Below are 57671 nucleotides of genomic sequence, written 5' to 3' on the forward strand. Positions count from 1 at the left end.
AGGCGCCCCACCAGCAGCCCGAAAACCCCGCCCAACCACCGGCAGACTCCCGACCTCAGGCGCCCCACCCACACACCCGATACCCGCCCAACGCCCTGAAACCAAAGGCTTCAGATCCGCTCCATACCCCGGACGCGCCAGGGAGTGGCCAGGGCCGATATCGCGGTGGCCGTGACCGCCCGACCCGGTCCGCGTTGTGCGCCCATGGTCTCCTCCTCCGATTCGCCAGACTCGTGCACGAGTCTGGCGAAGGTGGGACCTCGACACCTCCCTCCGGTGAGGAATCCACCGACCCGGGAAAGGGAGATCAAAGCACGCTCGGGCAGGTGGTGTCCTCACCAGGGAGCCCACCGCCGAGCAGGTAGGTCTCCACCGCGTTGTCCACGCAGGCGCGGCCGGCCCCGTAGGCGGTGTGGCCGCCGCCCTCGTAGGTGAGTAGGCGAGCGGAGCCGAGCTGCTCGGTCAGCTCCCGCGCCCACGTGTAGGGGGTGGCCGGGTCGCCCAGGGTGCCTACGACCAGGATCGGCGGGGCCATCGGGGCGCTGATCCCGGTAGGCGTCGCCTCGGTGTCGGGCCAGGTGGCGCAGGGCAGCATCCGCCACACCTCGGTTCCCCCGAAGAGCGGTGAGGCGGCCTCGGCCTCACGAGCGCCTTGGAGATAGTCGTCGATGTCGGTGGGTCGGGGGTGGTCGGCGCAGCGCACGGCGATGTGCGCGGCCTCGTCCGCGCCGGGTGGCGTGTCGGCGTCGTCGCCGCGCAGGCTCGACAGGTAGTCGGTGACGAACCCGTCGCGTTCGTCGCCGGCCAGGCCGGCGAGCAACAGGGCGGTGCCCGGCCACAGCTGTTCGGTGTGCAGCGAGCCGCGCAGCAGGTCCAGCAGGGCGTACCGGTCCAGGTCACGGCCATCCACGCGCAACGGTTCGGTGTCGAGGCCGTCCAGGAGGGTCGCCAGCTCCTCGGACGCGGTCTCCATGCCGGCGAACGGACATTCCGGGGCACTGTCCAAGCAGTAGGCCATGAACGCCTCCCAGGAGGTCTGAAGCCCTGCGGTCTGTTCGACGGTGCCGGTGATCAGGTCGTCGTCGATCGCAACCGCCCCGTCCAGGACCAGCGCGCCGGAGCGTTCGGGATACATCTCGGCGTACAGGGCACCGATGGAGGTGCCGTAGGAGTAGCCGACGTAGTCCAGCCGTTCCTCGCCCAGAGCGTCACGCATCAGGTCGAGGTCGCGGACGACGTTCACGGTGCCCATGTTGAAGAGGAAGTCCTCACCCACCGCGTCGACGCAACCGGTGGTGAAGGCGTGCGCGACCCTCTGCAACTTCTCCAGGGCTCGGTCGGGCAGGTCGTCGGGGTCCATGCCACGGATCCGGGCCAGGAGACCGTCCAGGTCGGCGTGGCCTCGGCAGGTGAATCCGCCACTGTCGCCCACCCCTCGGGGGTCGAAGGAGACCAGGTCGAAGTTCTCCCGCACACCGCGACCCAGGGGCAGGGCGCCGGCGAGGAAGGTGTCGATCCCGGAGACACCCGGACCGCCGAAGTCGAATACGAGCGAACCCCGGCTCACGCCTTGGGCGGGTTGGCGGATCAGCGCCAGTTCGAGGAGTTCGCCCTCGGGGTCACCGTGGTCGACGGGGACGGTGACGCTGCCGCACTCCAGGCGGGCGCGCCAGTCCGGGTCGCCCTCGGTCGGTCCGGCCTCGGCGAGTTCGTCCTGTTCGAGGCAGGGTTCCCATTCGATGTGCTGTCCGTGGAAGGGGTGGGGGCCGTCCTTGACGTCGGCGAAGACCACTCCGGGGACGAGGACCAGGGCCGTCACCAGGGCCCCCAGCCCTCGTCCTATTCCACGCACACGCACGCCCGACCTCACTCCTCGTAGTGGAACCACTGGGTTCCCATACTCTGAGTGATCGAGGTCGGGCGTGCGGTGAACATGCCGATCAACCGGTCAACAGTGGCTTTACCCGGCTATTCCGGAAGGCAGGAGTGGTCGCTTTCCGGGACCACGCCCTCCAGGAGATAGGTGTCGATCACCTCGTCCACGCACTCGTTGGCGTCGAATCCGTACACTCCGTGTCCGGCGCCCTCGTAGGTGACCAGCGTGGCGCTGTCCAGCTGGTCGGCCAGGCGCCGCGACCACTCGTAGGGGGTGGCGGGATCCCCTTCCGTGCCGACCACCACGATCGGCGGGGCGTCGGAGGCGGAGAACCCGGAGAGGCGTTCGACGGGCTCGACCCAGTGCGAGCACATCATCCACGGCCACACCATGGTGGAGCCGAACAGCGGCGAGGCCTCGTAGGCGGCCTCGGACGCCTCCCGGTAGGTGTCGAGGTCGGTGCCCGCCTCGGAGTCGGCGCATTCCACGGCGAGCTGGGCGGCGCTCTGGTTCTCCTCGGCTTCCTCCTCGACCATGAACAGGAAGAACATCCAGTACAGGCCGCTCAGCTGGTAGACGGCCTCGGAGAGGTCACCCTGGTTCAGTGCGACCAGCGACGCCTCCAGGTCGGGCCACACCCACTCCTGGTACATGGATTGCATGACGATTCCGATCAGGGCGTCACCATCGATGACGACCTCCTCGTCGTGCCACTCCGGGTCGTCGATGACGATCGGGTCATCGTCCAGGCCTCGAGCCAGGGCGGTCATCGTCTCGGTGGAGCCCTCCGGGTCGTCGAAGGGACAGTCCGAGCACTGTTCGACGAACCTCTCCCAGGTCTCCTGGAAGCCCTCGGTCTGCTCGACGGCCATCCGCAGCAGGTCGATCTCCCCGTCCACCGCACCGTCCAGGACCATACCGCCGACGTTGTCGGGGTACAGCTCGGCGTACAGGGCGCCCAGGTGGGTGCCGTAGGAGTAGCCCACGTAGTGGAGTTCGTCCTCGTCCAGGTTCTCCCGGATCAGGTCCATGTCACGGGCGACGTTGACGGTGCCCATGTTCGCGAGGAAGTCCGCAGCGATCTCATCGACGCATTCTTCGGCGACCTCCTGTGCGATCTCGTCCATCTCGACGAGGTCGTCCTCGGCGATGTCGGCCGGGTCGGTGTCCCAGCTCAAGTACTCCTCCCAAGGGCCTTCCTCGTCCGAGTGGTCCTCCCCACAGGAGATCGGGGTGCTGTCCCCGATTCCGCGCGGGTCGAAGGAGACCAGGTCGAAGGAGTCCCTGATGTCGGAGGTGAACAACTCACCGGTGAGCATCTCCAGGCCGCTGCCCCCGGGACCGCCCGGGTTGATCACCAGGGAGCCTTGGCGGTCCTCGGCCCCTCCCTCGGCAGGCCGGCGCACCAGAGCCAGCCGGACGTCCTCACCGTCGGGGTCGGTGTAGTCGAGGGGGACGTTCATGAGGGTGCATTCCAGGCTCTCCAGCCACTTCTCCTCGGCACCCCATTCGAGAAGCTCCTCGACCTCGTTCGCGTCGTGGCAGTCCTTCCAGGACAACTGCTGGTTGTCGAATCGTTCCAGGCTCGGGTCCGTGTCCTCGATCGAGGCATCGGCCTGTAGGGGTTCCTCCTCGGAGGTGCATCCGACCACCAGTAGCAGGGACAGCGCTACGGAGGTGGAGGTCGGAGCGGGTACGTACCGCACGTGGCGGCTCCGTTCTAGCAAGGGGATGGGGGATGGGGGTGGGGTCGAAACCAACCGTTGGGACGGACGGGCCGCCTCAGAGGTTGCCTACTCATAGGTAACAAATACGACAAACCACTCAACCGGCCGGGCTCACAGCAGACCGACGTCGGTCTCCAACAACGCCGGCGGCACCGAAGGGTCGACCTCCACCACCAGCGGTCGAGTGGGGTCGCCGAACCGGATCCCCTGGTCCCCGACACCTTCGGAGGTACTCTCGGCGATCCAGTCCACCAGCTCACCGGCCCGGGTCACGTCGCGGCCGGGGCGGGTCAGCGCCAGCAGGGTCCCGGCCACGTCGCAGCGCACGCTCAGGTGCGTGGTCGCGGCGAACACGCTCTGCGCCCATCCGCCGGGGCTCACCTCACGACGCGGACCGTCAGGGGTTCTGCGCCGGCGCCAGGCGGGGGCGGCCAGACCCACCGCCCGATCATCGAAGGCCAACACCAGGGAGGGCCGCTCTCGCGCGGTGAGGAAGGCCGATCCGTCGGCCAGGGAGGGATCCCACCAGACCCGGCAGGGACCCGAGGCGGCCTTGGAGAGTCCGCGCGCGACCAGGTCCAGCAGTTCCACCTCGACCTCGTCGAGCGCAGGCCCCTCGACCACCTCGGTCAGGTCCGACGCAAGGGGTTCGTAACCGCTGAGCACCAACGACCAGTCCGGTCCGGCACGTCCGCACAGTCGGTGCCGGCCATGGCGCAGGCACACCACGGACCGGTCGCGGGCCAGCTGGTAGGTGGCGCAGGCCCCGCCGTTGAGGGCGGCCTTGGTCAGTCCCAGGCTCATCGCCTTGGTCCCGGTGGTGAAGTCCACGACCACGGAACGCTCCCCGTCGCGTTCACGGACGATCCACTCCCCCACCGTCGCCGCGACCGCGTCGGGGTCGAAGCCGTTCACCGGGTCGGCGGCCAGACGCACCCGGTCGCGGTACCCCTCGGCGCGCAGGGTGTCGGCGTCGGCGGTGGGCAGACCGGGGTTCTCGACCGCGTACAGGGTGCGGGCGGCGGCCTCGCGCACGTTGGCGCGCAGGCTCTGTTTGGAGGGCAGTACCAGTGCGCGGGAGGGCCGGTGGGCGTGCAGCGCGGTCAACGCGCCCAGGCGGCTGCCGCCCAGCGGGGTGACCAGGAGCGGGCCCTGTTCCGGGCCCGGGTGGTCGGATGGTCCCGGGGCCGGGTCCAGGGGTACGGGTGTGGCCGGCACCGTTCCGCGTCCGCTGTCCAGGGCCGGCAGGAAGGCCCCGCACAGGGCGTCGAAGGAGGTCACCCGCTCCAGGAAGGCGTCTGCGTGCCACACGTGCACGTTGCGGGCGGACAGGGCCGGGTTGTAGGCGGTGATGCGTTCGCGCAGGTCGTCCACGACCGGCCCGGTGTAGACGAACAGGACCTGGGTCGCCCCACCGAAAACCCGACGCGACTTGGCGATCGTCCACCCGGCCCGGGCGATCACGTCCTCGGCGCGGCTCTTGACCTCCACGCACAGGACCCGGTGGCGGTGGCGCAGCAGCGCGTCGAAATCGGCGATGGAACCACCGGACCGGTAGGGGTCGGCCACCCGGCGCGCGCCCAGCACCTCGGTGTCGGGTCTGCCACCGGTGAGTCGGCGCAGGTGGGCCAGGACGCGTCCCTCCGCTATGACGCCGTTGAGTTCGCCGTCGGGCAGCCGTGGATAGGTCTCGCGTAGCGCTACCTCTCCGCCGGCGAGGTAGCGGCGCACCGGCGCGGGGTCGCGGCGTTGCTCCCAATGGGCTCCGTGGATCGCGGCCAGGGTCGCCAGGTCCACCCCGAGTCGTCCGGGCGGGTCGCTGTGGGGATCGAGGTAGTGGCGTAGCCGGTGCGCCCGGGAGGAGAGGGAGCGTTCGTGGTGCAGGGCCGCCACCACGCTCATGACCTTGGTTCCACCGGTGTAGTCCAGGTGCCAGGGGCGTCCGGCGAGCGCCTCGCGAACCCGGTCCAGGAGCGTGGTGACCGCTTCGGGATCATGCGGGTCCGGGCCGACGCTGAGGACGCGTACGAGGCGCTTCTCGCGCAGTCGCTCCACCGCCTCGGCGACCCGTCGCGCCACGGGCACCGTGCCATCGCTACAGACCAGGAACAGGTGGTCGACGGGGAGGGTCAGCGAGGCCAACAGGGCGGGAGTGGGGTTCTGCCCCACGAGGACGACGGCTGCGCGGGGTTCGTCCACGTTGTCCTCTCTCATTCTCAGGCGACCGTTTCCACCACTTCCCCATTCCTCGCGGATTCGGACATGATGACGAAAGAACGGCAGGCGGTCACCACCCCCTTGCTGTCCCGCACCAGGTCGGAGGGGACCAGGAGGTCGCAGCGCTCGGGGTGCGCGGAGCCGACCACGGAAGAGACGATGTACCAGACACCTTCCTCGGGGTCGGGAAGGTTTGCGGCACGGGTGCGTTCCTCGGACAGGAGGGGGATCCCGTCGATCTCCCGTAGTGGTACCCGGTCGGTCTCGACCCTAGCGGGGCGTGGCGCGCTCTTCCAGGTGCGGATCACCCGCGCCTGCGCATCGATCACTCTTACCTCATGCGGCGTCAGGTTGACCACCCTCATACGTCGGACCTCCCGTTTCCTCTCGCCGACGTGCCTGTTCCAAGGTCTTCACCGCAGTCTCTCGGACACATGCGGCCGGGTGCTCCGCCACTCCTCCTGGGTTTTTTGAGACGGGTGTTTTCTCCTGACCGATTTCATAACAAGAATATGATTCGTCTCTTCAGGGGGCGATCGTCGTCAATTGACTTTCCTCACGTAGAAGCCCTATTTTGTTGTACGACCTCCCGTTGACGCAGGAGTGTCATCAGCTCGCTCTCGACTCACACGCGTTTCCCCGGAAGGGCTGGGGAAGCGTCCCGGCCCCGGACGATCCGGGGAGAAGAGTTCGTGAGCAAGCACCACTGCTCCGCCTGGGAGTTGTACGGGTCGACCACCTTCCTTCGCGTGTTCACCCGCGCGCTGGGGTGTGGCCCCTGCTCCACAGACGGAACCGCTCAGGGCTGCGCCGGCCACACCGAGCAGTTCTGGGACTACATCGACCTGTGCGTCGAGCACTGCCCGTGCCCCGAGCACGGCGGCGACCCGCACGGGGTGGTCGCCATGCGCATGACCCGTGCCCTGCCCACGCCCACCGGGGTGGACCGCATCGCCGCGCACCGGTTGCGCGACGCCTTGGACGACGTACGCCGCGACCGCTCCTACAAGAACCTGCGCCGGGTGTACCCGAGCCCCGCACCCAACGGCAGGGACCGCAGCGCCTTCTCCGAACGCCCCCGCCGGTGGGCCCAGCGCCGCGACGTGTCCCGGGTCGCCACCGACGTGGTCGAGCAGGAGGCCCTGGCCATGCTGGTACTCACCGCAGGTCGGGGCAACCCGGCCGCCGACCTGCCCGAGGACATCTCCCCCGGCGAATCCGTCTCCTTCACCGAGGACGGCAGCGCCGTGCCCGTGGCCGACCTGTACGGGCGCCGGCTGGGCACCGCGTGCGAACCACCCATGGTCTCCACCGCCACCGGCGACTACCTGCTGCGCAAGATGACCGAGCTCGCCTCTGGCAGGGACGCCGACCCCGCGCGCACCCCCGACCAGCGCCGCCGTCTCCTGCTGCGCGGGCTCCTGCCCGAGATCACCGGCGAGGACCTGGCCCGCCGGCTCACCGACGTCCTGTCCCGGATGGCCGCGCTCATGCCCACCCACTTCACCCTGGTTCAGCAGGCCCGAGGACGCGCGCGCAGCGCCCCCTACAACCCGGTCCCGGAACCGGCACCGGACGACGAGGAGGTACCGAGACGGGAGGTCCTGGCCGATCACGAACGCCGCTGGCTGCTCTGGTTGGGTCGGGAACTGGCCGCCGAGGCCCACGGCCATCGGACGGCCTTCGGGGCCGACCCGCAGGGCACACTCGAAGCCCTGCTCGGCCGACTGTTGAGGACCGGGCCCGCGGTCCCCGAACGCTGGAGCGAGGCCCAGGACGACCCCGACCTGCGAGCCGACCTGTTGGACGCCCTGACCGAGGCGATCGTCTTCGGTGACCGATCCCGCTGAGCGAAGCGGTCAGGTCCCCCGCAATCGGAACCGGTCCACCAGTGGCGGCAGGACCGGGTACTCCGCGAAGTGGCGCAACGACATGACCGCGGTCTCCTCCGGGGGCAGCCGATGTCGCCAGCGGGTGGCCAGACACACGTCGACGGCCTGGTCCACCTCGCGCCAGCGCTCGGCCCGGGCGGGCCCGGGAAGCCGGTGGCCGACCAGGGCGACGGAGAAGGCGTCCAAGAACGACCGGACCCGCTCGTGGTCGGCGCGCGCCACACCGGCTTCGGGACGCAGGGACAGGTCGGCGGCGCGGGCTCCCCGATCCACCAGGTACAGCTCGGGGCGCAGGTGGACGCTGCCCATCCCCAGCGACTTGCCCATCCCGACCTTGTGCGCGTGTTCGGGGTCGGTCGGGTCACCGCCGTCCACCGGGTTGTCCAGCAGCAGCGCCCGCATCAGCGCGCCGAGTTCGGCGTCGGTGAGGTTGGTGAAGGTGACCCGAGAGCGCAACACCAGTCCTTCGCGCAGCGGCACGATGTCGCGTTGGGTATCGCGCGGTGGCGGAGCGGACCCGTCGATGGGCACCACCTCCACGTCGAGTTCCTCCTGGGCGCGTTCATCGTAGGGGTGCGGACCAGCGGTGGGCCGGTGTCGGTGCAGGTAGACCTTATAGCCACCCAGTCGCACGTCCCCCTCGTGCGACCAGGTGACGACGTCGGGCCGGTCCCCCGAGGCGGCGTCGGGACCCTGCACCAGGTAGTTGGCGAAACAGCCGCGTTGGGGGGACAACAGCCGCACCCGAAGCGCGGCCAGGGCGACGTCCGCGTCGGTGTCGTTGTCCTCGGCGACGGCGTTGCCGAACTCGATCCGACCCTTGAGCGCCCCGGCCTCCCCCGCGAACACGTCGGTGTCACCGAACATCGCGCGACACACGTCCACGGTGCGCCCGGCCCGGTCCGAACGACGGGGCTCACCGTGTTGGGGGCCCAGCACGTCCGCCGGGACGGCCCGACGGACGGGGTCCTCGTCGCCCACGGCGACGCGGTAGCCGCCCGAACGCCCGAAGGAGACCACCCGACCGGACGCGTCCACGTCGAACCACACCGGTTCCAGGCTCTGCCGGGGCAATCCACCGCCCGGGGTCCCCGCCACCGGGGGCCGGCCCGGATCTCCACCGCTCGCGGAGAGGGTGTCGGGGAAGGCGGCCCGTTGGTAGCCGGTGATCTGCTCGGCCGACTCGAACAGGTCCACCAGGGATTCCGGGACGGGGTGGCGGCCCCCGCGCAGGTCCGGTGGACGGGGGAAGAGGTAGGCGTTGCGTCGCTCTCCCGCCGCCGCGCCGGTCAGCACCAGCAGCGCCCGGATCACGCCGCCCCCGGACGCGTCCGCCGCCGGGTGGGCGCGGGCGTCCTTCTCGGTGGGGGCCACTGCGACCACGCCCCGCCCATGGTGGACCGCGTACACCCAGCGATGCTGCAACCGACCGTGCTGTTCGTGGGCGGTGGGCACGTAGCCCGCGCCACGTGGCGGATCGGGGAACTTCTCCACCCCGAAGTCCCAGGTGGCCACGCTCTCGCGCAGCACGTCGAAGGAAACCTTGAGCGCCCGCCCGCCCGAGGGCTCCGGCGCGGTCGCCGGAAGCTCCACGACGTACCAGAGTTCGTCCTCCGGCGACCGGTACATGAACCCCTGGGCGGTGCGCAGTCCGGTACGACGTTCGCGGTAGTGGGCGTGTTGGCGGGCCATCACATGACGGGCCCGGGTGGACAGCGAACTGTCGGTGTTGTCGGGATCGATGCGCACCGGGGCTCGGAAGAACAGCATGGGGGTGTTGACCGGCCCGGTCTCGCCGCCGGTGAGCATGCGTACGGTGTTGCGGACCAGGCCGCGCAGGGACGTGCCGGGCACGGTCGGCAGCGCCCGCTCACCACAGGGGAGCCGGAGGGAGCGGGCCACCCCGCCGCCGCGCCGGGTCTGCCCGACGAACGTGGGGGTCAGCGTGGTCAGCGTCAGGTCGATCCAGCCGGTGTGCGTGCCGGGGACGGTGCGGTCGTGCGATCGCAGGAGCGCGTCGGTGTCGAGACCGGCGTGCAGGGTCGTGGCGGGCACCGGTTCGTCGGCCAGACGGACCAGCCCGTAGGGCGCCGTGGCCCGGTGCCGGGGCTCCGGCCCTACCTTGGCCATCCGGGACGCCAGGTCTCGGGGATCCGCCATCAGCGTTCCTCGACCAGGTCCCCGGTGCCCACCTCGAACTCCGGACCGGTGGGTTTGGTCCCGGCGCACATTCCGGTGAGCCGGTGGAAGGCCACTCCCACCGCTCCGGTGGCGGGGTCGGCGGCCCAGTACTCTCGTACGGTCAGCCAGGTCCCGGTGCTCTCCAGGGCGCTGCGGCCCGGCGCCGACAAAGGGCGCGGTCGGCCGGAGAAGTCGGTCCAGGGCACGGGCAGGACCGCTTCGGTGCCCGAGGGTTCTCGGGTGACCGTCATCGGCACCTCCCCACCCAGGACGCTCCGGTGTTCGGTGCCGACCCAGCCCTGGAGCAGGAAGGAACGATCGCGGGGGCGCAGCCAATCGGGGAGGTCCCCGACCGCGTCCCTGGCGATCCATCCGGACCCGGCGCCCTCACCCAGGCGGATCTGGGCGTGCGCGGCGAAGACCAGGACCTCCAGGATCCGCCATCGGTCGGCGGCGTCACCGTCGGAGCGTCGCCAACGTTCTCGGGGACAGGCACCGGTGACCCGCCCGTCACCGAACTCGGCCAGGAGCCACTGGGGCCCCGGTGGGGAACCGTCCAGGGTCCGATCCAGCTCGCGACAGCGCACACCGTGGTCGAACACGTCGGACAGGACGGCGTCGATCCGTTCGGGGGTGAGTCGTTCGACGTCGACCCCGACCGGGTCGGGTGGTTCGTGGGCGTGGACGTTCACGGGGTCCCCTCCTCGCTGAGTCGGGTGTGCAGGGCGCGCAGCCGGCCGCGGACGATCTCGCCCTCGGGGCCTTCGGGTTCGTCGAGCGCCGCCATCAGGTCCACGCTGTCCGGCCCGCCCCTCGACCGACCATGGGTGATCAGGTGGGCGCGGGTGACGGTGAGCCGGCCGTTGCCTCCGCCCGCTCCCGCGCCCAGGGTGTCGAGGGGAACGGTGGACAGTTCCCGGACCACCAGGGCGAGCAGTCCGAGCACGGAATCGTCGGGTTCGGGTACGTCCAGGACGACCTCGGCTCCGCCACCGCAGTGCACGTCGCTGGTGAACAGACGGCCGTCCACGGCGTCGCCGAACAGCGAGTCCACGGTCATGCGCGTGGTGGTCAGCGGCGCCCCACCGGCGAGGGTGGGAGTGGCGCGCAGACGGATCCGGGAGGGCCGGGGCGTACCCTGTTCGGCGGGGTCGGCACCCCACCAGTGACCGTGCCATTGTCGCCACCGGCCCGCCGGCGCGCCCAGGTGTTCGGCGGCGTCCCGGGCCAGGCGACCGCCGATCCGTTTGAACAGGGCGAACAAGGCCGTGTCGCCGAGCACCGGCTGTCGGCGCACCTTCCCCTCGTCGGTGACCGTGGGCCGCCACCGGTGGGCGCGGTCGGTCTCGGCGAGCCGATCGGCTTCGGGCACGTCACCGATCATGAGCAGCCCCGGGCGCAACGGTCCGGGCACGAGGGGGTCGGTGCGTTCGGCCACGCGCAGTTCCAGGCGCAATTCGGCCCGATGCCGCGGGTCGGGTCGGGCCGATCGGGCTCCCACGTACGCCGCGGCCGCCTCCCGGCCGTTCTCGCGCAGCCGGGTGTCGAGGAGTTCGGGCAGATCGCGCGGGGGGCCGGTGAGGGCCTCAACGCCCTGGCCCGCCCGTTCTTCCCACGTGCGCGCGTGGAAGTCGAACCACCCGCCCGGGTCGGTGAGGTCGTGCCTGCGTGCGGCCCAGTGGGTGGCGCGGACCGCGCCGTAACCGCGCCCGGTGCGACCACCGATCCGGATACCGGGCCCCTCCCCTGTCAGACCCCGGGTGGCCAGGACCAACAGGGTGAGCAGACGCGCCTCGACGGCGGGATCGGGAACCCATAGACGCAGGTGGCAGGTGAACTCGGTGCCCGCGGGCAGGACCTCCCACTGCCACATGCGCCCCGGGTGCACGGTCCCGGTGGTCGGGTCGACACGGGTGCCCACCCGCACTGTCACGGAGGTGTCGTCGGGCAGGACGGCGTGGGCGTCGTCGAGGTCCAAGGCGCTGGGTATCGGGGCCGCCTCCCCCGCCCCGAAGCCCGAGCTGCCGTCATCGATGCCGAACAGCGAGGTCACGGCCGTCCGATCGGTGCGGGCCAGCAGCTCGTGACGGAGCAGCCCGGCCAGGGTGGTGGCGCGCAGACGCGGCAGGCCGCTGTGCGGGTCACGGTCCAAGGCCAGGTCCACGTCGCTCTCGGCGGCGTGTCGAGGGGTGGCCCGGGCCGCGCCCACATGAGCGTCACCGAGAAGGAGCAGACGGGTGGTGAACTCCCACACCAGACGGTTCACCATGTCCCACCTCCGTCGGAGGTCGTGCTCAGGACCCGGGCTGCCTCCGCCATCCAGGAGGAGACCAACAGCAGGCACAGCCGCGGCGCGGCCTGGCGTTCCCAGGCTTCGGCCCGGGGTGAGAGCCCACTGTCCCGCGCCAGGTCGGGCAGGCCGTCGGGGCGGGCCAGGTCCACGGCGGCCAGCGCGCGGGGGTAGGCCGAGTCCGGCGCGTCGCCGGGGCGGTGGGACCGCCACCACGACACGGCTCTCTCACCTGCGGTCAGATCGCTCAGCCAACGGTGGACGGTGATCCGTCCACTCCGGCCCGAGCGCCTCAGACGGGCCCTTTCCAGGGCGCGCACCGCACGTTCGCGCAGTACCTTGTGCGCCCCCTGCCCTGGGTCCCCGGTCAGGGTGGTGTGCAGGACGGCCAGCGCCTCGTCGGGAGTGCGGTGCGGGTGGGCGACCACTTCGCGCAGCCGACCCAGCAGGCTGGGGGTGAGCGGGGCGAGGGTGGCCGCGGAGGCGCGGGCCAGATCGCGGGCGTGATCACGGACCGGCTGCACGGCGGCGTTCCACAGCAACGCGTCGTACAGGACGGCCAGGTGCGGGTCGGCCGCCGGATCCGGGACGCCGGGTTCGGGCAGGGCCCTGCCGTCGGTCAGGGTCACGGTCCCCGCTCGGCGGGCGGGTATCGGTGTCGAGGGCGGCGCGAACGGTTCGAGGCCGCCCGGCGGGTCCAGGAGAACGAACTGGCCGTACCCGTCCACCGCCCGTTCGCCCAGCGGGTACGCCTCCAGGTCGCGGACCTGGGCGGTGCTCAGTTCCGTGATCGGTCGCAGTCGCACCACCGAACCCGCGGCGGCCGCCCTGCGCTCGGTCATCGGTCCCCGGTAACCGCGGTGGTAGGCGCCCACGAGCACGGACTCGACGTGCGCGGCCACCACCTCGGGTCGAAGACCCGGCAGACGTCGCTCCCAGAGTTCGCGCACCGCGGGTACCAATGCGTGCGGGCGGTGCTGCCCCTGGGCGCCCACCACCATCGCGGGCGAGAGCAACAGCAGGTCGACCTCCTGCCCGGTGTCTCGGGAGCGATCCGCCCGGGGCCAGGCCACCCGATCCGGGGACAAGGGACGGCCGGGGTCCACCGGCCCCACCTCCACCCCGCCATGCGCGCGGGTGCCCCCCGCTCCCAGGGTGAGCGTTCCGCGAGCCGACTCCAGTACCCAAAGGATCCGTTCGGCCAGCGCGCGTAGGAACGCGTGGTCGGGCCCGCTCAGCCGCCATCTGGCCTCGAAGACCTGGCCGGGGTCCAGACTCGTGGTGAAGAACGGCCGTCCCGGTCCGGTCTCCGTGGTCCGCGGTCGACCCAGGTAGCGCTCGGCGGTGGTGCGTACGGTCGCGCGCAGCGACCGGTCCGGGGTGAGGGGGTCGCGCACGGTCTTGTAGGGCAGGCTCGGGTCGTCGGTGCCTCCGGCGAAGGAGTCCACCAGGGCGTCGCCGTCCTTGCCCGGGGTGTACAAGTACGCGGGCGGCGGGTGGGCGACCACCTGTACCCCGGGACGCGCGTGCTGTTCGAGCCGCGGGTGTGCGGGCGAGAAGTGCACGTGTTCGCCACGCGCCACCCACGCGGTGAGTTCCTCGTGCAGACCGGCGCGTGCCAGCGCGGCGGCGAGCATGCCCCGTTGGGCCCGCCCGCTCAGCACCGGGTCGGTGCTGAGCGGGTCGAAGGAGGTGCGGACGGTGACCGAATCGGTGAGGACGTACCGCAAAGGCAGGTAGGCCACGACCGGGTGGCTCATGGTCGGGACCCCCCTCCACGGTCCGGTGCCCCGGCCATCCGCAGGGTGGTGGCGTGCGGGTCGATGTCGCCCGGCGTGGACAGTCGCACGTCGACCCGGCCGCGTCCCCGGGTGGCCTTGAGCCCGATCTGGTCGGTGGCCAGGCACGCCATGGCCAAGCAGCGCCACTCGTCCGTTCCCGCAGGCATGGACCAGGTCAGGGCGGAGACCAGGGTCAGTCCCGGGAGCAGGACCCGGTTGGTGCGCAACCGCCCCGTCTCGGGGGCGCCGTCGGGGCCGACCTCCACCCCCGACTCCAGAGTGGTGTAGGCACTGGTGACGGCGCGCCGCAGGGTGGAACGCAGGGGTCGGGCGCGGCCCGCCAAGGCGTGGGCGACCGCGGCGCGCACGGGGTCGCCGGTGACCGCGTGGCCCACTCTCAGGATCCGATCCGGGCCGTGCGAGCGCCCCTTGCCGAAGACCCGGTCCACCACCTCGCCCAGTTCGGGGGCGACGGTGAGCGCGTCCAGCGCCCCGGCCCGAAGCCGTGCCGCCAACCGGTGTCGGGGCAGGTGCGGCAGGCCGTGCCCGTCGGTGACCACGTCGGTGTCGGCGCCCGTGCCGTCGGCGCTGGCACCGACGAAAAGGGCCGGGGAGACCAGGCGCACCACGATACGATCCGGTGTGCTCACGAGCGCCCGCCCTCCGGCTCCAGGTACAGGTCCATCACGTCGACGGCGTCCAACAGCTCACCGGTGGTCCACCCCTGGGGCAGGGCGACGGGGCCTCCGGTCACTCGGGCACGGCGGGCCAGTTCGGGGGCGGGGTCGACACCGGACTCCAACAGGGGGACCAGGGAGGAGACCAGCCAGCCACGCCTGCGGCTGTCACCGTCCGCCGGCGGGCCGCCGACACCGTCGCCACCGCCGAGATAACGGTCGAGGAAGCGGGTGAAGCCGGCGCCGCTCATCGGCCGCGCGGTGCGCGGCGGGGTGGCCTCCTGGGCGGCCTCCATCCGGCGCAGGACCCGTTCGACCCCGTCGAATCGGGTCGTCCAGGCCACCGTGTGGTCCTCCGCGGCCTTGGGATCGTGTTCGGCGCGGGCCAGCCGATGCGCCTTGGCGACCCGGCACATCGCCTCGCACAGGTCATACCCCAAGGACAGGGGCGCGCCCACCGGCTGCATCGCGACTCCGACACCGACCGTGGGCACGAAGGTGGTGTGCCCTCCGCCCGGCACCCGACGGCCACCGGTGCCGTAGGCTGCGGCCAGGTCCCGGTGCAGGGCCACCCTCGGGTCGTCGACGTCCTCGATCGGTTCGGGGTCGGTGTCCAACCAGTCCAGGGCGTAGCGCACCAGGGCCAGGGCCAAACGGGCGTCGCACAAGACCGTGAGGTCGTCGCCGGCGACCACGATCGGCCGTACCGGCAACCGCACCGGGCCCCCGGGTTCGTGGTCCAGGGCGATGGGACCGCCCGTTCCCTTCCCCGGAACGTGCGGTGCCTCCCCCGGGGCGGCGTGGACCATGGCGGCCACCGCCCGTACCATCGCTCGGGCCAACCCCCTGGTCAGCCCCGCGATGCGGGTGGACAATCCCCTCTGGGCGAGGGCACCGGATCCGGGCCGGTCGGGGTCGCCCACCAGCTCCCGGTACTCGCCCAGGATCGCTCCCAACCCGTTGACGTCGAGGTGCATCACGGCGACCCGGCTCACTCCCCCGTGGTCGCGGCCGAGCCGGTCCACCTCCATCGGCAACGCCAACTCCGGGGATCCGGTGGCGGTGACCGCGTCCGCCAGCCAGGCGTCGCCGTGCGCCCGGTGCCAACGGCGACCGATGCCACGGGCCCCGGCCACGTCGGCGGACACCCGTTCGTGCACCCGGGTGTGGTCCGAACGACTACTGTCCACCGACTCCGCCGGGGCCCCGCTCACCGAGCACACCGCGGTGATCCCGTATCCGTGCGCGGGGGCGTGCAGCGCGGACATGTGGCGGCGGGCCAGGCGTAGGCGCACCGGCAGCACGGCCAGAGCGGAGTCCAGGTCGGGTTCGGGCTCCCCCTGCCCGTAGGGAACGAACGCCACGACCGGGGTGAGCTCTCCGGCGCGGTCTCGAAGCCTTCTCGTGTAGCGGGAGGTGAAGGTACGCGCGGTCTTCGCGTCCGGCAGCACCACGGTGAGGGCGCCTCCGGCGTCACGCAGGGTCAGACAGTCCTCGGGTACCAGGTCGGCCACCCCGTGACGGGCGTCGGAGGTGTCGGTGAGTTCGGCGACCAGCGCGGCCCGTCCGACCGCGTCCAGGATCCGGCGCCCGCTGTAGACGTAGGCCTGAATGCCCCGCAGGTCCACACCGACCAGGACTCCGTGGGCGGGGGGATCGGCCGGTGGCTCGCGGTGGGCGGGGGCAGGGGGCACCGTGGCGGACTCCTTGTACGTGGATGTCACGACGTCGACGCGTCCTTCGGAGATTCCTCTCGGACGGCGACGCCGACCTCACCACGGATACCAGGAGTCACACCACGGCGTCACCCCGCCGGCCCCATCCGGTCACCGGTGATCGACGCACTGTCCGAGAGACGTCTGGGAGGACGCGTCGATGCCCCACCGTCTCCGCCCGGCGCACGTGCACCTCCCCATCTTCGAGAAAGGCCGCCGATGCCGAGCCCGCACCCACACGAACCACTCGGACTTTCCGAACGGGAACGTCCCTCCGCGACCAAGCTCTCCGGTCCCCTCCTGGCTCCGCGGGATCTGGTTCCGCACTTGCGCGATCTGGCCCGCGTCCTGCGAGAACAAGGGGACGAGCACGCTCCGGCCCCTCACACACGGCGGGCTTGAAGGGTGCGAAAGGGTCGGCTCCCACCCCGTCCACCGGGTGGGAACCGACCACTGGGCACCGGCCCCCGCCCTCGGGCGGGAACCGGCGGTTCGGGGGTCAATCGAACAGGGCGCCGCCGAACTCCTCGGCTTCGGCCACAGCGTGGGCTCGGGTACCGCCCACGCGACGCGGCCGGGCACGACGGATCGGGTGCTCGCCGTGACCGTCCCGAGGGGCCGGAACCGCCACGGCGGGGCGGCCACCGGTGACACTATCGACCCGGATGGCACCGAACCCCTGAGCGGTGTACTTACCGATCCCGGTGAGTTCGAGCAGCTCCAACAGGGTGGCGAAGGTATCGACGGAACGACGCGCGCCGACCGCCGGGCCCAGGCGCAGTCCGCCCAGCCAACCCAGCACGTTGCGCTTCTCGGCGTGGTGGTGCTCGGTCAGGCGCACTTCTTCCCCGGCCAGCGGGGAGCGGCGCAGTTGTGACAGGTCGAGCAGGGCGCGTTCCAGCCAGGGGGTGGCCAGGGAGGGTGGGGCGAAGCGGGCCACCGCGCCCACCGCGCCGCTACCGCCGACGATCCCACCGCCGGAACGGTGGACCGCGCCGAAGAGCCGTCGGGGGTTGGGCCAGATGTGGGGGACGCGTTCACCGGTGGTGTCGCGGGTGGTGGTCACCACGGGGGTCATGGCGCGGATCTCGGCCGCACGGGCCGGGAAGCGACCGTACCCCTCGGTGAGCATCTCGGCGTAGGTGAGATCGAAGGTGCGGGTGACCGACAGTGGCTCCAGCAGGTGGTCGCCGATGCGTTGGGGGACGCCGACCAGTTCGGCCGGGTCCAGGGGCGCGGGACGCTCGTCGTCCAACCAGGTGAGGGTCCAGTGGTGCAGACGGTTCCCCAAGGGCAGGGGCCAACCGTTCATCGCCCAACGTTTGGCCGCGATGTGTTCACGGTCGGACTGGGGCCACCAGTGGTTGAGCAACCCGTGACAGTCCTCCGGACGGATCGGACGCGCCGTATCGGCTCGATCCTTGAGGATCACGGTCCACCGTCTGGGCACCGCCCCCACCCCTTTCCTCATGCGCTCGGTTCACCGGGAACTCCTCTCGGACAGTGCCCGGACTCACTTGTCGACCATCACCTCGGCAGACCACAATGAGCGGGCCCGTACCGATCCACCAGCCGAAGCGGAGGGGACATGCCCCGCCTGAGCCACACCCTGGACCTGGACGCGTTGAAGCGCGAGGACATCGCCGGCTCGATCGACGGCGTGCATCGGGTGTTGCGCGAAGCCCGGTTCGACTCCGAGGGACACCTGTTGGTCCCCGACGAGGCCGAACGGGAGCGGCTGGAGCGGCGCGCCGAGGAACTCGGGGTGCTCCACAGGGGCGAGAGTGCCGAGGCCGGACCGCAGGACATGGAGCACTCGCTACGGCTGCTCTCCGGCGAACACCTGGCCCCCGGTGCCCACTACCTGTTCAGCGTCCTGGACGAGAAGGGCGAGCCGGACTTCTCCGAGGAGGTCGAGGGGTGGATGGGCACCGACCTGACCATCACCTCCTGGGATCCGGAGGGCCGGTGCGCGGTCGACTTCGCCATGCGCGAGGACCCCGCGGTCACCGGTTTCGAGGACTCGGTGACGAGCGGCACCGTGGTGCACGACCGGGCCGCCCAAGCCCTGTCCATCCACGCCCGGATGAGGTTCCCCGCACCGATGAGCATGGTCGGTGAGAACTCCTCCCTGCTCCGGGTGGAAGTGGACGTCCACGTCGACCTGGCCGGCTGGTACGCGGCGCTTTCGGGCGTGGAGGGGGCGGCCCCCGTACGGTTCGAGGTCGGGCATCCGTTCGTGCGCGCCGTCGGTGAGGCGCTGCCCTCGCCCGAACCGGGCGGGCGATGGTCGGTGACCGGTTCCCTACAGGTGCGCGGCCGCGGCCCGGCCCGACCGCTGGTGGCGGTCGCGGCCTGGGCGATGCTGCGGTCGATGCGCCGCTCCGAGGAGATGTCGGTGGAGCGGTGGGTGACCGAGGTGGAACGGTCCTGGACGGACACGGCCCGGGGTCTGCCCGCCCTACCGGAACTGTTGGGCGAGGTCGCCGAGGCGATGTCCTTGGCCGTCAGTCGCGTTCGGCGCCCCATCCGGTGAGGGAGCGCACCCGTAGTTCGGTGAAGCGGGCGCTGTTGCGTTCGCAGGAGAGCAGGCTGCCGATGACGGCGCAGGCGAACCCGATGGGAACGGCGACCAGGGCCGGATTCTCCAGGGGGAAGTACTGGATGTCGATCCGGGTCGGCAGCATCGACAGGTTCTCCCCGGTGACCGGATCGGTCTTGCCCGACATCACCGGGGAGAACAGCATCAGCAGCAGGGTGGCCGACAGCCCTCCGTAGACGCCCCACTCCACGCCGTTGGTGTTGAAGCGGCGCCAGAACATGGTGAGGACGATGACGGGCAGGTTGGCCGCGGCGGCGATCGCGAAGGCCAACCCCACGAGGAACGCCACGTTCTGTTCCTGGGCCTGGACGGCCAGGACTATGGACACCCCACCGATCAGGCAGGCGGAGAAGCGGGCCACGCTCACCTCCTGGGACTCGCGCGGTCGTCCCCACATGAGGATGTGACCGAACAGGTCGTGCGCGATGGAGGACGAGGAGGCCAGCGTGAGGCTGGCGATGACCGCGAGGATGGTGGCCAGGGCGACCGCGGAGATGAGCGCGAGCAACACGGCGGCGCCCACCGGACCGGCGGTGAGCCGGCCCAGTTCCTCGGCCAGCATCGGCACCGCGGAGTTGCCCGAGGGGTCCAGGGCCATGATGCGTTCCGAACCCACCAGGGCGGCGGCGCCGAACCCCAAGGCCAGGGTCATCAGGTAGAACACGCCGACCATCACGATGGTGCGGTTGACCGAGGCACGCGCCGAGCGACCATCGGGCACCGTGTAGAAGCGGATGAGGATGTGCGGCAGCGCGACGGTGCCCAGGACCAGGGCCAACCCCAGGCTGATCAGGTCGATCTTGTTGAAGAAGGTCTGCGCGGACTCACCGGGCACCTCCACCCCGAAGCCGAGTCCGGGTTCGAGGAAGGCCTGCCCGTGACCGCTCGCGTCGGCCGCGCCGGAGAGCAGGGCGCGCGGGTCGAAGGAGAACACGGCCAGCACCATGACGGTGAGCAGTCCGGTGGCCGTCAGCAGCACGACCGCCTTGATGATCTGCAACCAGGTGGCGGCCTTCATCCCGCCGTACATGACGTAGACGATCATCAGCACGCCCACCAGGACGATCGCGCCGGTGCGGGCCTGGCCGGCGCTCATCCCGAGGAAGGTTCCGCCGCCGTGCAGACCGAGCAGGACCGAGACCAGGGCTCCGGCCCCGACCATCTGGGCCACCAGGTAGAAAACGCACACCGTGACGGTGGAGATCGTACAGGCCAGGCGAACGCGCATCCTGCGCATACGGAAGGCGGGCAGGTCGGCCATGGTGAAGCGGCCGGTGTTGCGCATCAACTGGGCCATGGGCAGGACCAGCAGCCAGGCGACCAGGAAGCCGATGGAGTACAGGAAGCCGTCGTACCCCTGCAACGAGATCATCCCGGCGATGCCCAGGAAGGACGCCGCCGACAGGTAGTCCCCGGTGAGGGCGAGTCCGTTCTGTGTACTGGAGAAACCGCGGCCGCCGGCGTAGAAGTCGACGGCGCCCTTGGTGGTGCTGCGGGCCCGAATGGTGATGGCCAGGGTGGTGAGGACGAACACGGCGCACAGGCCGATGGTCCAGGCGTGGGCGACGCCGAACTCTCCGCCGAGGACGCTGCCCAGGTCGTTGGTGTGGTCGAGCGGGCTCATCAGTCCATCACCCGTCCGTCGATCCGGCCCTCGTCCCGTGCGTGGTCGCGGATCTCCTCGGCCAGCGGATCGATGGCGTGGGCGGAGTTTCGGCTGAACGCCCAGGCCAGAACGAAGGTGAGCAGGAACTGTCCGATTCCCAGGACCAGGGCGACGTTGATCGAATCGAAGATCTGCACACGCATGAAATCGCGCGCGTAGGCCGAAAGGAACAGATAGGCCATGTAACCACCGAGGAAGGTGGTCACCAGGAGTGCGAATTGCAGGGCGAATCGTCGCCGCAGTTTCACGAAACGCGGATCGGCGGAGACGCGTTCACAAGTGTGCGCCACGTCGGCCTCGGCGCGGGCGCGGGCCCTCGCGGACCTGCCTCCGGGCCGGTCACCCCCGCCCTCGGACTCCGTACGCCTTCTGGACGTGCCTTCCATGTACTCGACCACGACTCGTCCCCCAACGATATCTGCGCGGTTTTCCGGGCGCCGTTCCCCCACGACGTGTCCCCTTCTGGAACGTTTCGGCCATCGTCGCGTGGATCCACACGATTCGCCGTACACCGTTCCGATCGGGCATCACCCTAACGATCAGTGGACCGCCGTGTTCCCCAAATACACAAATCGGTTGACACGAATAGCGCGAGACGGATCACGGCCCGGAGGGCGGCACGGGGAGAAGCAGGTCACACGGGACGCACGGACCTCCACGCGGCGCGGAGACCCCTCCGTCTTCGCTAGGCTTCGGGGCGACCCCGAACCCATGACGGCGAACCGGATCAATCCCGGTCTCGTCGTTCGTACATGTGTATGATCGAGGGGTCCACACTGTTCATGCGAAACCGAAGGGAAATCCCCGCCGTGGTCACCGAGGTCTTCACGCGCAAGTACTGCGATCCCCACGCCGTTCGCGAGGAGAAGGTCGAGGCGACTGAGGTCATCCAGTTCGCCTGGGAAGGCGCCGTCCGCGAGGTCGACGCCTGCGAGGAGTGCTTCAAGGAGCACGAGACCCGCTTCGAACCACTGGTCGACTACTCCCGTCCGGTGAAGAAGCGTCGCGCCGCCAAGAAGGCCGCCCCCGCTTCGGACGACAAGCGCGAGACCGAGGGCGTCGACACCGACGCCGAGTAGCACGCCACACCCCGCAGCGTAACGGGGGCCGGTGGGCGCCTAAGCGGTGCGCACCGGCCCCCGGCCGCGTTCAGGGACGTCCCGCGATGAGCGCGCCGTCCTTCCACACCGCCGCCACCTGGGGCACCCCGGGACGGTAGGCCAGGTACAGGTGGTTGGGCGCCTCCAACAGGGTGAGGTCGGCGCGAGCTCCGGGGGCCAGGTGCCCGACGTCCGTGCGGCGCAGGGCCATCGCCCCGCCCATGGTCGCCGCCCACACCGCCTCGTCCGGAGTCATCCCCATGTCCCGGACCGCCACCGCGACGCAGAACGCCAGACTCGACGTGAAGCACGAACCCGGGTTGCAGTCGCTGGCCAGCGCCACCAGGGCTCCGGCGTCGATCAGCGCGCGAGCGTTGGGATAGGGCTGACGGGTGGAGAAGTCCACGCCGGGCAGCAGGGTCGCCACGGTGGCTTCGGGGCGGCGGGCGGCCTGGGCCAGCGCATCCACGTCCTCGGCGCTCAGATAGGTGCAGTGGTCGACCGACGCGGCACCCAGTTCCACGGCCAGGCGCACCCCCGGCCCCTCCCCCAGCTGGTTGCCGTGCACCCGGGGCAGCAACCCCCGTTCCATCCCGGCGGTGAGCACTCGGCGGGAGGCCGCCTCGTCGAAGGCCCCACGTTCACAGAACACGTCCACCCAACGGGCGTACGGGGCACAGGCGTCCAGCATGGGGCCGGTGACCAGGTCGACGTAGCCCTCCGGGTCGTCGGCGTACTCGGGGGCGACCACATGCGCACCCAGGAAGGTGACCTCGTCGGTGACGCGAGCGGCCACCTCCAGGCAGCGACGTTCGTCCTCGACGGTCAGCCCGTACCCGGACTTGACCTCCAGGGTGGTGGTGCCCTGGGCAGCGGCCTCACGCACCAGACGACGAGCGCCGGCCAGGAGTTCGGTATCGGATGCGGCACGGGTGGCGGCGACCGTGGTGCGAATGCCGCCCGCCGAGTACGGGGTGCCGCTCATCCGGGCGGCGAACTCACGACTGCGGTCCCCGGCGAAGACGACGTGGGAGTGGCTGTCCACGAACCCGGGGACGACACAGCGACCGTCGGCGTCGATTCGCACGTCGGCGGCCGGGGCCGAGGCGCTCGGACCGGCCCAGACGACTCGTTCGCCCTCGATGACCAGGGCGGCGTCGCAGACCTCGCCGAGCCGGCCCCTGCCCAGGGCGGGATCGTTGGTGACCAGGGTGGCGATGCCGTCGACCAGGACGGTGCCGGGGACGTCGATGCTCACAAAAGCTCCTTGATCGCGGAGTCGAGTTCGCGGGCGGTGTCGGGCAGTCGGGCATGGACGCCGTCGCGGACGGTCCAGGTGCCGTCCACCATCACGTGGCGCACGTCGGCGGCGGTGGCCGCGAAGACCACGGCGTCGGCGGCCCTGGCCGGGTCGGTCCCGGCCAGGCGTACACCGTCCAGGGCGACGTTGACCAGGTCGGCCCGGGCCCCTGGGATCAGCGTGCCCGCGTCGTCCCAGCCCAGACCGGTATGCCCGTCGACGGTGGTGGCGCGCAGCAACGCCCCGGCGTCCAGGGTTCCGCGCCGGTGGGTACGCAGGCGTTCGTGCAGCTCCACGGACCGCGCCTCCTCGAACAGGTCCGTTCGGGCGTGCTGGTCGCTACCCAGACTCAGCGGGACCGGTTCCGGCCCGGCGACGAGGTCGCCGGTGCGCGGCAACCCGTCGGCGAGGTCGCGTTCGGTGGTGGGACACAGGCACACCGCCGAACCGTGCGCCCTGACGGTGGCGACGTCCTCGTCCGTCAGGTGGGTGGCGTGCACCAGGGTCGTGCGCCCGGTGAGCGCACCGGCCTCCGCCAGCAGCCGGGTGGGGGTGAGCCCGTACGCGGCCAGGCACGCGGTGTTCTCGGCGGGCTGTTCGGAGACATGGACGTGCAGGGGCAGTTCCCCACCGGTGGCGAAGCGCGCCACCTCGGGCAGGTCCGACGATGCGAGGGCCCGCACCGAATGGGCGGCCACCCCCACTCGCGCGTGCTCCCCTTCGGGGGCGAAATCGGCCACGCGTTCGCCCCAGGCCTGGACGGTGCCGTCGCCGAAGCGCAGTTGGGGGCCGAAGAGCGATAGGTGCCGACCGTCGTCCCCCAACCCCCCGGCCAGGTAGCACACGTCGAGCAGGGTGATCCGCACCCCGGCCTCGGCGGCGGCCGCGACCAGGGCGTGCCCCATGGCGTTGGGATCGGCGTAACGACGGCCTCCGGGCCCGTGGTGCAGGTAGTGGAACTCGCCCACGCACACCACCCCGGCCAGGGCCATCTCGGCGAAGGCCGCCCGGGCCAGTCGGTGGTAGGAATCGGGGTCCAGACGTTCGGCGGCCCGGTACATCACCTCGCGCCAGGTCCAGAAGGAGCCGCCGCCGGAGTGGGTACGTCCGCGCAGCGCCCGGTGGAAGGCGTGCGAATGGGCGTTGGCCAGGCCCGGCAGGGTGAGCCCGCTCAGGTGTTCGGCGCCGACGGGACGTTCGACACCGGAGGTCACCGAGGTCAACCGACCGGCATCGACCGTCAGGAGCACCCCGGGCTCGGGGTCACGGCCGCCGAGCCACGCCCACTCGCACCACAGTCGTCGCGGGCTCACACGGACCTCACCGGTTCGGTGAGCAGGTCGGCGAGGACGTCGGCCAAGGCCGTGACCCCGGCGTGGCAGTCCTTCGGGTCGGCCCACTCCATGGGCGAGTGGGACACCCCGGTGGGGTTGCGCACGTACATCATGGCGGTCGGCACGTGCGCGGACAGCACACCGGCGTCGTGCCCGGCACCGGTGGGCAGGAGCGGCACCGGACCCGCCGACTCGGGGACCCGGTCGGCCACCGTGGCGGCCAGGCGATCGCGCAGGGCGTGGGAGAACTCCACCAGGGGCGTGGTGGACTCCACCGCCACGGCCAGGGCGACCCCGTGGTCGTGGGCCGCCCTCCGCGCGGCCTCACGCACCTCCTCCACCACCACGGACAGGGTGGCCTGGTCGGCCGCCCGCGCGTCCAACCAGGCGCTGACCAACGAAGGGATGGCATTGGTGCCGTTGGGGTTGACGTGGGTCTTGGCGACGGTGGCGCGCGCGTCATGGCTCCGGGCCGATGCCCGCGCGGCCAGGATCGTGTGGGCCAGCGGCAACATGGGATCGGACCGGTCGACCAGGCGGGTGGTGCCCGCGTGGTCGGCGCGACCGGTGAAGTCCAGGCGCCACCGCCCATGCGGCCAGATCGAACCGGCCACCCCCACGGGATGGGCGGTGTCGGCCAGGGCCCGGCCCTGTTCCACGTGGAGTTCGACGAAGACGTCGAACCCGCCGATGAGGTCGGGGTCGGGCCCCATCCCGTCCGGGTCCAGCCCGGCGGCGGCCATGGCGTCGGCCCAGGTGATGCCGGAGGCGTCGGTCAGGGCACGGGCCCGGCCCGGGTCGATCTCCCCGGTGGCCAGGCGACTGCCCAGACAGGGCACCCCGAACCGGCCACCCTCCTCCTCCACGAACACACCGATCGCCAGCGGACGGCTCGGTGTGAAACCACGTGAACGCAACTCGTCGACGGCGGCCAGGGCGGTGACCACCCCGAGCGGACCGTCGAAGGCCCCGCCGTCGGGAACCGAGTCCAGGTGGGAACCGGTGGCCACGGCGCCCGGGCCGGGCGCTCCCCACCAGGCCCACAGGTTGCCGTTGCGATCGGTGCGCACGTCCAGACCGCGTGCGACGGCCGACTCGGTGAACCACGCGCGGGCGTCGCCGTCGGCACCCGCCCAGGTGTACCGGTGGTAACCGCCACCGTCATCGGAACGTCCGATGGGGGCCGACTCGGCCCAGAGCCGATCGAAGCTCACTCGCCCTCCTTCATCGGCACGCGGATGCCGTGGGTCCGGGCGACCCGCTCGGCCTCCTCATAACCGGCGTCGACATGGCGGACCACTCCCATGGCGGGATCGTTGGTGAGCACTCGCTGGAGCTTGGCCGCGGCCGAATCGGTGCCGTCGGCGACACTGACCTGCCCGGCGTGGATGGAGCGGCCCATGCCCACGCCCCCACCGTGGTGGATGGACACCCAGGAGGCACCGGAGGCGGTGTTGACCATGGCGTTGAGCAGCGGCCAGTCGGCGATGGCGTCCGAACCGTCCTTCATGCCCTCTGTCTCCCGGTAGGGCGAGGCCACCGAACCGGTGTCCAAGTGGTCGCGGCCGATGGCCAACGGCGCGGAGATCTCACCGGAGGCGACGAGTTCGTTGAAGCGCCGACCGGCGGCGGCCCGCTCACCCTGACCCAACCAGCAGATACGCGCGGGCAGCCCCTGGAAGGCGACCCTCTCCCCGGCCATCCGGATCCATCGGGCCAGGTGCTCGTTTTCGGGGAACAGGTCGAGGATCGCCTGGTCGGTGCGGGCGATGTCCGCGGGGTCACCGGACAGGGCGGCCCAGCGGAAGGGACCCTTGCCCTCGCAGAACAGCGGCCGAATGTAGGCGGGCACGAAGCCGGGGAAGTCGAAGGCGCGGGAGAAGCCGCCCTGTCTGGCCTCGTCGCGGATGGAGTTGCCGTAGTCGAACACCTCGGCGCCGGCGTCCATGAAACCCACCATCGCCGCCACGTGCGCGGCCATGGACTCACGGGCGCGCACGGTGAACTCCTCGGGTTTGTCCGCGGCCAGACGTTTCCAGTCCTCGAAGGGCACGCCCGCCGGCAGGTAGGCGAGCGGGTCGTGCGCGGAGGTCTGGTCGGTGACGATGTCGATCGGTGCGCCACGGGAGAGCAGTTCGGGGAAGACCTCGGCGGCGTTGCCCAGGACGCCGATGGACAGCGGACGACGCTCCACCCGGGCGCGCTCGGCCAGTTCGAGGGCCTCGTCGAGGTTCTCGGCGCGCACGTCCAGGTAGCGGTGTCGGATCCGACGATCGATGCGGCTGCCGTCACACTCGACCACGATCGCCACGCCGCCGTTCATGGTGACGGCCAACGGCTGGGCGCCGCCCATCCCGCCGAGTCCGGCGGTGAGGGTGACGGTGCCCGCCAGCGTGCCACCGCCGTGCTCACTCGAACCCAGCTTGGCGGCCACCGCGGCGAAGGTCTCGTAGGTGCCCTGCAGGATGCCCTGGGTACCGATGTAGATCCACGAACCGGCGGTCATCTGCCCGTACATGGTCAGTCCTTCGGCCTCCAGACGGCGGAACTCGGGCCAGTTCGCCCAGTCGCCCACCAGGTTGCCGTTGGCCAACAGCACGCGCGGCGCCCACTCGTGGGTGCGCATGATGCCGACCGGCCGCCCGGACTGCACCAACAGGGTCTCGTCGCCCTCCAGGTCGCGCAGGGACGCGGTGATGCGATCGAAGCTGCGCCAGTCGCGCGCGGCCCGACCGGTGCCGCCGTAGACCACGAGGTCCTCGGGGTGCTCGGCGACCTCGGGGTCGAGGTTGTTGTGGAACATGCGCAGGGCGGCCTCCTGCTGCCAGCCCTTGGCCGACAGGGTGGTTCCGCGGGCCGCGCGTACGGTGCGTGGTGTGCTCATGACGGATCTCCTAGGGGGTTCAGGCGAGCGGTGTGACGGACTCGGCGGCCTCGACCACGGAACCGTCGGCGACCAGCTCCGCCACGGCGGCGATCTCGGGCGCCAGGTAGCGGTCGGGTCCGGGGCCTGCGACCTTCTCGCGCACCAGGTTCCGCACGGCGCCGGTGGCCGGTGCCGGTTCCAGGGGCGAACGCAGGTCCAGGGCGCGGGCGGCGGTGAGCAGCTCCACGGCCAGCACGTTGGTGAGCCCGTCCACGGCGCGGCGCAGCTTGCGGGCGGCCGCCCACCCCATGGACACGTGGTCCTCCTGCATGGCCGAGCTGGGGATGGAGTCGACACTGGCGGGCACGGCCAGGCGCTTGAGTTCGGAGACGATGGCGGCCTGGGTGTACTGGGCGATCATGTGGCCCGAGTCGACGCCGGGGTCATCGGCCAGGAACGCGGGCAGCCCGTGGGAGCGGGAGACGTCGAGCATGCGGTCGGTGCGGCGTTCGGCGATGGAGGCCACGTCGGCCACCGCCACCGCCAGGAAGTCCAATACGTAGGCGACGGGAGCGCCGTGGAAGTTGCCGTTGGACTCCACTCGACCGTCGTCGAGCACGACGGGGTTGTCGATGACGCTGTCCAGTTCACGACCGGCCACCATCAGGGCGTGGGAAAGGGTGTCGCGGGCGGCGCCGGCCACCTGGGGCGCACAGCGCAACGAGTAGGCGTCCTGGACCCGGTTGCAGTCGGGGCCTCGGTGGGAGGCCACCACCGGGGAGTCGGCGAGCAGGGCGCGCAGGTTGCCGGCCGAGGCGGCCTGCCCGGGGTGGGGTCGCAGCGCCTGGAGTTCGGCGGCGAAGACCCGGTCGGTGCCCAGTAGGGCCTCCACGCTCATGGCCGCGGTGACGTCGGCGACCTTGAGCAACCGTTCCAGGTCCACGCAGGCCATGACGAGCATGCCCAGCATGCCGTCCGTACCGTTGATCAGGGCCAGCCCCTCCTTGGCGCCCAGCTCCACGGGGGCGATCCCGGCATCCGTCAGGGCCTCGTCGGCCTCCTTCAGCTCACCGGAGGCGTCACGGACCTTGCCCTCCCCCATCAGCGCGAGCGCCACGTGGGACAGCGGCGCCAGGTCACCCGAACAGCCCAGGCTGCCGTACTCGTGCACCACGGGGGTGATCTTGGCGTTGAGCAGACCGGCGAGGGTGTCGACCGTGACCGGCTGGACACCCGTGTTGCCCGAGGCCAGGGTGCGCAGCCGCAGCAACATCAGGGCGCGCACGACCTCGCTCTCCACTTCCGGGCCGGCACCCGCGGCGTGCGAGCGGATCAGCGAACGTTGCAGGCGGGCCCGCAGTTCGGGGGCGATGTGACGGGTGGCGAGGGCACCGAACCCGGTGCTGACCCCGTAGGCGGGAACCTCACCGCGGGCCAGGGAGTCGACCCGCTCTCGGCCGTGCCGGACGGCCTTGCGGGTCTCCTCACCGAGAAAGACGTGGGCGCCGTCGCGAGCGACGGCCAGGACCTGGGCCGGGGTGAGCGGGGCGCCACCGACGGCGACCGAAGAGACTGCTGTGGACATGCCCCCATTCGACCCCGCCCGCCGCCCGGCCGGAAGCGCTGACACGTGAGTTCCGTCCGAAATCCCGGACACCCGGGACTGACGTCAGCGGATCACACGCACCTCGCATTCGATCCTCGGTAACGAACAGGAGGGCTCGCGCGGGCGCCCACCACACACTGTTCGGCGTCATGATGGCGCCACATGTTCCTGTGGGACGATCGGGGCATGAGCCATGTTCCAGCGGCCACGCGGGCGTTGCGTCTCCTGCGGTTCCTGGCCTCGCGCCCGGGCCCGGTGTCGGCCACCGCGATCGCGAACGGGCTCGGGCTGCCCCGGTCCAGCGTCTACCAGCTGTTGGAGGCCATGGCCGAGGAGGGGTTCGTGACCCACCTGCCCGAGGAACGCCGGTGGGGGTTGGGGGTCGCGGCGTTCGAGATCGGCTCCGCCTACCTGCGCCACGACGGCGTCGAACGGCTGGCCCGCCCCCTGCTGCACCAACTCACCGAGTCCACCGGAGCCACCGCCCACCTGGGGGTCCTGCACGGGGCCGACACCCTGTACCTGCTCAAGGAACAGCCACCGCACGCGCCCACGCTGATCACCGGGGTGGGCGTGCGGCTTCCCGCCCACCTGACGGCGTCGGGTCGGGCGATGCTGGCCCGACTGCCACGGGCCCAGGTGCGTGCCCTGTACCCGAACGCGGCGGCCTTCACCGATCGCACCGGCCGCGGGCCGCGCTCCCCCGGCGATCTGCGCACACTACTGGCCGAGGAGGGCGGGCAGGGCTGGTCGTTGGAGGACGGCCAGGTCACGGAGGGATTCGTGTCGGTGGCCGCTTCCGCCTCGGACCACAACGGACGCCCCGCGGCGGCGATCAGTCTGACCGTGCCCAGCGCCCGACCGGTGACGCCGGGCGCGCTCGCGGCGCGGGTGCGCGACGCCGCCGACGAGCTCACCCGTCGACTCAACGGTCGGTCAGCGTAGTGGCGCGCTGCGTTCGACGATGGCGGGCAGCGGGGCGGTCCGTTCGAACATGCGCAGGATCTGTTCCTTTTGTTCGTGGGGCACCTGCACGTAGAACTGCGTGGCCGCGTCGGGGTCGGCCTCCAGGTCGAGACTTTCGGCGCTCTCGGCCCAGCTCGGCAGTTCGGGTTCGGTGCGGTGGGTGTCCAACGCGAACTCGATGAAGTACAGGATCCTGCGTCCGCCGGTGTGCACCTCACGGATGCGGTGGATCTCCGGCCAGGCGATGAAGGTGCCCTCCCCGGAGAACCACCACTTGCGTTCCTGTAGGACCGTGACGCCGTCGCTGTCGGCGCTGATGCCCTGACGGGTGATGCGCTGGGGCAGCCCTCGCACGAGGAACACGTTGCCGCCCGGGCCGATGAAGAACATCATGAGCGCCGCGAAGGCCCACAGGGACACCGAACCGACCGTGCTGTCCTCCTTGGCCACGTGCCAGATCATCGAACCCACCACCACGAGGAAGCCCAGGGTGAGCGCGGCGGAGAAGTAGGCGGCGGTCATCCACATACGGGCGTTGGGCCCGCGCAGGCTGACGTAGCGGCGTAGGTGGGACACGCTCCCGGGGGCCCCGGTCAGGTCGGAGGGAAGGCCCGGTGCGTCGGAGGGGAGTTCCGAGTGTTCGGGGGAAGCCATGTCCCCATTCTTTCAAGTTCTGGGGCCGCTTTGTGCGCCGACTCACCCTAATGTGCCAGGTTTTGTGGCACGGTGTCCGATTTGGGGTGTGGATTGCGTGAAATGCCTGATGTCGGGCGGCGGCGACCGCTACAGTCCTGCCCATGAGACGCGGTACACGTGAGTACGAGACGGTCCTCGAAGTCGACGGTGAGGTCCTGGTACAGGACGGAGTGGTCTACCGAGGGTGGACGATGCTCGCCGAGGAGGGCCCCGACCGCTTCGCGCCGCTGGAACGGTGGGCCAAGGGTGTGGCCGAGAGTCTGGGTGTGCCGGTGACCTGGAGGGCCAGGGCCAAGAACGAGCCGGATGAGGGTGGGACGGCCCGACCGGGTGAAACGCCTCAGAGCCGCCTGGCGCTCTGAGCCCCGCACTTGGCGCACTGGAACTTGCGGTCGTCGCCGAGGATCCAGTCGTGGTCTCCTCCGGTGGGGCACGTGGACATCGACACCATCTCCTCAAGGCAAGGGGGCTTCGGGGGTGCGTCGGTCATCATATTTCCCACCAGACACACCGGTCTCGTGAATGAGAAAGTCATAGCGCTTCTCATGTACCTCCGCCGCCGGGAAAAGCGTCGGGGCCCGCGCGTTCGGCGCGGGCCCCGACGAAGCTCCGGAGGATCCGGGAGATCAGTTCTGGGAGGCTTTCATGTGGGCCTCCACCGCGGCACGGTCGGCGCGCAGCTTGGCGAGCGCCTCATCCAGGATGAGCTTGCCCTCCTCCTCGCTACGACGCTCCTTCACGTACGCCAGGTGCGTCTTGTACGGCTCGGTACGAGGCGGCGCGGGCGGATTGGCCTTGTCCTTGCCCGCGGGGAAACCGCAACGCGGACAATCCCACTCATCGGGGACCGCGGCCTCACTGGCGAAGCTGGGAACGACCTCGTGCAAGTTCGCACAGTAGAACGGAACCCTCACGCGCGGAGCGGCCTCGCCCCGCTCCGCCTCGCCCATCGGGCCGGCTCCGACTCGGCTGCCACGGATGGCACTGCCACTACCCACGAAAAACTCCTTCGGCGAACTCGCTCACCGGTTGACTCGGGCGAGCTTGACTGTGGACGAGGGACCGCGACCGAGCGGCGCTACATCCCCCGGTTGATCAGCAGGCCGAGAACGACGATCGTCACGATCCACACGACCCCCACACCGACGGTCATCCGGTCGAGGTTACGCTCGACCACCGAAGACCCACCGAGCGAGGACGTGACGCCACCGCCGAACATGTCGGAAAGGCCACCACCCTTGCCCTTGTGCATCAGCACGAGGAGGACCAGCAGCACACTGAGAAGCATCACGAAGATGGACAGACCGAGGATCACACGCTCACCCGTAGCTCGACCCCGCAGCGGGGGGATGGACACCTCGGCCCCCCTTTCCTCACCCATCACCTGCGACGACATGAGGGTGCCGTCCGGGAGCGGGCCATGGAAGGAGGAGAGCCGGGGACGTTTTCAGATTTTACCGCGCCCTGCGGACACGGAAGGGTCAACCGCCAGGCACGGTGAACCCCTGAGCGAAGTCTAGCCCGAACCGTGCACCTGTCGGGCACCCCATCCGTCACGCTTGGACATCGGAGCGTGACGGATGGGGCGAAACAAGACGTTCGGTCAGCCGTTCTCGCCGAAACGGATCACCTTGGCGAATTCGTCCGCCTTCAAACTGGCGCCACCGACCAGGCCACCGTCGACGTCGTCCTTGGCCATGATGCCGGCCATGTTGTCACCCTTGACCGAACCGCCGTAGAGGATGCGCGCGGCCTCGGACACCTCACCGGAGTACAGCTCGGACAGACGCACGCGGATGGCCGCGCACACCTCCTGGGCGTCCTCGGGGGTGGCGACCTCACCGGTGCCGATGGCCCACACCGGCTCGTAGGCCACCACGATCCGCTCGGCCTGCTCGGCGGGGACCTCCTTCAGGGCCCCGTCCAGCTGGGCCAGGACGTGCTCGACCTGCCGGCCCGCCTTGCGGACCTCCAGGCCCTCGCCCACGCACAGGATCGGCACGATGTCGTTCTTGAACGCGGCCTTGACCTTGGCGTTGACCAGGGCGTCGTCCTCGGCGTGGTACTCACGACGCTCGGAGTGGCCCACCAGCACGTAGGAACATTCCAGCTTGGCGAGCATCGAACCGGAGATCTCACCGGTGTAGGCGCCCTTGTCGTGGGCGGAGATGTCCTGGGCACCGAACTTGATGCTCAACCTGTCCCCGTCCACCAGCGTCTGCACGCTGCGCAGGTCGGTGAACGGCGGCACGACGACGACCTCGGCCTTGTCGTAGTCCTTGTCCTTCAGGGCGAAGGACAGCTTCTGGACGAGCGCGATCGCCTCCAGGTGGTTGTTGTTCATCTTCCAGTTGCCCGCGATGAGCGGCAGGCGCTTGGACATCGTCGTCACTTCCTTCTTACAAGTTCTCGTGGATGGTGCCGAGGCTATTCGGCGAGGGCGTCGATGCCGGGCAGGTCCTTGCCCTCCAGGTACTCGAGACTGGCACCACCACCGGTGGAGATGTGACCGAAGGCCGTCTCGTCGAAGCCCAGGACGCGCACGGCCGCGGCGGAATCACCACCACCGACGACGGTGAAGGCGTCGGAGTCGATGAGTGCCTTGGCCAGGGCGCGGGTGCCGCCGGCGTAGGGCTCCATCTCGAACACGCCCATGGGTCCGTTCCAGAAGACCGTCTTGGTGTCGGCCAGCTTCTCCGCGAACAGGAGCCTGCTCTTGGGGCCGATGTCCAGACCCATCCGGTCGGCCGGGATGGCGTCGACGTCGACGTCGTCGTGCGGGGCGTCGGCGGCGAACTTCTCGGCCGCCACCACGTCCACCGGCAGGACGATCTCCACACCCTCGCGCTCGGCGCGCTCAAGGTAGCCGCGGACCGTGTCGAGCTGGTCGGACTCCAGGAGGCTGGAGCCCACCTCGTAGCCCTTGGCCTTGAGGAAGGTGAACACCATGCCGCCGCCGATGAGCAGACGGTCGGCGGTGCCCAGGAGGTTGTCGATGACACCGAGCTTGTCGGAGACCTTGGATCCGCCCAGGACGACGGCGTAGGGGCGCTGCGGGTCGCCGGTGAGCTTCTTGAGCACCTCGACCTCGGTCAGCACCAGACCTCCCACCGCGTGCGGGAGCTTGTCGGGCAGGTCGTAGACGCTGGCGTGCTTGCGGTGCACGGCACCGAAGGCGTCACCCACGTACAGGTCGGCCAACCCGGCGAAACGGTCGGCGAGCTCGCCGCGCTCGGTGTCGTCCTTGCTGGTCTCGCCGGGCTCGAAGCGCACGTTCTCCAGCAGCGCGACCTGACCGTCGGTCAGGGCCCCGGCGGTGGCGCGAGCGGACTCACCGGCGGTGTCGGTGGCGAAGGCGACCTCGGTGCCGAGCAGCTCGCCCAGGCGGGCGGCGACGGGGCGCAGCGAGAACTTCGGGTCCGGCGCGCCCTTGGGTCGTCCCAGGTGGGCGGCGACGATGACGCGGGCACCGCGCTCGCGCAGCTTGGTGATGGTGGGCAGGGCGGCCCTGATGCGCCCATCGTCGGCGATGCGCTCGCCGTCCAGGGGCACGTTCAGGTCGGCCCGGACGAACACGCGCTTTCCGGAGACGTCGAGGTCGTCGATCGTCCGCATGTTGGTCTCCTCGTTGGAGTTTGTGAAGTCGGGGGGGCACGCACGCGACGGCACCCCTACCGCGCCGGGCGGTAGGGGTGCCGTGTCAGGCGTGCGCGGCCATGAGCCGTGAGATACCCGTGGCTACAGGTTGGAGCCGACCAGCTTGGCCAGGTCGACCAGGCGGTTGGAGTAACCGAACTCGTTGTCGTACCAGCCCAGGATCTTGACCTGGTTGCCCATGACCATGGTCATGCCGGCGTCCAGGGTGCAGGAGGGCGCGGTACCGACGATGTCGGAGGAGACGATCGGGTCCTCCGTGTAGATGAGCACGTCCTTGAGCGGGCCCTCGGCCGCGGCCTTGAACGCGGCGTTGACCTCGTCCTTGGTGACCTCGCGGTCCACGGTGACGACCAGGTCGGTGGCCGAGCCGTCCGGCACGGGCACGCGCATGGCCATGCCGTCCAGCTTACCCGCCAGCTCCGGGATGGCCAGGGCGGTGGCCTTGGCGGCACCGGTGCTGGTGGGGATGATGTTCTGCGCGGCGGCGCGGGCGCGACGCAGGTCCTTGTGCGGCAGGTCCAGGATGACCTGGTCGTTGGTGTACGCGTGCACCGTGGTCATGAAGCCCTGCTGGAAACCGAAGTTGTCCAGCAGCACCTTCGCCATGGGCGCCACACAGTTGGTGGTGCAGGAGGCGTTGGAGATGATGTGGTGCTTGGCGGCGTCGTACTTGTCGTCGTTGACGCCCATGACGACGGTGATGTCCTCGCCCTTGGCCGGGGCGGAGATGATGACCTTCTTGGCACCGGCGTCGATGTGCTTCTGCGCGTCCTCGGCCTTGGTGAAGATGCCGGTGGACTCGACGACCACGTCCACGTTCAGGTCGGCCCAGGGAAGCTGGGCGGGGTCGCGCTGGGCGAGGACCTTGACGGTCTTGTCGCCGACGCGAATGAAGTCCTCGCCGGCCTCGACGGCGACCTGCAGGGTGCCGAGGACGGTGTCGTACTTGAGCAGGTGCGCGAGCGTCTTGGTGTCGGTGAGGTCGTTGACCGCGACGATTTCGATGTCGCTGCCAGCGGCGGCGACCGCGCGCCAGAAATTGCGGCCGATACGGCCGAAGCCGTTGATGCCTACACGGATGGTCACGGAACCATTCTCCTCATTCATCGCACAGCAGTTTCACCCGGGCGTTCACGTCCGGGGATCCGAGGCCTGCACGACCCGGATCGACCATGTTGAACAGCGTGAACGCATAACAGGTGTTCACAAAGAGCCTAGCGGAGCGCCGGCGGAGAACCGCTCGGACCCCACGCTCGACGACCCTTCCACCCTCGCGGATTCACTACCCATCCTGGCACCACGAACCAAAGAGGTCTATACCATTTTCGGAAGTTATCCGGGAGTTTCCGCAGTTAACAAAGGTGAACATCTCCGGCGGCCCGAATCCGGGGACGTACGGACCGACCCGAGGGGGCGTACTTCCTCAGGGCACCATCATGTCCGGGGTGAGGTTCGCCTCTGTCCCCTCGATGCCCAGGTCGCCCGCTCGCTTGTCCGCCATGGCCAGCAACCGCCGGATACGCCCGGCGATGGCGTCCTTGGTCAGCGGCGGCACCGAGAGCTGGCCCAGTTCCTCCAGTGAGGCCTGCTTGTGCGCCAGCCGCAGCTGACCGGCGGCCACCAGGTGCTTGGGGGCGTCCTCCCCCAGGATCTCCAGGGCCCGCTCCACACGAGCACCCGCCGCGACCGCCGCGCGGGCGCTGCGCCGCAGGTTGGCGTCGTCGAAGTTGGCCAGACGGTTGGCGGTGGCGCGCACCTCACGGCGCATCCGCCGCTCCTCCCAGGCCAGCACACTCTGGTGGGCGCCCAGCAGGGTCAGCAGTGCCCCGATGGAGTCGCCGTCGCGGACCACCACCCGGTCCACCCCGCGCACCTCGCGGGCCTTGGCGTGCACCTTGAGTCGACGGGCCGCACCCACCAGGGCCAGCGCCGCCTCCGGTCCGGGGCAGGTGACCTCCAGCGACATCGACCGGCCCGGTTCCGTGAGGGAGCCGTGCGCGATGAAGGCTCCGCGCCAGGCCGACTCCGAGTCGCAGGCGCCACCGGCGACCACGTGCCGCGGCAATCCCCGCACCGGGCGACCGTTGTTGTCCACCAGCCCGGTCTGCCGGGCCAGGGACTCACCGTCCTTGATCACCCGCACCACGTACCGGTTGCCCTTGCGCAACCCGCTCGGGGAGAGCACGACCACCTCGGACTCGTGCCCGAAGACCTCGGAGATGTCCTTGCGCAACCGGCGCGCGGCCGCCCCCGTGTCCAGCTCCGCCTCGATCACGATCCGGCCGCCCACCAGATGCAGGCCTCCGGTGAAGCGCAGGATGGTGGACACTTCCGCCTTACGGCAGCATGGCTTGAGAATCGCCAAACGGCTCAACTCGTCCTTCACCACGCCGGTCATCGCCATCTCTGCGATCCTCCCTTTGAGCTGTCAGCAAACCGGTGTTCACACCCGACACCGGCCACCGCCGCCCGGCGTGAGAACCGGGCGACCTACTCGTCGCAGACTACGTGACCCGGGCCTTCACACCGACCCCTGTACGGCGTGTCGTCGATCCACCGACCCAGGTCACAGGCGGCGTGTCGGCCTTCGTGGCGATGTGGGGTCAATTGCCCCTCGAACCCTTGGACCCCTTCGCGTCCCTGAGCGACTCCAGATGATCGCGCAGCACGATGGCGTGGTTGTGCTCGGTGTCCTTGGCCGCGTACAGCAGGGTCACCCGTCCCCGCGCGGCCGCCTCCAGGAGGGGTTCGAGCGCCTCGGGGTTCTCCTCCAGTTCGGTGCGGTACCGCTCGGCGAACTCCTCGAAGCGTTCCGGGTCGTGCCCGAACCAGGTGCGCAGGTCCGAGCCGGGCGCCACGTCCTTGAGCCAGGTGACGTCCGCCATGGCGCCCTTGCTCACCCCGCGCGGCCACACGCGGTCCACGAGGAAACGCTCACCGGGCGGCGGGTCCTCCTCTTCGGGGTGCTTTTGAGCGCGGACCTCGTCGTAGACACGTTCCAGGTGGATACGGTGCTCGTCGGTCATGCGATCGACCTTCCCCGATGAGGGTCGACACGAACCCGGACCGTCAAGGTTCGTCCTCTTCGGGAGCGGTCAGTACGCGCTCGAACGCCGCGGCGAGCTTGTCGGAGTCGTGTCGAGGCGTTCCATCACCGCGACTCAGGTCGGCCAGTTCCAGCCGACCGCCCAGTTCACCGACCACCGACATGAGTGGGAACGGGTCCTCGACCATCCCGATGTCGGCCAACACCACGTCCACACCGAGTTTGGGCGCGTGTTCGCGCAGCACCTCAAGGTAGGTCTCCGGGCGAAAGCCGTCGGTCTCGCCCTTCTGCGGCGACAGGTTCAACGCCACCATCCGCTTGGCCCGCGTGGTGACCAGGGCGTTCGCCAGTTCAGGGACCAACAGGTGCGGCAGGACGCTGGTGAACCAGGACCCGGGTCCGAACACCACCCAGTCGGCCTCCCGGACCGCCTTGACCGCCTGTGTGCTGGCCGGGGGCTCCTCGGGCAGCAGTGACACCGAACGCACCCGCCCGTTGGTGCTCGCGCAGGCCACCTGACCGCGCACCGTGGTGAGTTCGTCGGGTCGCTCGGGGTCCACCCCGGCCACCTCGGCTGAGATCTCCAACGGTACCGACGACATCGGCAGCACCCGGCCGTGGGCGCCGAGCAGTTGGCCCACCCAGTCCAGGCCCGCCACGGAGTCCCCCAGCAGCTCCCACAACGCCACGATCAGTAGGTTGCCCACGGCGTGGCCGTGCAGGTCGCCCTCGGATCGGAAGCGGTGCTGCAGGACCTGGGTCCACGTGTGACCCCACTCGTCGTCCCCGCACAGCGCCGCCAGCGCCATCCGCAGGTCCCCCGGCGGAAGCACTCCCAACTCCTCGCGTAGACGACCGCTGGAGCCGCCGTCATCGGCCACGGTCACGATCGCGGTGACGTCGGTGGTCACCCTGCACAACGCCGACAGCGAGGCGTACAGGCCGTGCCCGCCTCCCAGCGCCACCACCCGAGGTGGACGCGACACATCCTCCCCGTCCGGTTCATCTGGTTCGCCCGGCTCGGTGCTCTTCGGCATGCCTTCGGCCTGTCCCCTCGTCCCCTGATCCAACGGACACCCCGGCCCACCGTGCCCGAGCCCCTGCACGGGGCCGAGGAACCGACCGTGATCGGGCCAATGTAAGTGAAGACGCCCCTCTTGGCGATTCGGTTCACCGGACGGTATCGGTGCGGTTTCGGGCCGGGGTCCTCCTGGTCACTCGCGGCCGACGTCGCGGTGAACGACGTTGACGTCCACCCCTTGTCCTCGCAGTCTCTCGGCGAACTGCTCCGCCATGGCCACGCTGCGGTGCTTACCGCCGGTACAGCCCACGGCCAGGGTCATGTAGTGCTTGCCCTCGCGCTGGTAGCCGGCGATGGTCAGCTTGAGGACCTCGACGTAGGCCTCCAGCATCTCCTTGGCCCCGTCCTGGGAGAGGACGTAGTCGCGCACCGGCTCGTCACGCCCGTTCATGGGCCTGAGCTCGGGCACCCAGTGGGGGTTGGGCAGGAAACGACAGTCCAGCACCAGGTCGGCGTCGACCGGCAGACCATGCTTGAACCCGAAGGAGACCACGTTGGCGCGGGTGCGCGCCTCGTCGCTCTCCCCGAAGAAACCGATCACCCTCGCCTTGAGCTGGTGCACGTTGAGCTGGGAGGTGTCGATGACCAGGTCGGCCTCGCCCCGAATGGCGAGCAGGGTCTCGCGCTCACGGACGATCCCGTCGGTCAAACGTCCCTCGCCCTGCAGGGGGTGGGGCCGGCGCACCCCCTCGAAACGACGGACCAGGGCCTCGTCGGAGGCCTCCAGGAACAGCACGCGCGCGGTCATGTCGCGCTTGCGAAGCTCCTCGACCGTGGACAGCAGGTCCTCGGTAAAGGCCAGCGAACGCACGTCCACCACCACAGCCACCCGCGGCACCGCACCGTGGGTGCGACCCGCCAGCTCGATCATCGTCGGCAACAGCCCCGGCGGCAGGTTGTCCACCACGAACCAGTCCAGGTCCTCCAGCGCCCTGGCCGCCGTACTGCGTCCCGCACCGGACATGCCGGTGACGACGACCACCTCGGGGGGAAGTACCCCACCCAGTTCGACCGTCATTTGTCTCCTCCCCCGTCGGTACTCTGCTCTGCCGTCACCCCGGGGCCCTTCCCACCCTGTCCGGCGGGGCCACCGGACAGGTGCGCGTGCACCGCCTCTGCCAGCTTGGCACCGATTCCGGGCACGGCCGCGATCTCCTCGGCGTCGGCCTCGGCCAATCGTTTCACCGAACCGAACTCCTTGATGAGCGCGCTCCGCCGGGCCGGGCCCAGTCCGGGCAGCTCGTCCAGGCTGCTGCCGGTGAGCGCCTTGGCGCGCTTTTGCCGGTGGTAACGGATGGCGAACCGGTGGGCCTCGTCACGCACCCGTTGAAGCAGGTAGAGCCCCTCCCCGTTGCGCGGAAGGATCACCGGATCCTCGTCGTCGGGGAGCCACACCTCCTCCAGCCGCTTGGCCAGCCCGCACACGGCCACGTCCTCGATGCCCAGTTCGTCCAGGGCACGCCGAGCCGCCTCGGCCTGGGGTCGGGCACCGTCCACCACCACCAGGTTGGGCGGATAGGCGAACTTGCCGGGCACCGGCTCGCCCTCGGCCGTGTCCGGCCGGGCGCCATGGTCGCCGGTCTCACCCATGCGGGCGAGCTCACCGGCCTTGGAGCTCTCCTCCAGGTAACGACGGAACCGACGCTTGACCACCTCGTACATGGCCGCCACGTCGTGCAGTTCTCTGCCGCCCTCTCCACTGCCGCGCACCGAGAAGCGCCGGTACTCGGACTTGCGCGCCAGTCCGTCCTCGAACACCACCATGGACGCGACCACGTGTTCGCCCTGCAGGTTGGAGATGTCGAAGCACTCGATGCGCAGCGGGGCCTCGGCCAGGTCCAGAGCCTCCTGGATCTCGTTGAGGGCCCGAGAACGCGTGCTCAGATCGCCGGCACGGTGCGTCTTGTGCCGGGCCAGCGCCTCCTTGGCGTTCTTGTCGACCGTCTCCATGAGGGACTTCTTATCGCCCCGCTGCGGCACCCGCAGGTCCACCGTGGAACCGCGGTGTCCGGACAGCCATCGGGCGACAGCGTCGAGGTCGGCGGGTTCGTGGGAGACCAGGACCTCGCGCGGCACCGAGGTACCGGTGCCCTCGGTCTCCTCCTCGCCGTCCAGTCCGCCATAGATCTGACGCAGGAAGGTCTGCATGAGCTCGCCGGAGTCGGCGTCGGTGACCCGGTCGACCACATACCCCCGTCGGCCACGGATCCGGCCACCGCGCACGTGGAAGATCTGGACCGCGGCCTCCAACGGGTCCTCGGCCATGGAGATGACATCGCAGTCGGTGGAGTCGGGCAGGACCACGGCCTGCTTCTCCAGGGCGGCGCGCAGGGCCTCGATGTCGTCGCGGATCCGCGCGGCCCGCTCGTACTCCTGTTCCTTGGCCGCCTCCTTCATCCGGCCCTCCAGGCCGCGGATGAAGCGCCCGGTGTCACCGGCCATGAACGAACAGAAATCCTCGGCCAGGTCACGGTGCTCCTCGGGTGTGGCCTTTCCCACGCACGGGGCGACGCACTTGCCGATGTACCCGAGCAGGCAGGGCCGGCCGCTGTTACGAGCCCCCCGGAAAACCCCGGCGGAGCAGGTGCGCACCGGAAAGACCCGCAGCATCAGGTCGACGGTCTCGCGGATGGCCCAGGCGTGCGAGTACGGGCCGAAGTACCGCACCCCCTTGCGTTTGGCTCCGCGCATCACCTGTACTCGTGGGAACTCCTCGTTGAGGGTCACCGCCAGGTAGGGGTAGCTCTTGTCGTCGCGGTACTTGACGTTGAAACGCGGGTTGTACTGCTTGATCCAGGAGTACTCCAGCTGAAGCGCCTCGACCTCGGTACCGACGATGGTCCAGTCCACGTCGGCGGCGGTGGAGACCATCTGCTGGGTGCGCGGGTGCAGCCCGGCGAAGTCACGGAAGTAGGAGGACAGGCGTGACCGCAGGTTCTTGGCCTTGCCCACGTAGATGACGTGGCCGGCGGTGTCCTTGAATCGGTAGACGCCCGGTTCGGTCGGGATCGATCCGGGCGCCGGTCGCAGGTGAGGAGTCGCAGCCATACCCCCATTCTGGTGGGTCGCGAGGACAGACGGCCACCTGCCCGGTGCCCGAGGACCCATATACCTCCGTGAGCCACAATGATCGTTCATTCAAACGTCACGATTTAGTATCCACATGCCCTAAGTTGGGCGAGTAACTCAGCAACTTCCCGACATCGACGACAAGGAGGTCCACGCCGTGACCGTTGCGCACTGGATCGCGATCGGCATCGCCGTCGCGGTCTCCATGGCCCTCGTCTTCGTGCTGCACTGGGTGCTCAACCACAAGTTGGGCAAGGTCTGGCCGATGGCCCGCCACGTGGTCTCGCGTTCGGCCGTGACCGCCTACACCGCGGCCGCGGTGGTCGGCGCGAACCTGGCTCTGCCCAGCGTGGGCGACGTGGGTTGGAGCACCTACTCCATCATCGAACACGCGATGCGGATCCTGATGATCAGCACGCTGACCGCGCTGGGCCTGAGCCTGGCCTACGCCGCCACCGACATGGTGTTGCAGCGCCTGTCCTTCAGCAACGGTGACGCCGACCGTCGAGCCCGCAGACTCCAGACCCAGGTCCGCCTGCTGCGCCGCGTCATCACCTCCATCATCGTGGTCCTGGCGATCGCCGCCATCCTCTTCACCTTCGACGCCGTACGCGCCCTGGGGGCCGGGCTCCTGGCCTCGGCCGGTGTCATCGGTATCGTCGCCGGTGTCGCCGCGCAGTCGACCCTGGGAAACCTGTTCGCCGGACTCCAGCTGGCCTTCAGCGACGCCCTGCGCATCGGCGACGTCGTCGTGGTCGAGGGCGAATGGGGCCGGGTCGAGGAACTGAGCCTGGTCAACGTCACCATCAAGATCTGGGACGAGCGCCGACTGGTGGTCCCGGTCGTCAACTTCACCACGACCAGCTTCGAGAACTGGACCAAGTCCGGCACCAACATCACCGCCAAGGTCGAGTTCCCCCTGGACTGGGAGGTGCCCATCGCCGAACTCCGCGAGGAGGCCGGCAAACTCATCACCTCCAGCAACAACTGGGACGGCCGCAGCTGGTCCTGCCAGGTCGTGAACATCAGCGAGTCCGGTGAGGTCGTGGTCCGCGTGGTCGCCACCGCCGCCGACACCGGCGGTCAGTGGAACGTCGCCTGCGAGATCCGCGAGCACCTCGTCACCTGGTTGGCCACCCACTACCCGCAGTCGCTGCCGCGCAAGCGCACCGAGTTCGTCTCCGGCGGCGACGAGGAGGAGTCCGGCTACGCCGCGCGGTTCCCCACCTCGGCCTTCCGTCGTGCCACCGCCGCCTCCGTCGCCGCGCACGAGGGCAACGGCGACGCCCGCTCGGGAGACCCGGAGGAGGCCTGAGCCCCCTCTTCCCGCACCTTCTCGAACATGGGGGAGCCCCGCCCGATCCGGGCGGGGCTCCCCCATGTCGGATCCGGGATCCGCTAATCCAGGATGATGTCGGTGCCGTCGATGGTGACGGTGAACGTCTCCAGGGGGTCCTGCGCGGGCCCGGCCACCGGTTCGCCGGAGGTGTAGTCGAACTCACTGCCGTGGCACAGGCAACGGATCAGCTCCTGGTCCACCTCCTGGACCGTGCAACCACCGTGGGTGCAGGCGGCGTCGAAGGCCTTGAACTCACCCTTCTCCGGTTGGGTCACCACCAGCTTGCTGTGGCTGAACACCGTTCCGCCGCCCTCGGGAACCTCGGTGGTCTGGCCGATCACCTGGCCTCGGCGCACCTCCTGCGGTTCGGGAGGTTCCCCGCAGGCGCTCACGGCACCGACGGCCGTGGCCGCGCCCGCCGCACCGAGCAGACGGCGCCTGCTCATCCCGCACCCGCATGTCCTCATTCCGGCCACGACCGAACGCTCCTCACCTGCGCCTGAAAGTCCACTACGAACTGTAGTAGCTCAGGTGGGGTGCCCCGTCCCGGCCCCCGCGCGGCGACGACCTCAGAGCATCTTGGCGAGGAAGCGTCCGGTGTAGGACTCCGCGACCGCGCCGACCTCCTCCGGGGTGCCCTCCGCGACCACCAGGCCACCACCGGAGCCGCCCTCGGGGCCCATGTCGATGACGTGGTCGGCGGTCTTGATCACGTCGAGGTTGTGCTCGATGACGATCACGGTGTTGCCGCTCTCGGTGAGTCTGTCGAGCACGCCCAGCAGCTTGCGAATGTCCTCGAAGTGCAGACCCGTGGTGGGTTCGTCCAGCACGTACACGGTCTTGCCGGTGGATCGGCGCTGCAACTCGGAGGCGAGCTTGACCCTTTGGGCCTCGCCGCCCGAGAGCGTGGTGGCGGGCTGCCCCAGGCGCACGTACCCCAGACCCACGTCCACGAGCGTCTGCAGGTGGCGACGGATCGCGTTGATCGGCTCGAAGAACTCCAGGGCCTCGGCGATCGGCATCTCCAACACCTCGGAGATGTTCTTGCCCTTGTACTTCACCTGCAAGGTCTCCCGGTTGTACCGGGCGCCGTGGCACACCTCGCAGGGCACGTACACGTCGGGCAGGAACTGCATCTCGATCTTGAGCGTGCCGTCACCGGAGCAGGACTCGCAACGGCCGCCCTTGACGTTGAAGGAGAACCGGCCCGGCTGGTAGCCGCGTGTCTTGGCGTCGGTGGTCTGTGCGAACAGCTTGCGCACGTGGTCGAAGACCCCGGAGTAGGTGGCCGGGTTGGAGCGCGGGGTGCGACCGATGGGGCTCTGGTCGACGTGCACCACCTTGTCGACCTTGCCCATGCCGTTGACCCGCAGGTGCCGTCCGGGCACGTCGCGGGCACCGTTGAGCTCCTTGGCCAGCGCCTTGTACAGGATCTCGTTGACCAGCGTTGACTTGCCCGAACCGGACACCCCGGTGACCGCGGTGAACACACCCAGCGGGAAGGTGACGTCGATGCCCTCCAGGTTGTTCTCCCGGGCCCCGCGCACCACCAACTCATGCCCCTTGGTCAGGGGTCGACGCTTCTCGGGCAACTCGATGACGCGCCGCCCCGACAGGTAGTCGCCGGTCAGCGAGTCGGTGGCGGTGTAGAGCTCGTCGACGATGCCGGAGACCACCACGTGTCCGCCGTGCTCGCCGGCGCCGGGGCCGATGTCGACGATCCAGTCGGCGGCTCGGATGGTGTCCTCGTCGTGCTCGACCACGATGAGGGTGTTGCCGATGTCGCGTAGCCGCTGCAGGGTCTCCAGCAGGCGGGCGTTGTCGCGCTGGTGCAGCCCGATGGAGGGCTCGTCCAGGACGTAGAGGACACCCACCAGGCCGGAGCCGATCTGGGTCGCCAGACGGATGCGCTGGGCCTCACCACCCGAGAGCGAACCCGAGGAGCGGGCCAGGCTGAGGTAGTCCAGCCCCACGTCCAGCAGGAAGCCCAGGCGGGCGTTGATCTCCTTGAGCACCTGCGCGGCGATGACCATGTCGCGGTCCGAAAGCCTCAGGTCGGCCAGGAAGGCGGCGCTCTCGCTCAGCGACATCGAGGCGACATCGGCGATGGACCTGCCGCCGATCGTCACCGCGAGCACCACCGGCTTGAGCCGGGTGCCGCCGCAGGTGGGGCAGGGCACGCTGCGCATGTAGCCTTCGAGGCGCTCCCGGGTGTGGTCGCTCTCCACCTCGGAGTGGCGACGCTTCACCCAGGGCACCACGCCCTCGAACTCGGTGTAGTAGGAGCGGCTGCGCCCGTACCGGTTGCGGTAGCTCACGTGGACCTGGGTGTCGTGCCCCTCCAGGATGGCCTTGCGGGCCTGCCGGGGCAGCCGCTCCCAGGGGGTGTCGGTGTCGAAACCGATGGCCTCCCCCAGGGCCTTGAGGATGCGCTCCCAGTAACCGCCGTTCGGGCCGCCCGACCAGGGGGCGATGGCACCGTCGGCGAGCGTTTTCTCCGGGTCGGGCACGAGCAGGTCGCCGTCGACCTCCATGCGGGTGCCCAGGCCGGAGCAGTCGGTGCAGGCGCCGTAGGGGGCGTTGAAGGAGAAGGAACGCGGTTCGAGCTGCTCGAAGGACAGGTCGTCGTAGGGACAGTACAGGTGCTCGGAGAAGACCTTCTCCCGCTCGGGGTCGTCGTTCTCCAGATCGACGAAGTCCAGGACGATGGTGCCACCGGCCAGCTTCAGCGCCGTCTCGACCGAGTCGGTGAGCCGGCCCAGGGAACCGGGCTTGACGCTGAGACGGTCCACGACCACGGAGATCTCGTGCTTGTCGTAGCGGCCCAGCTTGGGCGTCTCGTCCAGACGCACCGCTCGGCCGTCGACCATGGCGCGGGTGAAGCCCCTGGACTGCAGGTCCTTGAAGAGCTCGACGTACTCGCCCTTACGGCCGCGCACGACCGGGGCGAGCACCTGGAAACGGGTGCCCTCGGTCATCTCCATGACCCGATCGACGATCTGTTGAGGGCTCTGCCGGGCGATCTCGCGGTGGCACTCGGGACAGTGCGGCACGCCCACGCGCGCCCACAACAGGCGCAGGTAGTCGTAGACCTCGGTGATGGTCCCGACCGTGGAGCGCGGGTTGCGGCTGGTGGACTTCTGGTCGATGGAGACCGCGGGCGACAGGCCTTCGATGAAGTCGACGTCGGGTTTGTCCATCTGGCCGAGGAACTGACGGGCGTACGCCGACAGTGACTCGACATAGCGGCGCTGGCCCTCGGCGAAGATCGTGTCGAAGGCGAGCGAGGACTTGCCCGAGCCGGAAAGGCCCGTGAACACGATCATGGAGTCGCGGGGCAGGTCCAGGGAGACGTCCTTGAGGTTGTGCTCCCGTGCTCCACGGACCACCAGTTGTTCGACCATCGAGTGAGACATCCTTCGCGGTGCGGCGGTCGCAGGCCCGTCCGGGCCATGGCGGGGATGCGGGGAGGGGGTCGCCTCCCCCATCCGCCAAGACTAACGATCGCCCGTGACGGTTTCTTCCACCAAGCAGAAGTGGTGGTGGCCATGACGCGTCGGCGTCAGACCACCACCACTATAGACGAACAACCGTTCGAATACCGGAGGTTCCTTGAAGTCCTCGAACCCGCTCAGGACCGGTCGGCGGAGCCGTCCGTCTTCGCCTCGACCTGCCCGTCCTTGTCGCCGTCCGAGCGCGACTTGATCAGGCTGCCGATGATGGTGATGGTCATGATGCCCAGGATGACGGTCAGCGAGGCGCCGATACCGACCTCGATGACGTGCACGCCGTTCTCGTGCAGAGCGTGCAGGATCATCTTCACGCCGATGAAGACCATGATCGCCGACAGGCCCCAGCTGATGTAGGCCAGACGATCCATGAGACCGGCCAGGAGGAAGTACAGCTGACGCAGACCCATCAGGGCGAAGGCGTTGGCGGTGAAGACGATGTAGGCGTCCTGGGTCAGACCGAAGATCGCCGGGATGGAGTCGACGGCGAAGACCAGGTCGATGACACCGATCGCGACGATCACCAGCAGCATCGGGGTCACGTGACGACGACCGTCGAGCTTCACGGTCATCTTGGCGTCGTGGTAGTCGTTCGTCACCGGCCAGAAACGCTTGACCAGGCGCACCACCGGGGTCTGCGTGAAGTCCTTGTCGTCCTCGTCACCCTTGAGGTGGTCCCGGATGATCTTGTAGCCGGTGTAGATGAGGAAGACGCCGAAGAGGTAGAAGACCTCGCTCCAGGCGTTGATGACCTGGGCGCCCAGGACGATGAAGATGCCGCGCATCACGATCGCGATGACGATGCCGACCAGCAACACCTCGTGCTGGTACTTCTTGGGCACCGCGAAGCCCGTCAACAACAGATAGAAGACGAACAGGTTGTCGATGCTCAGGCTCTTCTCGGTGACGAACCCGGCGAAGTACTCGGCACCCGCGGTGCCACCGCCGAAGTACATGAGACCGAGACCGAAGACCACGGCGAGGCCGATGTAGAAGACCGCCCACCAGCCGGCCTGCTTCATCCCGAATTCCATCGGGCCCTTGGTCTTGCTCCAGGGACGGTCGACGATGATCAGGTCCAGGGCCAGGATCAAGATCATGGCCGCGATGGTGGCAGCCCAGATCCACAGGGGAACGTTCACTGACGGATTCTCCTCCGGTCGGTGCGCGCGAGCGTTGTGCGCGCACGAAAAATAACCGGAGGTCTCTCCCGCCCGCACCTCGAAGGTGTGGACCGACGGAACCGGGAACACATCGTTGTGGTCCGTGATGACGGCGCCGCCGCGACAGGGATACTCCCCTCACGTGGTGAAGCAGGCGCAAGAAGCGCACCAACAAAGGGTACGCCATCCGAGCCGGTCCTCAGGATGCCATGAACCATCCCCGGGGGGAAGTCGCCCCGACGGTGGTATCGCCCATTCCGGAGGGCCACATCCCCCTTGCCGAACGCACTCACCATCGGGCCACCGTCTTGTAGAGCGAACACACCGACTCCAACACGTCCTCCTCCGTCGGCAAGGACCGCGCCGCCTCGCGTGAACGCGTGCGCAGATCGTCGGCGAGCTCGGGATCGTCGAGCACCCGCCCGACCGCGGCGGCGAACGCCCGGGGATCCCCGGGGGGCGCCATCAACACCGTGCCCGCGTACAGGTCGGGGATGCCGCCCACCCGGGTGGCCACCACCGGCAGACCGGCTCGCAACGCCTCCATGATCACCAGGGAAGGACCCTCCCAACGGCTGGTGAGGCAGAACACGTCCGCGGCGGCCAACAGGTCCGCCACGTCGTCACGACGGCCCAACATGCGCACGTCCGCGTCCATCTCGGCGGCCACGTCGTGCAACTCCCCCCACAACGGCCCGTCCCCGGCGATCACCACCACCGGTTCGGGCGTCCGGTCGGCGACCGTCGACGCCGCGTCCAGCAGCATGTCGATCCCCTTCTGCTCGGCCAGACGCGCCACCGTGAGCAGCAACGGCCGCTCCGGCGAAACCGCCAGGTCGCGGCGGGTCTCCTCACGACCCTTGAGCTCCCGCCCCGCCGCCGGCGCCGCCACCACCGCCATGCGCGCGCCCTCGGCCCCCGCCGCCCGCAATCGCTCCACCAGGTCACCGGAGACCCCCAGCACGGCGTCGGCGCGCAACGCCACGATCCGCTCCAGCACCGGATAGACCGCGGCCAACGGCCCTTCCGCCGGGGGCGGCCCGCTGTGCGCGGTCACCACCAGCGGACGCACCCCGGCCAGGGCGCACAGAGCACCGGCGCGCAGACCGTGCGCGTGCACCACGTCCGCGCCACCGAGCAGGGACCGCAACCGCAGCACCGCCCCGGGATCGGACCACGACGGTCCAGTGCCGATCCGCACCGGTGAGAACCTCATCCCTGCCTCGGTGAAACCGAAATCCCGCTCGACCTCGGGTGGGCCGAGCACCGCCACCCGGTATCCGCGCCTCAGTAGTCCCGCGCCCAACGAGCGCACATGGCGACCCACACCTCCGGTGCTGGTCCCGACCACCAGTGCGATCCTGTCGTTCACCGTGTCCCCTCCTGCGTTCGAGTACCTTCCGGGCCCGACCGGCCACCACACGCACCGCCGATCGCCGGCACCACGGCGGCCGCCCCGGCGCGACGCCCGAGTCGTTGGCGCCCGTGTCGCCGAGCATGGAACGTTCGGCCGGTTCGTCGGGGAACAGGGTGAGGGAGACTCCCTTCAACGGGCCGACCAGGGGTGCGATCGGTTGGTCAGCGCCGGGGCGGCGACCAACAGGGCGAACTTCACCGCGCGCCCGGGACGCAGGTCGACCAGGTCGGCTCCGGCCAGAGCGCGCGGCGCTCATTCCGTGGTCTTGGCCGCCGCGTCGGCCTCGATCTTCGAAGGCGTGTCCCCACTCCGGGCTCGGGGCAGGGGTTCGGGAAGGAACCCGGAGGTTCCCTCACCCACTCCGTAGGCGCCGCGGCCACCCTCCAGGGCCTCGGCCAGGGCCAGGGCGACGACCACGTCACCGGCGGGGCGACCCGCCACGTCCACGGTGCTGTAGGAGGCGTTCTCGGCCAGGGCTCGGGCGATGACCCCGCCCTCGTGCGCGGCCTCGGTGTCTCCGGCCAGGACCGTTGCCCCCGCTTGCCGGTGCATCGCCCCGGTGAGCGCGAGCAGCGCCGTGGTCGCGGGCTCGGCCCCCTCCTCGGCCGGCCCGGCGGGGGCCACCACCAACAGGGCCCGTGCGGCGGCCGCCGGCGACCCCTGCACGGTGATCAGACCACCCTCCTCGAAGGCGGCCAGGGCCGCGGCGGCCTCATGTCCGCCCTCGCCATCGTCCTGTTGAATCGTCAGAGCACGCCCCAGTTCCGCACCCGCCTTGTCGTGGGGCCCACCGGTCGGCTCCCTGCGAGGGGCGGACACCTGTAGGGCGAGTTCGTCGACGAAGGTGGCCCCGTCATCGGCCAGAAGCGCGTCTCGCATCAGCACACGCCCGGCGACCTCCGCACCGGCCTCCTCGACCCGATCCTCCAACCCGTGCACGACGTCCTCGTCGGCTCCGGGCGCGGTGACCACGACCAGTTCCACACCTTTGAGCCGGTCGGTGAGCACCTCACCGGCGGTGGCCCGCGCCAGCTGGTCCGTGCCGGCGTTGAGCAGTTCGGCCTCGTCGCGTTCGGCACGCAGGTCCTCACTCTGATCGCGCAGGTCCGCGGTCTCGGACCGCATCGACTCCAGCAGAGGATCCTGGAGCATGGTGGTGCCCAACACGAGTCCGACCGTCAACGCCAGGAACACCGCGACGATGGACACCAGGTGGTAACGGAAGTCGATCACGTGAACGGCCCCATCGACGAAGAGACGAACGCGTCCCAACGCGCCGCCAGGAAGGTGAGGTAGACCTGGCCGGCCGGTGAGCAGTACGCGGCGACCACGATGGTGAGCAGGCAGGCGGACACCATGGCCAGTAGCGCCCACGGGGAGATGCGCGAGCGGTACAGCCGGCTCACACCCTTGGCGTCGACGAGTTTGCCGCCCACCCGCAACCGGGTCAGAAAGGTACTCGCCATGCCCGAGCGGCCCTTGTCCAGGAACTCCTCCAGGGTGGCGTGGGCGCCCACCACCACGATGAGGGCGGCCCCGGCGCCGTCGGCGAGCATCATCGCCGCGTCCTCACTGGTACCGGTGGCGGGAAAGACCACGGCGTTGTGGTCCAGGTCTCGCAGGCGTTGCAGTCCGGGCGCGCGTCCGTCGCGGTAGGCGTGCACCACGAGTTCGGCGCCGCTGTCCAGGGCCCGCCCGGAGACGGAGTCGAAGTCCCCGACGATGACGTCGGGCGGATACCCGGCCTCCATGACCGCGTCGGCACCGCCGTCCACACCGACGATGACCGGCCGGAACTCGCGGATGTAGGGGCGCAGCGCCGCGAGGTCCTCCCGGTAGTGGTACCCGCGCACCACGATGAGTACGTGGCGGCCCTCCATGGCCGTGCCGATGGCGGGGATACCGATGCCGTCCAACAACAGATCGCGTTCGCGTTGGAGGTAGGCCATGGTGTTTGCGGCGAAGGCCTCCAGCTGGGTGACCAGCCCGGCGCGGGCGAGTTCCATCGCCGCGTCGACCGAGGCCCGATCCTGGCGGGTCCCGCGAGCCACCACCTCTTCGCCCCGGTACAGGGTGTCGCCCTCCAGGCGCAGCCGCTCGCCCTCGTGCACTCGGGTGAACACCTCGGGGTCGACGTCGTCGACCAGGGGGATGCCCGCGCCCACGAGGAATTCCGGCCCTTGGTTGGGATAGCGACCGCTGATGCCGGGGGCCACGTTGACCACGGCGGCCACACCGCAGCCCACGAGTGCCTCCGCGCTGACCCGGTCCAGGTCGGCGTGGTCGATCACGGCGATGTCACCGCGGCGCAAGCGCCTGATCAGGTTCTTGGTTCGACGATCCGAACGAACGGGAGCGACCAACCCGGCGGGGGCTTCCACGCGCGGGCGGCGGAATCGCGGTACCTTCATCGCTGGCATACTGTCAGACTTCACTCACCCGGAGTCACGACGGTCGACCGGACGGCGTTTTCGGGACAGAACACCGCCGGTGCCCGGATTCCGGGCACCGGCGAAGGTCGAGCCGATCGTTCAGGCCGCCGGGTAGGCCCGCTCCGGGTCGGCGTTACCCAGCAACTCCTCGGCGTGCGCCCGCCCCAGCTCCGAGTCCTCCAGACCCGCGAGCATCCGCGAGAGCTCACGCACACGGCCGGCCCGATCCAGCAGCACCACACCGCTCTCGGTGACCAGACCCTCCGTGGACTTCTCCACCACCAGATGGGCGTCGGCGAACGCCGCCACCTGCGGCAGGTGCGTGACCACGATCACCTGGGCACGCTGGGCCAGACGGGCCAGACGCCGCCCGATCTCCACGGCCGCCTTACCACCCACACCCGCGTCCACCTCGTCGAACACGAACGTGGGAACCGGATCGGAGCCCGCGAAGACCACCTCGATGGCCAACATCACCCGCGAGAGCTCACCACCGGAAGCACCTTTGTTCAGCGGCAACGGCGGCGAACTCGGATGCGGGGCCAGCAACAGCTCCACCTCGTCGCGCCCGTGCGGACCGAACTCCTCACCGGTGGTGATGCGCACGCTCACCCGCGCGTGCGGCATCGCCAGCGCGATCAGCTCCTCGGTGACCGCCGTACCGAACCGTTCGGCCGCCACCTCACGGATCCCGGTGAGCTCACCGGCCGCCTCCTCCATACGGGCGGCCAGGTCCTCGGCCTCGGCGCGCAACGCGTCGATGCGCTCGTCGTCGCCGTCCAGGTCCGCGAGCCGCTTGGCCGCGTTCTCCGCCCAGGTCAACACCTCATCGGTGGTCGCGCCGTACTTGCGCGAAAGCTGGGTGAGCAGAGAACGACGTTCCTGCACCGCCGCCAGCCTGCCCGGGTCGGCGTCCACCGACTCCGAATAGGACGCCAGCTCGGTGGCGGCGTCGGTGATGATGTAGGACGCCTCGTCCAACCGGCCACCGATCGCGGCCAGGTCCGAGTCGTGCTCGCTGACCGAGGCCACCGCCTGACGCGCCGCCGACAACAAGCCCACCACGTCGGCCTGTACCTCCGCGGCGGCGGGATCCCCGGTGAGCGCCTCGTGCGCGGTGGTGGACGCCACCCGCAACCCGTCGGCGTGCGCCAACCGCGTCTCCTCGGCGAGCAACTCGGCGTCCTCACCCGGCAACGGCTCGGCGGCGGTGATCTCCTCCACCCCGAACCGGAGCAGGTCGGCCTCTTGGGCGCGCTCACGCGCCCGCTCCACCAACTCCTCCAACTCGGCCGCGACCTCGCGATGGCGCCGATAGGCCACCGAGTAACGCTTCATCGCCTTGGCCAACTCATCACCGGCGAACCGGTCCAACGACGAGCGCTGACGGTCCGAGCGCAGCAGACGCTGCTGATCGGACTGACCATGCACCGCCACCAGGTCATCGGCGAGGTAGGCCAACAGGCTCACCGGCGCGGAACGACCGCCCATGGTCGCGCGCGAACGCCCCTCCGCCGACACCGTCCGGTTCAGGATCAGTACGTCGTCGTCGATGTCACCACCGGCCTCGAACACCCGGGTGGCCACCCGACCACCCTCGGGCACCGTCAACCGACCCTCGACCACCGCCCGGTCGGCGCCCGGCCGGACCCGCTGGGGATCGGCACGCCCACCGAAGAGCAGTCCCAGCCCCGTGACGACCATGGTCTTACCCGCGCCGGTCTCACCGGTGACCACGGTCAGACCCGGTGACAGCTCCAACACGGCGTCGTCGATGACACCGAGGCCTTGGATGCGGACTTCTTCGAGCACCGAACCCTCTCCTGCAATAGTCGTTCAACGTTCGCGGCCGGCGCGCCCCCGCCACCCGGTGACCGGCAGACCGAACTTGGCCACCAACCGATCGGTGAACGGCGCGCGGTGCAGCCGGGCCAGACGAACAGGCGTATCGGCACGGGTGATCTCGATTCGTGCCCCCGCGGGCAATTCGACCATACGCCGTCCATCACACCAGAGCACGCCCGGCGTGGTGTCCGGCAGTACCTCCAGCGCCACGGTCGCGTCCGGGCCCACCACCAGGGGTCGGGCGAACAAGGCGTGCGCGCTGATCGGCACGACCAGCAAGGCCTCCACGTCCGGCCACACCACGGGACCACCCGCGGAGAAGGCGTGCGCGGTGGATCCGGTGGGGGTCGCGCACACCACGCCGTCACAGCCCCAACTGGACAAGGGACGCCCGTCCACCTCCAGGACCATCTCCAACATCCGACGGGTGTCGGCCTTCTCCAGGGTCGCCTCGTTGAGCGCCCAGGAACGTACCGGAGGCGCACCATCACCACGGCCTCCGTTGAAGACCGCCACGTCCAGGGTCATGCGTTCCTCGACGACGTACTCGCGTCGAACCACACTGCGCACCGTGGCGCCCAGGTCCTCACGTTCGGCCTCGGCCAGGAACCCGACGTGTCCGAGATTGACCCCGAGCAGCGGCGCACCGGCGGGGCGGGCGATCTCGGCCGCCCGCAAAAGGGTGCCGTCACCGCCCAGGACCATCACCAGTTCCACGCCCTCGGCGGCGCGGGGGCCCTCCACCGGTTCCACCGGGAACAACTCACAACCCTCGGCCGCCAGGTTCTCCAGCTCGCTCTTGAGCATGCGAACGGTCAGCCCGGCCCCACTGAGCCTCTCGTGGACCAACCGGGCGCTGCGCACAGCCGCGGGTCTACCGGTATGGGCCAGCAGCAGAACACTGCGTCCGCCGGTCATCGCCGTCCCCTTACATTCACTCCCGGTCGGGAGCACTGGTACCGACCGGATGCCTCGCCCGGACCCGGCCGGGTCACGCTACCGGACACTTACGACCATGGGCCACGCCCCTCAGGCCGGCCCCTCCTCGATCGCCCGTTCGAGTCGGGCGGGATCCAACGGATCGGCACCGGCCCGCATCCACAGGAAGTACTCGACGTTGCCCGAGGGCCCGGGAAGGGGACTCGCGGCCACGTCGACCACCCCAAGACCCAGGGTGAGGGCATACGAGGCCACGTCGGACACGGCCTCGGCCCGCAGCGCCGGCTCACGCACCACACCGCCGGCACCCACCCGATCCTTGCCGACCTCGAACTGGGGCTTGACCATCATCACGAAGTCCGCGGCCGGGTCGACGCACCCGCGCAGCGGCCCCAGCACCAGCTTCAGGGAGATGAACGACAGATCCCCCACCACCAGGTCGGGGCGGGGTTCGTCGATCTGCTCGGGGGTGAGTTCGCGGACGTTGACGCGCTCCATCACCTCGACCCGATCGTCACTGCGCAACGACCAGGCCAGTTGCCCGTAACCGACGTCGACCGCGGTGACACGTTCGACGCCTCGCCGCAACAGCACGTCGGTGAACCCGCCGGTGGAGGCACCCGCGTCCAGGGCACGTCGCCCCTCGACCGAGAACTCGAACGCGTCCAGCGCACCGATGAGCTTGTGCGCTCCACGAGAGACATAGGTCGGTTCCTCGGAAGGGGTGCGCACCACGATGGGCTGATCGGTCCCGAGCTGGGTGGCGGCCTTGGAGGCGACCATCCCGGACACGAGAACGAAACCGCTCTCGATCATCTCGGCCGCGTGACCGCGGGAGCGTGCGTGACCGCGGCGAACCAGTTCCGCGTCGAGCCGACTACGTTTTGCCATGGTCACCTAGGGTACCGGGCGTTATCGCCCGCTCCGGGGCCCCTGCCCGAGCGCACCGAGCACACCGGACAACTCCTGTTGCAGGGCGTCGAAGACCGCGACGTGCTCGTGCGTGGGCACCTCGTCCAACCCGGCCAACCGTTCCCTGGTCGCCCGAAGGGTCTGTTCGGCCAAGGCCTCGGCCTGTTCGTCGGCGCCCATGCGACCCCCGTCCCTCGCTCACGTCCCGACACTATCGTTCACTTCTTGGCGCTCTTGCCCTTGGTGGTGCGTTTGGCGGTGGAGCGCGCACGGGTGTTCTTACCCGTGGGCTTGGTGGCGGACTTGGCCCCGGCGCCGCTGTTGGCGCCGGCGGAGGCCGATCGCCCGGTGGCGGCGGGCTCGGTCTCGCCCACGGGCTCGCTCACGGGATCGGCCTTGTCGGCCGGACCGTCCACGGGCTCGGCAACGGGGTCGGGCACGGCAGACTCCGCTTTCGAGGTCTCCTCGGCCACCGGCTCGGACCGGCCCGGCACCCGTTCCACGGCGTACCTGGCACCCAGACGCCGCTCCAGCTCCGCGACCCTGCGCACCACCCGATCGTGCTCTGCACGCGGCACCACATCCAGCTCCTCCAAGGCACGCCCCACCTCGGCGCGCACCAGATCGGCGATGGCCGACCGGTTCGCCTGACTGGTCTCGATCAGCTCACCCGCCAACGCCTGGATGTTCTGCCCCACCCGCGGCGGCGGGCCCTGCTCGGCGTCCACGGAGGGGACCGGCGCACCGTTGGCGCCACCGGCCCGCAACAACGCCTTGGCTGCCGCGACCGCCTCCTTACGGGAGAGTTCGGTGAGGCCATTGGCGGCATCGAGGTAGGTGCGTACCGCGTCGACGACCATGATGACGTGCTCCTTGATGGGACCGCGGGAGGAAACGAACGAAAAGAGGGCGCGGGTGAGGGAGGGGCCTCGTTCCGGGGGACGACGCCAACGCTACCGTTCCCACGGTCCCGGTGACACTCGAACGGACGATCTCCGCGCCGATACGGCATCATGATTCGATGAGCAGCATCGACGCGTGCCTCGAAGGCATCGCCCGGGCCAACGAGCGCCTCCTGCGAGAACCCCTCGACCGGCGCCGCAAGCACATCCGCGAACGCACCGTGAGCGTGATCGTCCCCGACCTGGACACCGCCTTCGACATGCGCCTGACCGTCGACGGCCTCACCGCCGTCACCCACAGACCGCGCTCCGCGCCGGCCCCCGCCCCCGCCCCCCAGGTCACGGTGACCGTTTCGAGCGAGGACCTCCTCGCCCTGTCCGAGGAACGCCTGGACCCGGCCAAGGCCCTGTTCGGTCGTCGTCTGAAGATCGACGCGAGCTTCGGCGACCTGCTGCGTCTGCGCCGTCTGCTCTGATCCCCGGTGGTGCACCGGCGGACCCACCGGGACGATACCTTTCTGAGATGCCACGCCAACCCCTTGACCTGGCCCCCTTCCGCGGCCTCCGCTACGCCGCGCCCGACGTCGACCGCTTCATCGACGACGGTTTCGACGTCTCCCGACTCCTGGCCCCGCCCTACGACATCCCCGACGCCCGACAAGCGCGAGAACTCCAACGCTCCGACCCGCACAACGCGGCCAGGGTCACACTCCCCTTCGAACTGTCCCGCCAGGACGCCGCCGCCCACCGCTACCGGGGCGCCGCCACCCTGCTGCGCAGCTGGATCGACGACGGCTACCTCGCCCAGGACCCCGAACCGGCCCTGTACGTCTACGAGCAGACCACCCCCGACGGCCACCTCCAACGCGGACTCATCGGCGCCCTCGGACTCCCCGAGGACCAGGAGGGGACGCCGGCGGTCCGCCCGCACGAGGACGTGGCCGAACCCCCCGTACTCGACCGCTTCCTGCTGATGGGCGCCGCCCGCGCCAACCTCGAACCGATCTTCCTGGTCTACCGGGGCGAGGGCGGAGCGGCCTCCACCGCCACCGAGGCCGCCACCCAGGGCACACCAGTGGTCTCCACCCGCACCGGCGATGGAGCCCGACACCGCCTGTGGGCGATCACCGACCCGGCGGTCCACCACCGCGTCGCCCGGGACCTGGCCTCCCGCACGGCCCTCATCGCCGACGGACACCACCGCTACGCCGCCTACCGGCGCCTGCGCGACGAACACACCGACCCCGGGTGGCGGCACGGCCTGGCGCTGTTGGTGGACAGTGACACCCACCCGCCCAGGCTCGGCGCCATCCACCGTGTCCTGCCCGGACTGGACACCACGCGGGCGCTGGACCAGGCTCGCGCCGTCGCCACCGTCTCCTCCCTTCCCGACGCCGCCCCCGCCCACCTGGACGGCGTGGACTCCCCCGCCCTGATCGTGGCCGCCCCCGATGGCACCGCCCACCTGGTGCGCGACTTCACCGACCGAGCGCTGTCCCGGGCCATGCCCGGCCACTCGTCCGAGTGGCGGCACCTGGACACCGCGGCCCTGCACAAGGTCCTGCTACCCCTGTGGTGTTTCCACGAGGAACAGGTGCGCATGGTGCACGACGATCCTGCCGAAGCGATCGCCCTCGCCCGCACCGAACAGGGCACCGCGATCATCGTGCCCTCACTGCGAGTGGAACAGGTCTACGCCGTCGCCGACCGCGGCGAGCTCACCCCCCGAAAATCCACCTCCTTCGGACCCAAACCCCGCACCGGCCTGGTCATGCGGGTTCTGGACTGACCAACCCCGACCAAGGAGAACCCCGAGATGACCACCGACCACCCCCAGACCCGCGAACTCCTGGCCCGGGACCTGACCC

Annotated in this window: 49 protein-coding genes (1 of these 49 running past the window's edge); 9 read left to right on the plus strand and 40 right to left on the minus strand. The window is 70.0% G+C overall.

Annotated features, from left to right (window positions below; all coding sequences use genetic code 11):
• Positions 1–307 precede the first annotated feature (307 nt).
• The 4 genes from NLI01S_RS16215 to NLI01S_RS16230 form a co-directional block, all read right to left on the minus strand.
• Positions 308–1858 carry an alpha/beta hydrolase gene (locus NLI01S_RS16215; protein WP_223809268.1) on the minus strand — a complete coding sequence of 517 codons (1551 nt, stop codon included), beginning with the start codon at positions 1856–1858 and terminating at the stop codon, positions 308–310.
• A 110-nt stretch (positions 1859–1968) separates the two neighbouring features.
• Positions 1969–3582 carry an alpha/beta hydrolase gene (locus tag NLI01S_RS16220; RefSeq protein WP_067605279.1) on the minus strand — a complete coding sequence of 538 codons (1614 nt, stop codon included), beginning with the start codon at positions 3580–3582 and terminating at the stop codon, positions 1969–1971.
• A gap of 132 nt (positions 3583–3714) precedes the next feature.
• Positions 3715–5817 (minus strand): CRISPR-associated protein, encoded by a 2103-nt coding sequence (locus NLI01S_RS16225; protein WP_223809269.1) that lies wholly within the window; start codon positions 5815–5817, stop codon positions 3715–3717.
• A 2-nt stretch (positions 5818–5819) separates the two neighbouring features.
• Entirely contained in the window at positions 5820–6185 is a 366-nt protein-coding gene (locus NLI01S_RS16230) for a hypothetical protein (RefSeq protein WP_067605281.1), read from the minus strand.
• A gap of 327 nt (positions 6186–6512) precedes the next feature.
• On the opposite strand from NLI01S_RS16230, the gene NLI01S_RS16235 reads away from it, so the two are divergent.
• The gene (locus tag NLI01S_RS16235) at positions 6513–7670 is read left to right on the plus strand and encodes a hypothetical protein (RefSeq protein WP_067605283.1); all 1158 of its coding nucleotides are present in this window, start codon (positions 6513–6515) and stop codon (positions 7668–7670) included.
• A 9-nt stretch (positions 7671–7679) separates the two neighbouring features.
• On the opposite strand, the gene NLI01S_RS16240 is transcribed toward NLI01S_RS16235, so the two are convergent.
• From NLI01S_RS16240 to cas6, 7 genes are all read right to left on the minus strand, one after another.
• Complete coding sequence (locus NLI01S_RS16240; protein WP_084392654.1) at positions 7680–9872, minus strand: TIGR03986 family type III CRISPR-associated RAMP protein; 2193 nt, start codon at positions 9870–9872, stop codon at positions 7680–7682.
• Complete coding sequence (locus NLI01S_RS16245; RefSeq protein ID WP_067605285.1) at positions 9872–10585, minus strand: hypothetical protein; 714 nt, start codon at positions 10583–10585, stop codon at positions 9872–9874. Before NLI01S_RS16245 ends, NLI01S_RS16240 begins: the two co-directional genes overlap by 1 nt.
• Complete coding sequence (locus NLI01S_RS16250; protein ID WP_067605287.1) at positions 10582–12162, minus strand: RAMP superfamily CRISPR-associated protein; 1581 nt, start codon at positions 12160–12162, stop codon at positions 10582–10584. Before NLI01S_RS16250 ends, NLI01S_RS16245 begins: the two co-directional genes overlap by 4 nt.
• Positions 12156–13943 carry a type III-B CRISPR module-associated Cmr3 family protein gene (locus tag NLI01S_RS16255; protein ID WP_067605289.1) on the minus strand — a complete coding sequence of 596 codons (1788 nt, stop codon included), beginning with the start codon at positions 13941–13943 and terminating at the stop codon, positions 12156–12158. Before NLI01S_RS16255 ends, NLI01S_RS16250 begins: the two co-directional genes overlap by 7 nt.
• Positions 13940–14614 (minus strand): hypothetical protein, encoded by a 675-nt coding sequence (locus NLI01S_RS16260; RefSeq protein WP_067605291.1) that lies wholly within the window; start codon positions 14612–14614, stop codon positions 13940–13942. Before NLI01S_RS16260 ends, NLI01S_RS16255 begins: the two co-directional genes overlap by 4 nt.
• The gene (locus NLI01S_RS16265; RefSeq protein ID WP_067605375.1) at positions 14611–16335 is read right to left on the minus strand and encodes a hypothetical protein; all 1725 of its coding nucleotides are present in this window, start codon (positions 16333–16335) and stop codon (positions 14611–14613) included. Before NLI01S_RS16265 ends, NLI01S_RS16260 begins: the two co-directional genes overlap by 4 nt.
• A gap of 520 nt (positions 16336–16855) precedes the next feature.
• The gene (cas6, locus tag NLI01S_RS16275) at positions 16856–17806 is read right to left on the minus strand and encodes a CRISPR system precrRNA processing endoribonuclease RAMP protein Cas6 (RefSeq protein ID WP_067605377.1); all 951 of its coding nucleotides are present in this window, start codon (positions 17804–17806) and stop codon (positions 16856–16858) included.
• 138 nt (positions 17807–17944) lie between these two features.
• Between cas6 and NLI01S_RS16280 the strand changes: the two genes are divergently transcribed.
• A complete protein-coding gene (locus NLI01S_RS16280) occupies positions 17945–18892 on the plus strand; it encodes a hypothetical protein (RefSeq protein WP_067605295.1) in 948 nt (315 codons plus the stop codon).
• Here the strand turns inward: NLI01S_RS16280 and NLI01S_RS16285 are convergent.
• Together NLI01S_RS16285 and NLI01S_RS16290 are read right to left on the minus strand one after the other, a co-directional pair.
• A complete protein-coding gene (locus NLI01S_RS16285) occupies positions 18864–20582 on the minus strand; it encodes a solute symporter family protein (RefSeq protein WP_067605297.1) in 1719 nt (572 codons plus the stop codon). The genes NLI01S_RS16280 and NLI01S_RS16285 overlap by 29 nt on opposite strands.
• Positions 20582–21022 (minus strand): DUF485 domain-containing protein, encoded by a 441-nt coding sequence (locus tag NLI01S_RS16290; RefSeq protein WP_067605299.1) that lies wholly within the window; start codon positions 21020–21022, stop codon positions 20582–20584. Before NLI01S_RS16290 ends, NLI01S_RS16285 begins: the two co-directional genes overlap by 1 nt.
• 411 nt (positions 21023–21433) lie before the next feature.
• On the opposite strand from NLI01S_RS16290, the gene NLI01S_RS16295 reads away from it, so the two are divergent.
• Positions 21434–21703, plus strand: a complete 270-nt coding sequence (locus tag NLI01S_RS16295) for a hypothetical protein (protein ID WP_067605378.1) — start codon at positions 21434–21436, stop codon at positions 21701–21703.
• A 70-nt stretch (positions 21704–21773) separates the two neighbouring features.
• Here NLI01S_RS16295 and hutI read toward each other — a convergent pair whose 3' ends face one another.
• The 5 genes from hutI to hutH are packed head-to-tail and all read right to left on the minus strand — an operon-like array spanning position 21774 to position 28809.
• A complete protein-coding gene (hutI, locus tag NLI01S_RS16300; RefSeq protein WP_067605379.1) occupies positions 21774–22976 on the minus strand; it encodes an imidazolonepropionase in 1203 nt (400 codons plus the stop codon).
• Positions 22977–22978: 2 nt separating this feature from the next.
• A complete protein-coding gene (locus NLI01S_RS16305) occupies positions 22979–24337 on the minus strand; it encodes a formimidoylglutamate deiminase (RefSeq protein ID WP_067605301.1) in 1359 nt (452 codons plus the stop codon).
• Positions 24334–25572, minus strand: coding sequence for an allantoate amidohydrolase (locus NLI01S_RS16310; RefSeq protein ID WP_067605303.1), 1239 nt, complete (start codon positions 25570–25572; stop codon positions 24334–24336). The genes NLI01S_RS16305 and NLI01S_RS16310 overlap by 4 nt, the downstream gene beginning before the upstream one ends.
• On the minus strand, positions 25569–27242 hold the full coding sequence (hutU, locus tag NLI01S_RS16315) for a urocanate hydratase (protein ID WP_067605305.1): 1674 nt from the start codon (positions 27240–27242) through the stop codon (positions 25569–25571). The genes NLI01S_RS16310 and hutU overlap by 4 nt, the downstream gene beginning before the upstream one ends.
• A 19-nt stretch (positions 27243–27261) precedes the next feature.
• Positions 27262–28809: a histidine ammonia-lyase gene (hutH, locus tag NLI01S_RS16320; RefSeq protein ID WP_067605307.1), complete on the minus strand. Its 1548-nt coding sequence runs from the start codon at positions 28807–28809 to the stop codon at positions 27262–27264.
• 207 nt (positions 28810–29016) lie between these two features.
• Between hutH and NLI01S_RS16325 the strand changes: the two genes are divergently transcribed.
• On the plus strand, positions 29017–29775 hold the full coding sequence (locus tag NLI01S_RS16325) for an IclR family transcriptional regulator (protein ID WP_067605380.1): 759 nt from the start codon (positions 29017–29019) through the stop codon (positions 29773–29775).
• Here the strand turns inward: NLI01S_RS16325 and NLI01S_RS16330 are convergent.
• Positions 29767–30450, minus strand: a complete 684-nt coding sequence (locus tag NLI01S_RS16330) for a hypothetical protein (RefSeq protein WP_067605309.1) — start codon at positions 30448–30450, stop codon at positions 29767–29769. The two genes, NLI01S_RS16325 and NLI01S_RS16330, sit on opposite strands and share 9 nt — an antisense overlap.
• Before the next feature lie 143 nt (positions 30451–30593).
• Between NLI01S_RS16330 and NLI01S_RS16335 the strand changes: the two genes are divergently transcribed.
• Positions 30594–30854, plus strand: coding sequence for a hypothetical protein (locus tag NLI01S_RS16335; protein ID WP_067605311.1), 261 nt, complete (start codon positions 30594–30596; stop codon positions 30852–30854).
• 264 nt (positions 30855–31118) lie between these two features.
• Here the strand turns inward: NLI01S_RS16335 and NLI01S_RS16340 are convergent, their stop codons facing one another.
• From NLI01S_RS16340 to uvrC, 10 genes are all read right to left on the minus strand, one after another.
• Positions 31119–31490: an RNA polymerase-binding protein RbpA gene (locus NLI01S_RS16340; RefSeq protein WP_084392658.1), complete on the minus strand. Its 372-nt coding sequence runs from the start codon at positions 31488–31490 to the stop codon at positions 31119–31121.
• 80 nt (positions 31491–31570) lie between these two features.
• Positions 31571–31807, minus strand: coding sequence for a preprotein translocase subunit SecG (gene secG / locus NLI01S_RS16345; RefSeq protein WP_067605382.1), 237 nt, complete (start codon positions 31805–31807; stop codon positions 31571–31573).
• Positions 31808–32095: 288 nt separating this feature from the next.
• Entirely contained in the window at positions 32096–32875 is a 780-nt protein-coding gene (gene tpiA, locus NLI01S_RS16350; RefSeq protein WP_067605315.1) for a triose-phosphate isomerase, read from the minus strand.
• Between the two features lie 44 nt (positions 32876–32919).
• Positions 32920–34107, minus strand: coding sequence for a phosphoglycerate kinase (locus NLI01S_RS16355; protein WP_067605317.1), 1188 nt, complete (start codon positions 34105–34107; stop codon positions 32920–32922).
• A gap of 123 nt (positions 34108–34230) precedes the next feature.
• Complete coding sequence (gap, locus tag NLI01S_RS16360) at positions 34231–35235, minus strand: type I glyceraldehyde-3-phosphate dehydrogenase (protein ID WP_067605319.1); 1005 nt, start codon at positions 35233–35235, stop codon at positions 34231–34233.
• Positions 35236–35572: 337 nt separating this feature from the next.
• The gene (gene whiA / locus NLI01S_RS16365; RefSeq protein ID WP_067605321.1) at positions 35573–36553 is read right to left on the minus strand and encodes a DNA-binding protein WhiA; all 981 of its coding nucleotides are present in this window, start codon (positions 36551–36553) and stop codon (positions 35573–35575) included.
• A gap of 199 nt (positions 36554–36752) precedes the next feature.
• Entirely contained in the window at positions 36753–37175 is a 423-nt protein-coding gene (locus NLI01S_RS16370; protein WP_067605323.1) for a DUF488 domain-containing protein, read from the minus strand.
• A gap of 43 nt (positions 37176–37218) precedes the next feature.
• On the minus strand, positions 37219–38232 hold the full coding sequence (locus NLI01S_RS16375; RefSeq protein ID WP_190318488.1) for a gluconeogenesis factor YvcK family protein: 1014 nt from the start codon (positions 38230–38232) through the stop codon (positions 37219–37221).
• 177 nt (positions 38233–38409) lie between these two features.
• Positions 38410–39294, minus strand: a complete 885-nt coding sequence (rapZ, locus tag NLI01S_RS16380) for an RNase adapter RapZ (protein WP_067605325.1) — start codon at positions 39292–39294, stop codon at positions 38410–38412.
• Positions 39291–41324: an excinuclease ABC subunit UvrC gene (uvrC, locus tag NLI01S_RS16385; protein WP_067605329.1), complete on the minus strand. Its 2034-nt coding sequence runs from the start codon at positions 41322–41324 to the stop codon at positions 39291–39293. Before uvrC ends, rapZ begins: the two co-directional genes overlap by 4 nt.
• 178 nt (positions 41325–41502) lie before the next feature.
• Here uvrC and NLI01S_RS16390 point away from each other — a divergent pair, with 178 nt between their 5' ends.
• Positions 41503–42660: a mechanosensitive ion channel family protein gene (locus NLI01S_RS16390; protein ID WP_067605331.1), complete on the plus strand. Its 1158-nt coding sequence runs from the start codon at positions 41503–41505 to the stop codon at positions 42658–42660.
• An 83-nt stretch (positions 42661–42743) separates the two neighbouring features.
• Here NLI01S_RS16390 and NLI01S_RS16395 read toward each other — a convergent pair whose 3' ends face one another.
• The 11 genes from NLI01S_RS16395 to NLI01S_RS16445 form a co-directional block, all read right to left on the minus strand.
• Positions 42744–43130, minus strand: coding sequence for a Rieske (2Fe-2S) protein (locus tag NLI01S_RS16395; RefSeq protein WP_067605337.1), 387 nt, complete (start codon positions 43128–43130; stop codon positions 42744–42746).
• Positions 43131–43253: 123 nt separating this feature from the next.
• Entirely contained in the window at positions 43254–46088 is a 2835-nt protein-coding gene (gene uvrA / locus NLI01S_RS16400) for an excinuclease ABC subunit UvrA (RefSeq protein ID WP_067605339.1), read from the minus strand.
• Between the two features lie 227 nt (positions 46089–46315).
• Positions 46316–47335: a TerC family protein gene (locus NLI01S_RS16405; RefSeq protein ID WP_067605341.1), complete on the minus strand. Its 1020-nt coding sequence runs from the start codon at positions 47333–47335 to the stop codon at positions 46316–46318.
• A 310-nt stretch (positions 47336–47645) separates the two neighbouring features.
• Complete coding sequence (locus NLI01S_RS16410) at positions 47646–48728, minus strand: glycosyltransferase family 4 protein (protein WP_067605343.1); 1083 nt, start codon at positions 48726–48728, stop codon at positions 47646–47648.
• A gap of 297 nt (positions 48729–49025) precedes the next feature.
• Positions 49026–50006, minus strand: a complete 981-nt coding sequence (locus NLI01S_RS16415) for a copper transporter (protein WP_067605345.1) — start codon at positions 50004–50006, stop codon at positions 49026–49028.
• The gene (gene steA, locus NLI01S_RS16420) at positions 50003–51184 is read right to left on the minus strand and encodes a putative cytokinetic ring protein SteA (protein WP_067605347.1); all 1182 of its coding nucleotides are present in this window, start codon (positions 51182–51184) and stop codon (positions 50003–50005) included. The genes NLI01S_RS16415 and steA overlap by 4 nt, the downstream gene beginning before the upstream one ends.
• Before the next feature lie 120 nt (positions 51185–51304).
• Positions 51305–53017: a DNA repair protein RecN gene (recN, locus tag NLI01S_RS16425; protein ID WP_067605349.1), complete on the minus strand. Its 1713-nt coding sequence runs from the start codon at positions 53015–53017 to the stop codon at positions 51305–51307.
• Between the two features lie 24 nt (positions 53018–53041).
• Positions 53042–53968: an NAD kinase gene (locus tag NLI01S_RS16430; RefSeq protein WP_067605350.1), complete on the minus strand. Its 927-nt coding sequence runs from the start codon at positions 53966–53968 to the stop codon at positions 53042–53044.
• A gap of 111 nt (positions 53969–54079) precedes the next feature.
• On the minus strand, positions 54080–54880 hold the full coding sequence (locus tag NLI01S_RS16435) for a TlyA family RNA methyltransferase (protein ID WP_190318490.1): 801 nt from the start codon (positions 54878–54880) through the stop codon (positions 54080–54082).
• A gap of 21 nt (positions 54881–54901) precedes the next feature.
• Complete coding sequence (locus NLI01S_RS16440; RefSeq protein ID WP_067605353.1) at positions 54902–55081, minus strand: hypothetical protein; 180 nt, start codon at positions 55079–55081, stop codon at positions 54902–54904.
• A 38-nt stretch (positions 55082–55119) separates the two neighbouring features.
• Complete coding sequence (locus tag NLI01S_RS16445) at positions 55120–55761, minus strand: hypothetical protein (protein WP_067605355.1); 642 nt, start codon at positions 55759–55761, stop codon at positions 55120–55122.
• 161 nt (positions 55762–55922) lie between these two features.
• Here NLI01S_RS16445 and NLI01S_RS16450 point away from each other — a divergent pair, with 161 nt between their 5' ends.
• The 3 genes in view from NLI01S_RS16450 to NLI01S_RS16460 are tightly spaced (at most 47 nt apart) and all read left to right on the plus strand, a layout consistent with a single transcriptional unit that may run on beyond the window.
• Positions 55923–56279, plus strand: coding sequence for an SCP2 sterol-binding domain-containing protein (locus tag NLI01S_RS16450; RefSeq protein WP_067605358.1), 357 nt, complete (start codon positions 55923–55925; stop codon positions 56277–56279).
• 47 nt (positions 56280–56326) lie between these two features.
• Positions 56327–57592, plus strand: a complete 1266-nt coding sequence (locus NLI01S_RS16455) for a DUF1015 domain-containing protein (RefSeq protein WP_067605360.1) — start codon at positions 56327–56329, stop codon at positions 57590–57592.
• Between the two features lie 27 nt (positions 57593–57619).
• Positions 57620–57671, plus strand: the start of a protein-coding gene (locus NLI01S_RS16460) for an aminoglycoside N(3)-acetyltransferase (protein WP_067605361.1). 791 nt of this gene lie beyond the right edge of the window; 52 of the gene's 843 nt are visible here — the first part of the coding sequence; the start codon lies at positions 57620–57622; its stop codon lies beyond the right edge, outside the window.

Source organism: Nocardiopsis listeri NBRC 13360 (genome assembly GCF_001570765.1).
In the GTDB taxonomy this organism is placed as follows: Bacteria; Actinomycetota; Actinomycetes; order Streptosporangiales; family Streptosporangiaceae; genus Nocardiopsis; species Nocardiopsis listeri.

Bases quoted from the DNA above. Each gene is read 5' to 3' on its own strand.
- NLI01S_RS16330 (WP_067605309.1), bottom strand. From the start codon at position 30,450: ATGGCTTCCCCCGAACACTCGGAACTCCCCTCCGACGCACCGGGCCTT.
- NLI01S_RS16240 (WP_084392654.1), bottom strand. From the start codon at position 9,872: ATGGCGGATCCCCGAGACCTGGCGTCCCGGATGGCCAAGGTAGGGCCG.
- NLI01S_RS16325 (WP_067605380.1), top strand. From the start codon at position 29,017: ATGAGCCATGTTCCAGCGGCCACGCGGGCGTTGCGTCTCCTGCGGTTC.
- NLI01S_RS16440 (WP_067605353.1), bottom strand. From the start codon at position 55,081: ATGGGCGCCGACGAACAGGCCGAGGCCTTGGCCGAACAGACCCTTCGG.
- whiA (WP_067605321.1), bottom strand. From the start codon at position 36,553: ATGGCGATGACCGGCGTGGTGAAGGACGAGTTGAGCCGTTTGGCGATT.
- rapZ (WP_067605325.1), bottom strand. From the start codon at position 39,294: ATGACGGTCGAACTGGGTGGGGTACTTCCCCCCGAGGTGGTCGTCGTC.
- NLI01S_RS16285 (WP_067605297.1), bottom strand. From the start codon at position 20,582: ATGAGCCCGCTCGACCACACCAACGACCTGGGCAGCGTCCTCGGCGGA.
- NLI01S_RS16445 (WP_067605355.1), bottom strand. From the start codon at position 55,761: ATGGTCGTCGACGCGGTACGCACCTACCTCGATGCCGCCAATGGCCTC.
- NLI01S_RS16355 (WP_067605317.1), bottom strand. From the start codon at position 34,107: ATGCGGACGATCGACGACCTCGACGTCTCCGGAAAGCGCGTGTTCGTC.
- NLI01S_RS16435 (WP_190318490.1), bottom strand. From the start codon at position 54,880: ATGGCAAAACGTAGTCGGCTCGACGCGGAACTGGTTCGCCGCGGTCAC.
- hutH (WP_067605307.1), bottom strand. From the start codon at position 28,809: ATGTCCACAGCAGTCTCTTCGGTCGCCGTCGGTGGCGCCCCGCTCACC.
- NLI01S_RS16280 (WP_067605295.1), top strand. From the start codon at position 17,945: ATGCCCCGCCTGAGCCACACCCTGGACCTGGACGCGTTGAAGCGCGAG.
- uvrA (WP_067605339.1), bottom strand. From the start codon at position 46,088: ATGGTCGAACAACTGGTGGTCCGTGGAGCACGGGAGCACAACCTCAAG.
- tpiA (WP_067605315.1), bottom strand. From the start codon at position 32,875: ATGTCCAAGCGCCTGCCGCTCATCGCGGGCAACTGGAAGATGAACAAC.
- NLI01S_RS16375 (WP_190318488.1), bottom strand. From the start codon at position 38,232: ATGCCGAAGAGCACCGAGCCGGGCGAACCAGATGAACCGGACGGGGAG.
- NLI01S_RS16395 (WP_067605337.1), bottom strand. From the start codon at position 43,130: ATGAGCAGGCGCCGTCTGCTCGGTGCGGCGGGCGCGGCCACGGCCGTC.
- NLI01S_RS16255 (WP_067605289.1), bottom strand. From the start codon at position 13,943: ATGAGCCACCCGGTCGTGGCCTACCTGCCTTTGCGGTACGTCCTCACC.
- NLI01S_RS16225 (WP_223809269.1), bottom strand. From the start codon at position 5,817: ATGAGAGAGGACAACGTGGACGAACCCCGCGCAGCCGTCGTCCTCGTG.
- NLI01S_RS16430 (WP_067605350.1), bottom strand. From the start codon at position 53,968: ATGACCGGCGGACGCAGTGTTCTGCTGCTGGCCCATACCGGTAGACCC.
- NLI01S_RS16455 (WP_067605360.1), top strand. From the start codon at position 56,327: ATGCCACGCCAACCCCTTGACCTGGCCCCCTTCCGCGGCCTCCGCTAC.
- NLI01S_RS16250 (WP_067605287.1), bottom strand. From the start codon at position 12,162: ATGGTGAACCGTCTGGTGTGGGAGTTCACCACCCGTCTGCTCCTTCTC.
- NLI01S_RS16370 (WP_067605323.1), bottom strand. From the start codon at position 37,175: ATGACCGACGAGCACCGTATCCACCTGGAACGTGTCTACGACGAGGTC.
- uvrC (WP_067605329.1), bottom strand. From the start codon at position 41,324: ATGGCTGCGACTCCTCACCTGCGACCGGCGCCCGGATCGATCCCGACC.
- steA (WP_067605347.1), bottom strand. From the start codon at position 51,184: ATGAAGGTACCGCGATTCCGCCGCCCGCGCGTGGAAGCCCCCGCCGGG.
- NLI01S_RS16335 (WP_067605311.1), top strand. From the start codon at position 30,594: ATGAGACGCGGTACACGTGAGTACGAGACGGTCCTCGAAGTCGACGGT.
- hutU (WP_067605305.1), bottom strand. From the start codon at position 27,242: ATGAGCACACCACGCACCGTACGCGCGGCCCGCGGAACCACCCTGTCG.
- NLI01S_RS16230 (WP_067605281.1), bottom strand. From the start codon at position 6,185: ATGAGGGTGGTCAACCTGACGCCGCATGAGGTAAGAGTGATCGATGCG.
- NLI01S_RS16450 (WP_067605358.1), top strand. From the start codon at position 55,923: ATGAGCAGCATCGACGCGTGCCTCGAAGGCATCGCCCGGGCCAACGAG.